At 73.1% G+C, this 54,673-nt stretch carries 53 protein-coding genes and 2 pseudogenes (2 of these 55 cut by a window edge); 35 read left to right on the forward strand and 20 right to left on the reverse strand.

Annotated elements, in window-relative coordinates; genetic code table 11:
* A pseudogene (locus ITJ40_RS10765) lies at positions 1-563 on the forward strand (amidase family protein) (it extends 1,324 nt beyond the left edge of the window).
* A 20-nt stretch (positions 564-583) separates the two neighbouring features.
* On the opposite strand, the gene ITJ40_RS10770 reads toward ITJ40_RS10765, so the two are convergent.
* A complete protein-coding gene (locus ITJ40_RS10770; protein WP_194667072.1) occupies positions 584-2,095 on the reverse strand; it encodes a phosphatase PAP2 family protein in 1,512 nt (503 codons plus the stop codon).
* A gap of 1,068 nt (positions 2,096-3,163) precedes the next feature.
* Positions 3,164-4,546, reverse strand: coding sequence for a serine hydrolase (locus tag ITJ40_RS10775; RefSeq protein ID WP_194667073.1), 1,383 nt, complete (start codon positions 4,544-4,546; stop codon positions 3,164-3,166).
* Positions 4,547-4,757: 211 nt separating this feature from the next.
* Here ITJ40_RS10775 and ITJ40_RS17265 point away from each other — a divergent pair, with 211 nt between their 5' ends.
* Together ITJ40_RS17265 and ITJ40_RS10780 are read left to right on the forward strand one after the other, a co-directional pair.
* A complete protein-coding gene (locus ITJ40_RS17265) occupies positions 4,758-4,880 on the forward strand; it encodes a hypothetical protein (protein ID WP_255526460.1) in 123 nt (40 codons plus the stop codon).
* The gene (locus tag ITJ40_RS10780; protein ID WP_194667074.1) at positions 4,877-5,284 is read left to right on the forward strand and encodes a hypothetical protein; all 408 of its coding nucleotides are present in this window, start codon (positions 4,877-4,879) and stop codon (positions 5,282-5,284) included. Before ITJ40_RS17265 ends, ITJ40_RS10780 begins: the two co-directional genes overlap by 4 nt.
* 86 nt (positions 5,285-5,370) lie before the next feature.
* On the opposite strand, the gene ITJ40_RS10785 is transcribed toward ITJ40_RS10780, so the two are convergent.
* A complete protein-coding gene (locus ITJ40_RS10785) occupies positions 5,371-5,979 on the reverse strand; it encodes a nitroreductase family protein (RefSeq protein WP_194667075.1) in 609 nt (202 codons plus the stop codon).
* 145 nt (positions 5,980-6,124) lie between these two features.
* On the opposite strand from ITJ40_RS10785, the gene ITJ40_RS10790 reads away from it, so the two are divergent.
* Positions 6,125-6,757 (forward strand): hypothetical protein, encoded by a 633-nt coding sequence (locus ITJ40_RS10790; protein ID WP_194667076.1) that lies wholly within the window; start codon positions 6,125-6,127, stop codon positions 6,755-6,757.
* Positions 6,758-6,796: 39 nt separating this feature from the next.
* Here ITJ40_RS10790 and ITJ40_RS10795 read toward each other — a convergent pair whose 3' ends face one another.
* Both ITJ40_RS10795 and ITJ40_RS10800 read right to left on the reverse strand, forming a co-directional pair.
* Positions 6,797-7,873: a Gfo/Idh/MocA family protein gene (locus ITJ40_RS10795; RefSeq protein WP_228512335.1), complete on the reverse strand. Its 1,077-nt coding sequence runs from the start codon at positions 7,871-7,873 to the stop codon at positions 6,797-6,799.
* Positions 7,870-8,601, reverse strand: a complete 732-nt coding sequence (locus ITJ40_RS10800; protein WP_194667077.1) for a ThuA domain-containing protein — start codon at positions 8,599-8,601, stop codon at positions 7,870-7,872. The genes ITJ40_RS10795 and ITJ40_RS10800 overlap by 4 nt, the downstream gene beginning before the upstream one ends.
* Before the next feature lie 179 nt (positions 8,602-8,780).
* Between ITJ40_RS10800 and ITJ40_RS10805 the strand changes: the two genes are divergently transcribed.
* Positions 8,781-9,644, forward strand: a complete 864-nt coding sequence (locus ITJ40_RS10805; RefSeq protein ID WP_194667078.1) for a sugar phosphate isomerase/epimerase — start codon at positions 8,781-8,783, stop codon at positions 9,642-9,644.
* A gap of 31 nt (positions 9,645-9,675) precedes the next feature.
* Here the strand turns inward: ITJ40_RS10805 and ITJ40_RS10810 are convergent, their stop codons facing one another.
* Positions 9,676-11,589: an ABC transporter ATP-binding protein gene (locus ITJ40_RS10810; RefSeq protein ID WP_194667079.1), complete on the reverse strand. Its 1,914-nt coding sequence runs from the start codon at positions 11,587-11,589 to the stop codon at positions 9,676-9,678.
* A gap of 418 nt (positions 11,590-12,007) precedes the next feature.
* Between ITJ40_RS10810 and ITJ40_RS10815 the strand changes: the two genes are divergently transcribed.
* The 3 genes from ITJ40_RS10815 to ITJ40_RS10825 all read left to right on the forward strand — a co-directional run bounded on the left by ITJ40_RS10815 (position 12,008) and on the right by ITJ40_RS10825 (position 15,529).
* Positions 12,008-12,826: a ferritin-like domain-containing protein gene (locus tag ITJ40_RS10815; RefSeq protein ID WP_228512336.1), complete on the forward strand. Its 819-nt coding sequence runs from the start codon at positions 12,008-12,010 to the stop codon at positions 12,824-12,826.
* 131 nt (positions 12,827-12,957) lie between these two features.
* Entirely contained in the window at positions 12,958-14,640 is a 1,683-nt protein-coding gene (locus tag ITJ40_RS10820) for an N-6 DNA methylase (protein WP_194667080.1), read from the forward strand.
* Positions 14,627-15,529: a hypothetical protein gene (locus ITJ40_RS10825; protein ID WP_194667081.1), complete on the forward strand. Its 903-nt coding sequence runs from the start codon at positions 14,627-14,629 to the stop codon at positions 15,527-15,529. Before ITJ40_RS10820 ends, ITJ40_RS10825 begins: the two co-directional genes overlap by 14 nt.
* Before the next feature lie 115 nt (positions 15,530-15,644).
* On the opposite strand, the gene ITJ40_RS10830 is transcribed toward ITJ40_RS10825, so the two are convergent.
* Positions 15,645-15,923, reverse strand: coding sequence for a GlsB/YeaQ/YmgE family stress response membrane protein (locus ITJ40_RS10830; protein ID WP_194667082.1), 279 nt, complete (start codon positions 15,921-15,923; stop codon positions 15,645-15,647).
* A 124-nt stretch (positions 15,924-16,047) separates the two neighbouring features.
* Between ITJ40_RS10830 and ITJ40_RS10835 the strand changes: the two genes are divergently transcribed.
* Positions 16,048-16,716, forward strand: a complete 669-nt coding sequence (locus tag ITJ40_RS10835) for a response regulator transcription factor (RefSeq protein WP_194667083.1) — start codon at positions 16,048-16,050, stop codon at positions 16,714-16,716.
* A gap of 48 nt (positions 16,717-16,764) precedes the next feature.
* Here the strand turns inward: ITJ40_RS10835 and ITJ40_RS10840 are convergent, their stop codons facing one another.
* From ITJ40_RS10840 to ITJ40_RS10850, 3 genes are read right to left on the reverse strand one after another with little or no spacing between them, the layout of a single operon-like run.
* Entirely contained in the window at positions 16,765-16,938 is a 174-nt protein-coding gene (locus ITJ40_RS10840) for a type II toxin-antitoxin system ParD family antitoxin (protein ID WP_194667084.1), read from the reverse strand.
* A 6-nt stretch (positions 16,939-16,944) separates the two neighbouring features.
* Complete coding sequence (locus ITJ40_RS10845) at positions 16,945-17,727, reverse strand: Fic family protein (RefSeq protein WP_194667085.1); 783 nt, start codon at positions 17,725-17,727, stop codon at positions 16,945-16,947.
* Entirely contained in the window at positions 17,727-17,936 is a 210-nt protein-coding gene (locus ITJ40_RS10850) for a hypothetical protein (protein WP_194667086.1), read from the reverse strand. Before ITJ40_RS10850 ends, ITJ40_RS10845 begins: the two co-directional genes overlap by 1 nt.
* A 183-nt stretch (positions 17,937-18,119) precedes the next feature.
* Between ITJ40_RS10850 and ITJ40_RS10855 the strand changes: the two genes are divergently transcribed.
* The 3 genes from ITJ40_RS10855 to ITJ40_RS10865 are packed head-to-tail and all read left to right on the forward strand — an operon-like array spanning position 18,120 to position 20,809.
* The gene (locus ITJ40_RS10855; RefSeq protein WP_228512337.1) at positions 18,120-19,184 is read left to right on the forward strand and encodes a S66 peptidase family protein; all 1,065 of its coding nucleotides are present in this window, start codon (positions 18,120-18,122) and stop codon (positions 19,182-19,184) included.
* Between the two features lie 22 nt (positions 19,185-19,206).
* Complete coding sequence (locus ITJ40_RS10860; RefSeq protein ID WP_194667087.1) at positions 19,207-19,707, forward strand: hypothetical protein; 501 nt, start codon at positions 19,207-19,209, stop codon at positions 19,705-19,707.
* A 55-nt stretch (positions 19,708-19,762) separates the two neighbouring features.
* Complete coding sequence (locus ITJ40_RS10865) at positions 19,763-20,809, forward strand: DUF1266 domain-containing protein (RefSeq protein ID WP_194667088.1); 1,047 nt, start codon at positions 19,763-19,765, stop codon at positions 20,807-20,809.
* A gap of 9 nt (positions 20,810-20,818) precedes the next feature.
* Here the strand turns inward: ITJ40_RS10865 and ITJ40_RS10870 are convergent, their stop codons facing one another.
* Positions 20,819-21,844 carry a glycosyltransferase family 9 protein gene (locus ITJ40_RS10870; RefSeq protein WP_194667089.1) on the reverse strand — a complete coding sequence of 342 codons (1,026 nt, stop codon included), beginning with the start codon at positions 21,842-21,844 and terminating at the stop codon, positions 20,819-20,821.
* 65 nt (positions 21,845-21,909) lie between these two features.
* Positions 21,910-22,575 (reverse strand): DedA family protein, encoded by a 666-nt coding sequence (locus tag ITJ40_RS10875; protein ID WP_194667090.1) that lies wholly within the window; start codon positions 22,573-22,575, stop codon positions 21,910-21,912.
* Positions 22,576-22,818: 243 nt separating this feature from the next.
* On the opposite strand from ITJ40_RS10875, the gene bla reads away from it, so the two are divergent.
* A complete protein-coding gene (gene bla, locus ITJ40_RS10880) occupies positions 22,819-23,790 on the forward strand; it encodes a class A beta-lactamase (RefSeq protein ID WP_194667091.1) in 972 nt (323 codons plus the stop codon).
* A gap of 48 nt (positions 23,791-23,838) precedes the next feature.
* Here the strand turns inward: bla and ITJ40_RS10885 are convergent, their stop codons facing one another.
* Positions 23,839-24,462, reverse strand: a complete 624-nt coding sequence (locus tag ITJ40_RS10885) for a TetR/AcrR family transcriptional regulator (RefSeq protein ID WP_194667092.1) — start codon at positions 24,460-24,462, stop codon at positions 23,839-23,841.
* 65 nt (positions 24,463-24,527) lie between these two features.
* Here ITJ40_RS10885 and ITJ40_RS10890 point away from each other — a divergent pair, with 65 nt between their 5' ends.
* A complete protein-coding gene (locus tag ITJ40_RS10890; protein ID WP_194667093.1) occupies positions 24,528-25,166 on the forward strand; it encodes an N-acetyltransferase in 639 nt (212 codons plus the stop codon).
* A gap of 24 nt (positions 25,167-25,190) precedes the next feature.
* On the opposite strand, the gene ITJ40_RS10895 is transcribed toward ITJ40_RS10890, so the two are convergent.
* Entirely contained in the window at positions 25,191-25,427 is a 237-nt protein-coding gene (locus ITJ40_RS10895; protein WP_194667094.1) for a hypothetical protein, read from the reverse strand.
* A gap of 45 nt (positions 25,428-25,472) precedes the next feature.
* On the opposite strand from ITJ40_RS10895, the gene ITJ40_RS10900 reads away from it, so the two are divergent.
* The 10 genes and pseudogenes from ITJ40_RS10900 to ITJ40_RS10940 all read left to right on the forward strand — a co-directional run bounded on the left by ITJ40_RS10900 (position 25,473) and on the right by ITJ40_RS10940 (position 35,425).
* Entirely contained in the window at positions 25,473-25,943 is a 471-nt protein-coding gene (locus tag ITJ40_RS10900; RefSeq protein WP_194667095.1) for a MarR family winged helix-turn-helix transcriptional regulator, read from the forward strand.
* A 211-nt stretch (positions 25,944-26,154) separates the two neighbouring features.
* On the forward strand, positions 26,155-26,847 hold the full coding sequence (locus tag ITJ40_RS10905; RefSeq protein ID WP_194667096.1) for a hypothetical protein: 693 nt from the start codon (positions 26,155-26,157) through the stop codon (positions 26,845-26,847).
* A 66-nt stretch (positions 26,848-26,913) separates the two neighbouring features.
* Positions 26,914-27,759, forward strand: coding sequence for an endonuclease/exonuclease/phosphatase family protein (locus tag ITJ40_RS10910; protein WP_194667097.1), 846 nt, complete (start codon positions 26,914-26,916; stop codon positions 27,757-27,759).
* On the forward strand, positions 27,753-28,412 hold the full coding sequence (locus ITJ40_RS10915) for a hypothetical protein (protein WP_194667098.1): 660 nt from the start codon (positions 27,753-27,755) through the stop codon (positions 28,410-28,412). Before ITJ40_RS10910 ends, ITJ40_RS10915 begins: the two co-directional genes overlap by 7 nt.
* Before the next feature lie 148 nt (positions 28,413-28,560).
* A pseudogene (locus tag ITJ40_RS17070) lies at positions 28,561-29,052 on the forward strand (D-glycero-alpha-D-manno-heptose-1,7-bisphosphate 7-phosphatase); the annotation flags it as partial.
* Positions 29,053-29,067: 15 nt separating this feature from the next.
* Positions 29,068-30,174, forward strand: coding sequence for a glycosyltransferase family 9 protein (locus ITJ40_RS17075; protein ID WP_370532052.1), 1,107 nt, complete (start codon positions 29,068-29,070; stop codon positions 30,172-30,174).
* A complete protein-coding gene (locus ITJ40_RS10925) occupies positions 30,171-31,223 on the forward strand; it encodes a glycosyltransferase (RefSeq protein ID WP_194667099.1) in 1,053 nt (350 codons plus the stop codon). The genes ITJ40_RS17075 and ITJ40_RS10925 overlap by 4 nt, the downstream gene beginning before the upstream one ends.
* On the forward strand, positions 31,220-33,208 hold the full coding sequence (locus ITJ40_RS10930; RefSeq protein WP_194667100.1) for a glycosyltransferase: 1,989 nt from the start codon (positions 31,220-31,222) through the stop codon (positions 33,206-33,208). Before ITJ40_RS10925 ends, ITJ40_RS10930 begins: the two co-directional genes overlap by 4 nt.
* Entirely contained in the window at positions 33,205-34,632 is a 1,428-nt protein-coding gene (locus ITJ40_RS10935; RefSeq protein ID WP_194667101.1) for a PfkB family carbohydrate kinase, read from the forward strand. The genes ITJ40_RS10930 and ITJ40_RS10935 overlap by 4 nt, the downstream gene beginning before the upstream one ends.
* 73 nt (positions 34,633-34,705) lie before the next feature.
* Positions 34,706-35,425 carry an SDR family oxidoreductase gene (locus tag ITJ40_RS10940; RefSeq protein ID WP_194667102.1) on the forward strand — a complete coding sequence of 240 codons (720 nt, stop codon included), beginning with the start codon at positions 34,706-34,708 and terminating at the stop codon, positions 35,423-35,425.
* Between the two features lie 77 nt (positions 35,426-35,502).
* Here ITJ40_RS10940 and ITJ40_RS10945 read toward each other — a convergent pair whose 3' ends face one another.
* From ITJ40_RS10945 to ITJ40_RS10960, 4 genes are all read right to left on the reverse strand, one after another.
* Positions 35,503-35,853: a hypothetical protein gene (locus ITJ40_RS10945; protein ID WP_194667103.1), complete on the reverse strand. Its 351-nt coding sequence runs from the start codon at positions 35,851-35,853 to the stop codon at positions 35,503-35,505.
* A gap of 75 nt (positions 35,854-35,928) precedes the next feature.
* A complete protein-coding gene (locus tag ITJ40_RS10950) occupies positions 35,929-36,771 on the reverse strand; it encodes a cutinase family protein (RefSeq protein ID WP_370532036.1) in 843 nt (280 codons plus the stop codon).
* A gap of 467 nt (positions 36,772-37,238) precedes the next feature.
* Positions 37,239-37,616, reverse strand: a complete 378-nt coding sequence (locus ITJ40_RS10955) for a hypothetical protein (protein ID WP_194667105.1) — start codon at positions 37,614-37,616, stop codon at positions 37,239-37,241.
* A gap of 93 nt (positions 37,617-37,709) precedes the next feature.
* Positions 37,710-38,321 (reverse strand): hypothetical protein, encoded by a 612-nt coding sequence (locus ITJ40_RS10960; protein ID WP_194667106.1) that lies wholly within the window; start codon positions 38,319-38,321, stop codon positions 37,710-37,712.
* Positions 38,322-38,502: 181 nt separating this feature from the next.
* Between ITJ40_RS10960 and ITJ40_RS10965 the strand changes: the two genes are divergently transcribed.
* The 3 genes from ITJ40_RS10965 (at position 38,503) to ITJ40_RS10975 (ending at position 42,435) form a co-directional block, all read left to right on the forward strand.
* Positions 38,503-39,519, forward strand: a complete 1,017-nt coding sequence (locus ITJ40_RS10965; RefSeq protein WP_194667107.1) for a glycoside hydrolase family 26 protein — start codon at positions 38,503-38,505, stop codon at positions 39,517-39,519.
* Positions 39,520-39,630: 111 nt separating this feature from the next.
* The gene (locus ITJ40_RS10970; protein ID WP_194667108.1) at positions 39,631-40,998 is read left to right on the forward strand and encodes a glycoside hydrolase family 26 protein; all 1,368 of its coding nucleotides are present in this window, start codon (positions 39,631-39,633) and stop codon (positions 40,996-40,998) included.
* A gap of 126 nt (positions 40,999-41,124) precedes the next feature.
* On the forward strand, positions 41,125-42,435 hold the full coding sequence (locus tag ITJ40_RS10975; protein WP_194667109.1) for an alpha/beta hydrolase: 1,311 nt from the start codon (positions 41,125-41,127) through the stop codon (positions 42,433-42,435).
* Positions 42,436-42,463: 28 nt separating this feature from the next.
* Here ITJ40_RS10975 and ITJ40_RS10980 read toward each other — a convergent pair whose 3' ends face one another.
* On the reverse strand, positions 42,464-43,600 hold the full coding sequence (locus tag ITJ40_RS10980; protein ID WP_194667110.1) for a glycosyltransferase family 9 protein: 1,137 nt from the start codon (positions 43,598-43,600) through the stop codon (positions 42,464-42,466).
* A 229-nt stretch (positions 43,601-43,829) separates the two neighbouring features.
* Here ITJ40_RS10980 and ITJ40_RS10985 point away from each other — a divergent pair, with 229 nt between their 5' ends.
* The gene (locus ITJ40_RS10985; protein WP_194667111.1) at positions 43,830-44,918 is read left to right on the forward strand and encodes a hypothetical protein; all 1,089 of its coding nucleotides are present in this window, start codon (positions 43,830-43,832) and stop codon (positions 44,916-44,918) included.
* Positions 44,919-44,928: 10 nt separating this feature from the next.
* Here ITJ40_RS10985 and ITJ40_RS10990 read toward each other — a convergent pair whose 3' ends face one another.
* Positions 44,929-45,999: a LacI family DNA-binding transcriptional regulator gene (locus ITJ40_RS10990; RefSeq protein ID WP_228512340.1), complete on the reverse strand. Its 1,071-nt coding sequence runs from the start codon at positions 45,997-45,999 to the stop codon at positions 44,929-44,931.
* A 110-nt stretch (positions 46,000-46,109) separates the two neighbouring features.
* On the opposite strand from ITJ40_RS10990, the gene ITJ40_RS10995 reads away from it, so the two are divergent.
* The 7 genes from ITJ40_RS10995 to ITJ40_RS11025 all read left to right on the forward strand — a co-directional run.
* Positions 46,110-47,051 carry a carbohydrate ABC transporter permease gene (locus ITJ40_RS10995; protein ID WP_194667113.1) on the forward strand — a complete coding sequence of 314 codons (942 nt, stop codon included), beginning with the start codon at positions 46,110-46,112 and terminating at the stop codon, positions 47,049-47,051.
* A gap of 2 nt (positions 47,052-47,053) precedes the next feature.
* Complete coding sequence (locus ITJ40_RS11000) at positions 47,054-48,004, forward strand: carbohydrate ABC transporter permease (RefSeq protein WP_194634763.1); 951 nt, start codon at positions 47,054-47,056, stop codon at positions 48,002-48,004.
* A 55-nt stretch (positions 48,005-48,059) separates the two neighbouring features.
* Positions 48,060-49,412 carry a sugar ABC transporter substrate-binding protein gene (locus ITJ40_RS11005; RefSeq protein WP_194667114.1) on the forward strand — a complete coding sequence of 451 codons (1,353 nt, stop codon included), beginning with the start codon at positions 48,060-48,062 and terminating at the stop codon, positions 49,410-49,412.
* Positions 49,413-49,504: 92 nt separating this feature from the next.
* Positions 49,505-51,301 carry a beta-galactosidase family protein gene (locus ITJ40_RS11010; RefSeq protein ID WP_194667115.1) on the forward strand — a complete coding sequence of 599 codons (1,797 nt, stop codon included), beginning with the start codon at positions 49,505-49,507 and terminating at the stop codon, positions 51,299-51,301.
* Positions 51,302-51,408: 107 nt separating this feature from the next.
* Entirely contained in the window at positions 51,409-52,899 is a 1,491-nt protein-coding gene (locus ITJ40_RS11015) for an aldehyde dehydrogenase family protein (protein WP_194667116.1), read from the forward strand.
* Positions 52,896-54,443, forward strand: coding sequence for a D-glycero-beta-D-manno-heptose 1-phosphate adenylyltransferase (gene rfaE2 / locus ITJ40_RS11020; RefSeq protein WP_194667117.1), 1,548 nt, complete (start codon positions 52,896-52,898; stop codon positions 54,441-54,443). The genes ITJ40_RS11015 and rfaE2 overlap by 4 nt, the downstream gene beginning before the upstream one ends.
* A gap of 92 nt (positions 54,444-54,535) precedes the next feature.
* Positions 54,536-54,673 carry the 5' portion of a DUF2795 domain-containing protein gene (locus tag ITJ40_RS11025; protein WP_194667118.1) on the forward strand. 54 nt of this gene lie beyond the right edge of the window, so the window shows 138 of its 192 coding nt (coding positions 1-138); it begins with the start codon at positions 54,536-54,538; its stop codon lies off the right edge, out of view.

Consider the following 54,673-nt stretch of genomic DNA (forward strand, 5'->3'; position numbering starts at 1 on the left):
ACTACGAGAGGTCGATCGCGGAGCAGGACGCGGGCAAGGCCGCCATGGACGCGTTCTTCGTCGACCAGGGGATCGACGCCCTCGCGATGCCGACGAGCGCCACCAGCGCGACGCCGACCTGGGCGGGCACCACGTTCTGCGACATCGGCGCCAACACCGGGATCCCGACGATCACCGTCCCCGCCGGCTTCACCTCGACGGGCGCCCCGGTCGGGCTCGAGCTCGCCGCGCCCCGCAGCCACGACGGCGACCTGCTCGCGATGGCGTACGCGTTCGAGCAGGCGACCCGGCACCGGGTCGCGCCGGGGACGACCCCGGAGCTGGTGGCGGTCGGGGCGGACGAGGCGGAAGACGAGGCCGCGGACGGCGACGGGACGGCGACCGGAGCGGGATCCCCGGGATCCGCCCCGCAGGCCGCCGGCGCCGCGCGCATCGCCGGGGTCGGCGTCAACACGCTCGCGCAGAACGCCGTGATCGCCGCGGGCCTCGCGCTCGTCGGCGGGGCGGTCATGGCGGTCGGCGTCCGGCGTCGCCGCCGTTCGCCCGGCGGCCGCGCCGGCTGATCCCGGGAGGCGCGGGCGGGTCAGCCGCGCGCGCTCCGTCGCCGGCGCCGACGCACGAGCACCAGCCCCCCGCCGGCGACCAGCAGGCCGAGGGCCGCGGTCGCGGCGCCGGGGGCGAGGTCGGATCCGGTGCGGGCGAGCGTCGCGGCGTGCGCGGTGCCGCGGGCGGCGGGGTGGGCCGCCGCCGCGGATCCGCCGGTCGCCGCACCGCGGTCCGCGGGAGCGGACGAGGCGGCCGGACCGGGTGACGGATCCACCGTCGCGGCGCCCGCGAGGGAGACCGTGCCGTCGGCGGCGACCGTCACCTTCGCGGTCATCGCGGCCGCCAGGTCGATGCGCTCCCAGCTGCCGGCCGTGCCGAGGTCGAGCGGCTCGCCCGAGTCGATGGCGGTGAGCGCGAGCACCTGGCGACGCTGGGCGTCGGTGAGCTCGGGGTGGCTGGTCCGGAGCAGCGACTCGGCGCCGTCCGGCACGGTCATGGGCTGCCCGGCCTGGCCAACTAGCGGGAAGCCGTACGTCAGCCGCTGGCGGTAGACCGCGAGCGCCTGGTCGGTCGGCAGGTAGGGGGTGTCCGCGGCGATGCAGACCGCGAGCGTCGCGCCGCATCCGGCCTCGAGCACCTGCCGCAGCTCCGTCGTGGCCTGGGCGTACAGGTCGCGGAACTCGGGGTCGGCCCAGCGGCGCTGGACGATCTTCTGGCCCATCATGTGACCGGCCATCACGTCGATCGGGTAGTGCGCGCCCATCACGATGCGGTTGTTCCCGGCGTCGGACGCGCGGGCGAGGATCTGCGGGGCGAGCTCCGGCAGCATGGTCGCGAGCGAGACGCCCTGCCAGAAGGCCTGCGACGTGTGGCCGCTCGGGTAGGAGCCGTCCTGGCCGGCCCACGCGTTGCCGCCGGGCTTGTCGCGGTACTGGAGGCGCTCGGGGAAGCGGACGTAGGGACGCGGGTTCGCGTAGTGGTTCTTCGCCGGGCCCGTCGACCCGCCGCGGCCGACGAGGCCGTTCTCCTTGTTGAGCAGCGCCGCCGTCTTCGGCAGCTGCCCGGCGTCGCGCGCGGCCTTGTAGATCGCGCCGAGCCGGACGCCCAGGCCGTCGGACATCGACACGGACATGTCGGCGTACTGGTCGATGATCGCGCGGTCCGACTGCTCCTTGGAGGCGCTCTGGTTGATCTGCACGGTCATGTCGTCGTTGAGCTGCATGATGTCCGGCCGGCCGCTCTTCAGCGCCGGGAACGCGTCGAGCATGGGGACGAAGTCGTAGGTCGCGTCCGACGCGTAGACGTGGTCGATCGTGGCCTGGTCGAACGGCGCTGACGAGGTCGCCGCCTGCGCCGAGGACGCGCCGGGGCCCGCGAGCGCGACCGCGAGGATCGCGGTGGCGGAGAGGATCGCGGCGACGCGGGCGCGCGGACGGACGGTCGTGATGGCGGTGATGATGGTGCCTTCCGTGGGGTCGTCGGCCGATCGGCCTCCCGCACCGTAGGGAGGGGCCGTGGCCGCACTGCCTCCGCCGGGTGAACCGCGCATGGACGTCCGGCGCGGCGCAGGGATCGTTCCCGGCGACCCTTGCGTCAGCGCCCAGAACCTCGCCATCTCGGCGGCCTGGCTGTCGCGCGCGAGATCGTCATCCCCGCAGGCCGCGCGCGGCAGGCGCCGCCTGCCGCGCCTCACCACCTGACCGGCGCCTTCACCAAGCTCTGTCCTGCCGCTGCGGGATGGACCCGATGGGACCGGCTCGACGCCTCATGCCCGCATCACGGCGCCCCGATTCCACCGCGCGAGTGATGCCCAGGACCTGCTTGCAGCCGACGACAAGAGAAGAAGTTTCACCACTCGGCACCCATTGACGCTGGAGTCATCCACACGTTGCCTTCTGTCCAGGATTCTGCTCGGAAGAGGCATCCTCACCCCGCGCGAGAAGGGAAGCACCGTGCACGCTCCGACGCGACGCACCTGCTCCATCGCTGCCGCGATTCTCCTGTCCATCGCTTCAATGACCACCGCTACCGCCGCGCAGGCGGATGAAGTCGCCCATCTCGATGCCCCTCCGCCCGCGGGGGGAGAAGGAGGAGGGGGCACGACGCCCTGGTACATCACGGCAGTGTGCGGTGGCGAGAACTTCAAGGACAGGAACCCGAGTGACTGCCATAGCGATTACACGGTCTACGACATCCGTGGCGATCGGCCTACCGTCCTCTTGTACCTCAAGGGGCCTGGGCAAGACGCATGGGCTGCCATAGAGCAGGGATATCAAGCCGCCCAAGACTGGTGCGCGACCAACAGTCTCACCTGCTCAGTAGTGACTTCCGTCGGTGTCAGCGTGGCGCTCGGGTGGCTGGGTCCGACGAATGGCTAGGAATCTGAGAACCGCCATCGCGACCGCGTTCGCCTTCCTCATCTCCACCGTCGTCTTCATGCTCCTGGGAGGTCATGTCGATGCGCTGACCCTGAGTGTGATCGCGGCCGTGTGCGCCAGCGCCGCGCTGATCCGGAGACGGACGCGGAACAAGACGAGAGCGAATCCGCCGCCGACGTGATGAGGCCCCGTGCGGCAGCGGATGGCACACGCCACCGCTGAGCCGAGCAGCCGGCGCGTCAGCCGCGCGACCGCGGGACCCAGTCGCGCACCAGCGGCTCCAGCGTCATGCCGCCGCCCGCGCGGATCCGGTCGACGCTGCCGTCGGCGCCGCGGTGGGCCGTGACCTCCTCGCCCACGGATCCGAACCCGTCGCCCTCGACGATGCGGGCGGAGGAGTCGCCGGTGCGCTCGAGCACGTCGACCGACTCGAGCGGGTGCTCCGCGGTCGGGTCGATGCGGAGGAAGCGGTCGCCGATGACCTGGTAGTCCTGCATCCCCCACACGTTGGCGAAGCGACCCGTGAAGGGCGCGTCGACCGCGGCGCGCTCCTCCGCGGTGGCGGCCGAGTCCGCGAGGAGCAGCTCGAGGATGCCCGTGCTGAGCGCCGCGGCCGGGCCGTCGATCGCATTGGTGAGGACGGCGACGGCCCAGCCGCTCGCGGGATCCACCGCCGTGCGCGTGATGTGGCCCGGGTACCCGCCCGAGTGGCCGATGACCGTGGCCTCGTGCGCGCCGGATCCGACGCGCTCGATGATGAGGCCGTAGCCGTAGCGGCGGGTGCCGGCCGCATCCGCGCTGGAGGAGTACCGCGGCCGCTGCTGGACGCGCTTCGACGCGGCCGAGATGAGCCGCTCGTCGCCAGGCAGCACGAGCGCGGAGAAGAAGGAGACGAGCTCGGAAGCGGTGCTCGTGACGCCCGTGGCCGCGGCCATGGCGCGCGTGTCGACGTGCGGGAGGACGCGGCGCTCGCGCGAGGTGCGGAGCGAGGTGGACGCCGCCGCGTACTCGTCGGCGCGCTCCGGCACGTACTCCGCGGTGGTGTCGCGGAGGCCCAGCGGCGCGGCGATCCGCTCGGCGAGGTAGTCCGCGAAGGACAGGCCGGACGCCGCCTCGACCACGAGGCCGAGCAGCGAGTAGCCGATGTTCGAGTAGTTGAACGCGGTGTCGGGCGCGACCTTGGCGACGCCGGGCGCGGTCGCGATGGCGATCAGGTGCGCGCGGTCGGGGAACGGGCCCGAGTGCTGCCAGTGGTCGCCGTCGAACCCGTCGCGGAGGACTCCCGCGCCGTGCTCGAGGAGGGCGGCGATCGTGACGTCGGCGAGCTCGGATCCGGCGGCGGCCAGCTCCGGCACGTGCTGGCCCAGCGTGTCGTCGAGGCGGAGGGCGCCCTGCTCGGCGAGCTGCAGGATCGCGGTGGCGGCGAACGACTTGGAGTGCGAGGCGACCCGGAACAGGTGCGCGGGCGTCAGCGGCGCGTCGGTGGTGGGATCCGCGACGCCGAACGCCTCCGACAGCACGACCTCGCCGTGCCGGGCGATGGCGACCTGGGCACCGGGGACGCGGGTCTGCCAGACGCGGTGGTCGAGCCAGGTGCGGACGTAGTCGAGGATCTCGGTCATGGGGGCGCTCCGGGGATCGGGGACGGCGGGCGTGCCGGACTCTACGCGACCCGCGCTCACCCCCGCCTGATCCGGCGAGCGAACCGCGGGGACCCGGCCGCATCCGCGGAGCGAACGTCTCGCGCTCCCCGCTGGGCGCCTCCTGGACGGGCGGGACGATCGGCGGGCCCGTCCCGTCTCCTGGGTGACGCACCACCCGACAGGAGCAGCCATGGACGACCCGACCCGCGGATCCCGTACCGCGCAGACCGCATCCGCATCCCCCCGATCGACCGGCGCGGCCGCCGCCGCCGTCACCGCCGCGGGCGCCGACGTCCGCGGAGCCGCGCGATGAGCGCCCGCTCGGCCGGCCCCGTCCTCCGTCGCCGCCCGCGGGCCACGCGCGCGGCCGCCGTCACCGGGCTCGTCGTGGCGATCGTGGTCGTGGTCGTCGTGCTGCTGCCCGCGCTCGGCTTCATCGGCGCGGCCGACGCGGCCACTGCCGGGCAGCTCGACGTGCCCGTGACCCTCATCGCGCTCGGCGTGGGCGTGTCGCTGGTGGTCGCGGTCGTGATGCTCGGCATCGCCTCCCGCACCCGGGACGGCCGCGTCGCGTGGGTCGCCGCGGTCTCCGCCGTGGTGGCGACGCTCGTGGGATCCGCGTGGCCGCTCGTCGCCACCGTGATCGCGAGCGTCGACCAGGTGCAGGACGCGATCCCCTTCGTGCAGGACCTCATCTGGCGCGTGCTCGGCGGCTGAGCCGACCGCCCGCACCGACGCCCGGTCCCCGATGCACGAACGGCCGCCGACCCGAGGGTCGGCGGCCGCTTCCGTGCGGGACGGGACTACTCGCGGACGAGCACCAGCTCGGACAGCGGCAGGCGCGTGCGCGGCGCGGTCTCGCGCTCGGCGAGCGCACCCTCGAGGGCGTCGGCGGGCGCGACCGTGCCGACGGCCGTGACCGTGAGCGGCTGCAGGTTCTCGGGCAGGTCGAACGCGGCGGACAGCTTGTCGAACTCGACGCCGGCCATCTGGTGCGTGTGGAGGCCCTCGGCCTGCGCCTGCACGGAGAGGTGGGCGACGGCCTGGCCGAGGTCGTACGCGGCGTACGGGCGCTTCTCGCCCTCGACCGTGGAGGTCTCGGCGATCGCGACGACGAGCGCCGAGGCGTTCACGGCCCACGCGGCGTTGAAGCCGACGAGCGCGTCGACGATCGTGTCGAACGCGTGCGTGCCGCGGCGCGCGACGATGAAGCGGCGCGGCTGCTGGTTGCTGCCGGACGGCGCCCAGCGCGCGGCCTCGAGCAGCGCGTCGAGCTGCTGGTCGGAGACGGTGGCGTCCCTGTCGAAGGAGCGCGGGCTCCAGCGGGCGTCGAGCTCGCGCACGATCGGCACGGCGGTGTCGGCGGTGCGGGCGGTGGATGCGGGCGTGGTGGTGTCCTCGGTGAGGGTCATGGTGGTCCTTCGGTCGATGTCGGGGATGCGGCACAGCGTCGGGCCTCGCGGATCACAATGCGGGACGCGGCCCGGCTATTCCTGGGTGACGTGCGCCCCGGCCGGGGGCCTGGTGCCGCCCGCGCCCCCGCCGCAGACTGAGGCCATGCGATCCCGGTCCGCCGCCCTCGCGCTGTCGCTCCCGGCACTCCTCCTCGCGGGCTGCTCCTCGGTCGCCCTCACCGCGCCCACCATGCCGCCCACGGGCGAGCTCACCGCGACGGCCACCGTCCTCCAGCGCACCGCCGACGACGGCGCGATGCTCTGCGCCGGCGGGACGGCCGACTCCCTGCCGCCCCTGTGCGGCGGCCCGGTCATCGCCGGATGGGACTGGGACGCGGTCGACGACGAGGAGACCGTCAGCGGCGTCACCTGGGGCGATTACGACGTCGTGGGCACCTGGGACGGGACGACGTTCACCCTCACGCGGGCCCCGGTGCCGACCTCGGAGCCGACGGGGAACCCGGCGCTCCCGACGCCGTGGCCGGACCCGGCCGACCAGGCGTCGGTCGACCGCGCCCTCGCGGACTACGGCCAGGCGATGACCGCGGACGCGGGAGCCGGCACGACGGGCTTCCTCGGCACGGGTGATGCAGGAGGCCGTGCCGAGGTCGACGTCTTCTACGACGACGGCACGATGCAGGCCGAGGCGGATGCGACCTACGGCGCGGACGTGGTGGTCATCGACTCCGCCCTCCGCCCGGTCGAGCGCCCGGGGGACGGCGCCGACGCCGGCTGAATCCCGGAGGCCGCGCACCCTGGCGCTCCCGCGGGCGGGTCACCCTCCGAGCGGATGCACCACGTCCTCGAACAGGCCCGACTCCGCGGACCGGCCGGCCGCCTCCATCAGCGCCAGGCTGCCGAGGTTGTCGCGGCCGCTCGTCTCGGGCGGCGGGCCGCCGAGGATCGAGAGGGCGAACGCGCGCAGACCCGCGGCGCGGCCGATGAGCGGCAGCGTCTCGAGGTCCAGCTCGCGCTCGGCGCCGTCGGCGTCGCGGATCCCGACCCGGTCGGTGGAGACGCCCTCGCCGCGGCTCGTGAAGGTCAGCTCGCCGTCCTCGCCGGAGATGCGCCACTCGCCCGCCCACGGCGTGACCGGCCCGCGGTGCAGCCAGCTGCCGCGGTAGTCGACGATCAGGCCGCCCTCCAGCTCGATGACCATGGAGGCGACCGCCGGGTCGCGGTAGTGGCTGAACGACGGGCGGCTGGTGCGGGCGAACACGCGCACGGCCTCGCGGCCCGTGACCATGCGGATCAGGTCGAAGTGGTGGATCGCCATGTCGTTGATGATCGGCTGCGGGAAGCGGTAGTGCGGGTAGTCGTCGGGCTCGTCGTTGTCCCACTGGCGGAAGTCGATCTCGATGGTCGCGACCTCGCCGAGCGCGTCGGCCGCCAGCAGCTCGCGCACGCGCCGCGGCGCCGGGTACCAGCGGTAGTTCTGGCTGACCTGCACGATGAGGCCGAGCTCCTCGCCGCGGCGCACCACGGCGGCGGCCTCCGCGGTGGAGTTCGCGAAGGGCTTCTCGACGATCACGTGCTTGCCCGCCTCGAGCGCCTCCAGCGCGAGCGGCGCGTGCGTGACGGCCGGCGCGGTGACGATGACGGCGTCCGCCTCCACCGCGGCGAGCGCGTCGGCGAGCGAGGCGAAGGCGGCCTCGGCAGGGAGCCCGAGCAGCGCGCGCACCTTCTCGCGGGTGGGCTCGCTCGGATCCACGATCGCGGCGACCTCGATCTCGTCGACGCGGGGCACGGCGTTGCGTGCCCAGTCGCCGCCCCAGCCGCCGAGGCCGACGTGGATCACGCGGACGCGCGGGCCGTCGTACGCGGCAACGGCGGGCGCCTTCGCGGCGCTCATCGGGCGAGGAACCAGTCGCGCGGGTGCTCGTCGGCCGTGAGGTCGACGCGGCCGTCCGTCGGCGCGACCCAGCGGGCGGCGTTCGCGAGCACGCGGCGGATGTCGGGGTGGTGGTACACGGGGTACTCCTGGTCGCCGGGCGAGAAGTAGAAGACCCGGCCGCGGCCGCGGTGGTACGCGACGCCGGAGCGGAAGACCTCGCCGCCCGCGAAGGTGGAGAGGAACACCTCCTCGTCGGGCCGCGGGATGTCGAACTGCTCGCCGTACATCTCCTGCCGGTCGATGACGATCGGGTGCGGGATCCCCTCGGCGATCGGGTGCTGCGGCGCGATGGTCCAGACCAGCTCGCGCTCGCCGTCGTTGCGCCACTTCAGCGAGCACGTCGTGCCCATGAGCCGCGTGAAGACCTTGGAGTAGTGGCCGGAGTGCAGCACGACGAGGCCCATGCCGGCGTGCACGTGGCGGATCACGCGCGCGACGACCTCGTCGGACACCTCGCCGTGCGCGACGTGGCCCCACCAGTAGAGGACGTCGGTGACGGCGAGGCGCTCCTCCGTGAGGCCGTGCTCGGGCTCCTGGAGGGTCGCCGTGGTCACGTTCGCGTCGTCGCCGAGCAGCTCGCGGAGGCCGTCGGCGACGGCGGCGTGGATCCCGTCCGGGTAGTGCGACAGGACGGTCGCGTCACCCCGGCTCTCGTGCACGTTCTCGTTCCAGACGACGATGTCCATGGCGCTCCTCGTTCGGCGGTGATCGGGGGTTCGGGCTGTGCGCCGGTCCTGCCGGCCCTCGATCGGCCGTGACGACGCGGCATGCCCGCGCCTACGATCGTACGCATGCCCCGCGCCGATGCGGGCGACCCGGGAGGCCGCATGAACGCCATCGCCCACGACGCGACCCCGGTGATCCGATGACCGGCCCGACCGGCGCCGCCCGCCCCACCGCGTCCACCCGCCCGACCGACAAGGCCGTCCACGCCTGGTCCCTCGATGGGACGCTCGGGCATCCGCGCGTGCCCGGCCCCGACGGATCCGGCCCCACCACCGCGGGCGGCCGGGCGGTGGGCGCGCTCGACCTCCTGGACCTCCCCGCCGAGCTCGCGCGACGCGGCTACCGGGCCGTGCAGATCACCCACTTCCAGCTGCCCACGCGGGACACCGGGTACCTCGCCGACCTGCGGGCGTCGCTCGCCGCGACGGGGATCACGCTCGACGCCTTCCTGATCGACGACGGCGACCTCGTGCACCCGACCGACGCCGACCGGCACGAGCGGTGGATCTCCGACCGCCTCGCCGACGCGGAAGCGCTCGGCGCGCACCATGCCCGCGTCGTGGCCGGACGGAGCGCACCCACGCCGGAGACGCTCGCGGCGAGCGCGCGGCGGCTGTCGCGTCTCGCTGCAGATCACACGGGCGTCGCGGTCGTCACCGAGAACTGGCGCGAGCTGCTGCCCGACGCGGACGCGGTGCTCGCGCTTCTGGCCGACGTCGTCGACGTGCGCCTCCTGATCGACCTCGGCAACTGGACGCAGCCCCACAAGCACGAGCAGCTCGCCCGCATCGCGCCGCACGCCGTCACCTGCCACGCCAAGGCGCACCGCGACGACGGCGGCCGCCTCGACGACGTCGACTACGCCCGCTCCCTCCGCGTGCTGCAGGACGCGGGGTACTCCGGCGCGCTCGCGATGGTCAACGAGTCGACCCGGCACGACGGATCCGACGAGTGGGACGGCCTCGAGCAGGAGCACGAGGTGGTGCGGCGGGTGTTCGCCTGAGGCGGGCCCGGATCCCGGCCGGGGATCGAGCTCAGCGGCCGGGCTCGGCGAGCGCGTCCGCCTCCTCCTCCGCCGCGACGCTCTTCTGGACCTCGAACTGCGTCCGGTGCAGCTCCTCGTAGCGCCCGCCCGCGGCCAGCAGCTCGTCGTGCGTGCCGCGCTCCACGATGGCGCCGTCCTCGACCACGAGGATCATGTCGGCGCTGCGGATGGTGGAGAGGCGGTGGGCGATGACCAGGGCCGTCCGCCCCTCGAGCGCCTCGCTGAGCGCCGCCTGCACGGCGGCCTCCGACGTCGAGTCCAGGGCCGCCGTCGCCTCGTCGAGGATGACGACGCGCGGGCGGGCGAGCAGCAGCCGGGCGATGGTCATCCGCTGGCGCTCACCACCGGAGAGCCGGTAGCCGCGCTCCCCCACCATGGTGTCGAGCTGGTCGGGCAGGGAGCGGATGAGGGGCTCGAGCCGCGCGCGCCGGACGGCGTCCCACACCTCGTCGTCGGTCGCGTCCGGTCGGGCCAGGCGCAGGTTGGACAGGATCGTCTCGTGGAAGAGGTGGCCGTCCTGCGTCACCATGCCGAGGGTGTGCCGCATGGAGGCGAAGGTCACGTCACGTACGTCCGTCCCCGCGAGCCGCACGGCGCCGCTGTCGACGTCGTACAGGCGCGAGAGGAGCTGGGCGATCGTCGACTTGCCGGCGCCCGACGTGCCGACGATGGCGACGGTCTGCCCCGGCTCGATCCGGAAGGACACCCCGTGCAGCACCTCCTCGCCGCCGCGGGTGTCGAGCGTCGACACCTCCTCGAGGGAGGCGAGCGACACCTTGTCCGCGGACGGGTAGGCGAAGCGCACGTCGTCGAACTCCACGGTCACCGGGCCGTCGGGGACGGCGACCGCGTCGGGCTTCTGCTGGATGAGCGGCTCGAGGTCCAGCACCTCGAAGACCCGCTCGAAGCTCACCACCGCGCTCATGATCTCGACCCGCGCGTTCGCGAGGCTGGTCAGCGGCGCGTAGAGGCGCGTGAGGAGGAGCGCGAGCGTGACCACCTCGCCGGTGTCGAGCTGGCCGCCGAGCGCGAGGACGCCGCCGAGCCCGTAGACGAGCGCGAGCGCGAGCGCGGAGACGAGCATCAGCGCGGTGACGAAGACGAACTGGAGCATCGCCGTGCGGACCCCGATGTCGCGGACGCGGGCGGCGCGCACGCGGAACTCCGCGGACTCCTCGTCCGGTCGGCCGAACAGCTTCACGAGGGTGGCGCCGGGCGCCGAGAAGCGCTCCGTCATCTGCGTGCTCATGGCGGAGTTGTGGTCCGCGGCCTCACGGCGGAGCGCGGCGAGGCGGCCTCCCATGCGGCGTGCGGGGATCAGGAACACGGGGAGCATGATCACCGCGAGCACGGTCACGAGCCAGGACGTGCTGAGCATGACGATGAGGGTGAGGATCAGCGCGACGAGGTTCGTGACCACCCCGGAGAGCGTGCCGCTGAAGGCCTGCTGCGCGCCGATCACGTCGTTGTTGAGGCGGCTGACGAGGGCACCCGTGCGCGTGCGGGTGAAGAACGCGATCGGCATCCTCTGCACGTGGTCGAACACGGCGGTGCGGAGGTCGAGGATCACGCCCTCGCCGATGCGCGCCGAGTACCAGCGGGTCACGAGCGAGACGCCCGCGTCGGCCACGGCCACGAGGGCGATGACGACGGCGAGCCCGATGATCGTCCCCGTCTCGCCCCGGGCGACGATCACGTCGACGACCTGGCCGGCGAGCACCGGGGTCGCGACCGCGAGGAACGCGCCGACCACGGACAGCGCGATGAAGAGCAGCAGCTTCGCCCGGTACGGGACCGCGAAGGTCAGGATCCTCCGGACGGACTCCCGGGAGAACCCGTTCCTGCCGTCCTGGGCGCTCGAGATCTTGTAGAGCGAGCTCCAGGCAACGCCTTCCATGCTCATGGGGGTTCCTCTCGTGGGCGCCCGCTCGAGGCGAGCAGGGGGCGCCGGTTCGGGATGCTCCGCGGCGGCGGCGAGCCGGGCGGCGCCTCGGGAGTCGGTCCGGTCGGCGTCGTCGTCGGGGCCGGCTCGCAGACGGGGCGCGCACCGCTGATCCCGCCGGTGCGCATGCCCATCATGGGCCACGGCCGACGGCGATCACGCCCCTCCGGCGAAGCGTCACCGGATGGACAGGGGCGGGCGGGTCGTCCGGCCGTCCGCCCTGCGCCGGTCCGCGCCGCGTCGCGGAGCCGTCGGGCGGAGGATGCAGCCGCCATCCCCCGCGCGGACCACTCCCCGGGCGAGGGATACCCCGCGCCGACCCCCGAGGTCCCCCCTGCGCCCGGCGAGGTCGCGGGGCGGGCGTTCCTAGCGTGAGGGCATGACCTCGATCACGCAGAGCACAGCGCATCCCGACCCGCGTCCGACGGCCGCGGGGGCGACCCGCATGGCGACCGCCGCCGACTGGATCGCCCACTTCCACGCCAACGCCGACCGGCACCTGAGCCCCGAGCAGCTGATCCCGGACGGCACGCCCTCGCCGATGGACGCCCGCACCCGCCGCGCGTTCGTCCGCTCCTTTCAGCGGTTCGCGCTCGGCGAGAGCGGCGACGGCGTGCACCTCCTGCGGATGGCGACCGACGCGGGCGATCCCGCCTACACGCACGCCCTCGCGCTCCTCGTGCAGGAGGAGCAGAAGCACGCGGCCCTGTTCCTCCGCGCGCTCGACCACCTCGACGCGCCCGCGCTGCCCGCGCACTGGACCGACGCGGCGTTCACCCGGCTGCGGCACCTCATCGGGCTGCGGACGGAGATCAGCCTGTTCCTCATCGCGGAGACGGTCGCGACCGGCTACTTCCACGCCCTCGCCGACCACGCCCCGGATCCCGCGCTCCGCGCCCTCGGGCAGCGCATCGCGGACGACGAGCGCGACCACGTGCGCTTCCAGATCGACCGGCTGCGGACCGGCTTCCGGGACACGCCCGCTCCCCTGCGCGCGCTCATCGGCAGCGCGTGGACGGTCGTCGCGGCGGGCGCGGCGACCGTGATCGTGGTCGACCACCGGGCTGCGCTGCGTGCGTGCGGTGTTGCGCCGCGCGCTTACTGGCGGCAGGCGATGCACGGGTTCGGCGCGGCTGCGCGCTCGGTGCTGGTGGATCCTCGGGCGCCGCTGCTGGGGCCGACGGATGCGGTCCGGTAGCCCGATGTCGCCGTCGACGGGCGACGGAGATCGCGACGCTCCGAAGCGATCTGTCCTCCGAACGGCTGCTGTGATGACTCCTCCGGTCATGCTGCAGCGGATGTCGGTGCCATGCCGCATAGTCTGTTTCCGTGCCCTTCGATTCCCTCCCCGACGTCGTCGACACGGCCCAGGCGAGGAAGATCCGCGGAGCGTTCTTCACCCCGGACGGCATCACGAGCCACTTGGCGCACTGGGCCATCCGTTCACCAGGCGATCGCGTCATGGAGCCGAGCACGGGCGAGGCGGCCTTCCTCACCGCGGCCGTGAGCCGACTCAGAGACCTGGGCGCTACTCGCCCATCGGTGGACGGGGTCGAGATCCACGGTCCAAGCGCGGCCGAAGCTCGGTCCGCGGTCGCTGCCGCGGGAGGATCTGCACGAATCCAGGTCAGTGACTTCTTCTTGGTCGAGGCCGATGGTGCATACGACGCTGTCATCGGGAACCCTCCGTTCATCCGGTACCAGGAGTGGACGGGCGATCAGCGTGACCGAGCTCGCTTCGCGGCGTTGCAGCAAGGTGTCGCTCTCACGGGGCTCAGCTCGAGCTGGGCCGCCTTCGTCGCCCATTCGGCCGGTTTCCTCAAGCCGGGTGGACGCCTCGGTTTGGTCCTGCCAGCCGAACTGCTGAGCGTGAACTACGCCGCTCCCGTTCGCCGTTTCCTCCTGGAGAACTTCGCGAGCGTCGAGTTGATCGTCTTCGACGAGCAGGTGTTCCCCGACGCCGAAGCGGACACCGTGCTCGTGAAGGCCGACGGGTGGAAGCAGGCGCCCGCCGGAGTCGCACTGCTGCGCCAGACACAGAACGAGCTGACCCTCCAGTCCCTGCATGAAGGCACGTCCTGGAAGCCGCTCGACACCACGGCAAGATGGACCCCGCTCTCGCTTTCCCTCTCCACCGACGACGTCATCGAGCGGTTGTCGTCCACCAGGCAGATCACATCTTTAGCGCATTACGGCGATACGTCCCTCGGGGCTGTCACCGGCGCCAACAAGTTCTTCACCCTCTCCCCTCACCGCGTGCGCGAGCTGGGGATACCGCGTCGCGATCTTCTGCGCATCAGCCCTCCGGGCAGCGCGCATCTCCGCCGCCTCGCTCTCACGAACAGCTCGATGACTCTCCTCGGCCGCGCTGGCGAGGCGACATGGCTCCTCTATCCGAGCAGTGATCCTGCTCAGGCGACGCTCGACTACCTCGCTCTCGGCGAAGCAGACGGCATCGACCAGGGCTACAAGTGCCGGGGCCGCACACCGTGGTGGCGCGTCCCTGTGCTCCGTGCTCCCGACCTCTTCCTCACGTACATGAACGCCGACACCGCCCGTCTCACGACGAACACCGCGGGTGCTCGACATCTCAACAGCGTGCACGGTGTCTACGCGTACTCGCACCTTCGCCAGCTGACTCGCGAGCTGCTGCCCGTCGCCTCCCTTAACTCCATGACGCTCCTGTCAGCTGAGGTGGTGGGTCGGTCCTACGGCGGCGGCATACTCAAGATGGAGCCTCGCGAGGCCGATCGGTGGCTGATGCCAGGCGAAGCGCTCGTCACGACGCACCGCGATGAGCTCCTCGCCGCCAAGCCACGGGTCCAGAGCCGGTTGAGGAATCGAGATCTGATGGGTGCGGCGAAGATCGTGGATGCCATCTTGTTCTCCAACTCCATGACGGAGACCGAGCTCGCTGCGCTCCGAGCCGACCATCTCGCACTGTCGAGCAGGCGCACGGTCCGCGGGCGCAGCGGACGACGAACATCGGAGACCGGCCTTGCCCAAGACTGATTCGTTCAGCGCCTTCGACGGCGCGTTGGCTCAAGCCACATCTACCGATCCGTGGTTGCACGAACGTGGGCAGGCTCCGCAGTACTCGCCCGACTACCCCCTTCTCCAGACGCTCTTGTCGATCCCCGTGGAGGCGAAGAAGGTCGCGGCTTCGGGCGCATTGGCGAATGGCGTCGATCTGTGGCTCGCCAACGAGTTCCGCCGCGCGGGGTTCGGTGCGGATGAGGTATGGCCTCGTGCAACGCAACCCCGCATTCTCCCCCGCGACGTAGCAGCCCTCCTGGAGAAGCTGCCTCGACAGCTGGAACTCGCCGTGCGTACTCAGATCGAGAACATGAAGTCGGTCGCACCGACCGACGCCAAGATCCTGGGACGCGCGTACGAGAAGCAGGTGGACGTGGCGATCGCACGATGGGACCGCGGCCCTGAGCTTCTGCTGAGCACGAAGACTCAGGTGTCGTCCTTCGGCAAGAACCTGAGCAATCGATTCGAGGAGGCCTACGGTGACGCAGGCAACCTGCGGAGCCGCTACCCCCTCGCCGCCGTCGGCTTCTTCTTCGTCCAGCGGGCGAGCATCCTCCGGGACGAGCCACAGGCCTTCGAGAAGACCGTCGACATGATGCGTAAGCTCCGGGACCTCGGGGGTGCGAACGGATATACCGCCACCGGTCTCGCTCTCATCGATTGGCCTGAGGATGGCAGCGATGTCCGGGTCGAACTCGACCGCGTGCCGAAGGACCTTCAGCCCGGCCAGTTCATGCGCAAGTTGATCCAGCAGATCCTCGCGGCGACGGCCGTGACGCAGCATGTCGAAGTCCGCAACAAGATCGAGCGTCGGCAGCTGGCCGTCAAGGAGGAAGACGTCGTCCTCGACGAGCTCGACAGCTGATACCCCCGGGAACACAGAGGGGCGGGCGACCTCATGGCCGCCCGCCCCTCCCCTGCTCCCGCTACCGGCGGTCGCCCGGGGCACGCCAGCGCGTCCAGGGCTCGCCCGGCCGCGTTCAGCGACGCACGGACTTGCGGCCGCCGACCTTCACGTAGACGAGCAGCACGATGATGGCGCCGATGATCGAGCCGATGATGCCGGCGGGCTGGAAGAAGCCGTCCATGGCGTCCCGCTGGAACAGCAGGAACGCGAGGAATCCGCCGACGAACGAGCCGACGATGCCGAGCACGATGGTCATGAGGATCGACATGCTCTGGCGGCCGGGCACGACCGCGCGGGCGATGAAGCCGGCGATGAGGCCGATGACGATGAGGCTGATGATGAGTCCGAGCATGGTGATCTCTCTTCTGTGCGAGCACGTCAGGACAACGCGCGGTGATGCCCGTTCGGGGCGATGACCTCAATCAACCACCCTCCGGGGTGTGGGAGCACACCCCTGGGGGTGGGATCCTGGATCCATGCCCGCCACCCGCACCCGCCCCGTCACGATCGCGCTCGTCGACGACTACGACGTGGTGCTGAAGGGCCTCGCCCACATGTTCGACGACTACCGCGACCGCGTGCTGGTCGCCGAGATCGACGCGAACGCGGCCCTCTCCGACGAGATCGACATCGTGCTCTACGACTCGTTCGCGCAGCCCGAGTCGGATCACCACGAGATCGCGGAGCTGGTGCGGAACCCGCGCGCACGCCGCGTGGTCGTCTACACCTGGAACTTCCAGCCCGAGCTCGTCGCCGACGCCCGCAGGCAGGGCGTGCAGGGCTACCTCTCCAAGGCGCTGCCCGCGCGGGAGCTCGTGGAGGCGCTCGAGCGGATCCACGCGGGCGAGGAGCTGTTCAACCAGGCGCCGCTGCGGGCCGCGAGCGCGCCCTCGCTCGACTGGCCGGGCAAGCGCGAGGGGATCACGGACCGCGAGTCGGAGATCCTCGCGCTCATCACGCAGGGCAAGAGCAACCAGGAGGTCGCGGCGCTCACGTACCTCTCCCCCAACACGGTGAAGAGCTACATCCGCTCGATCTACCGGAAGATCCAGGTGCAGAGCCGCACCCAGGCGGTCATCTGGGGCGTGGGGCACGGGTTCAGCCCGGATCACCACCGGATCGATCATTGGCTGGGCGGACCGTAACGGGCACCGGGAGGTCCTCCTTCGCGGCCGGTGGGAACCGTCATGGATTCACGTGCGCTTGTCCGCGATGAACGCGTCGAGGTCGAACGGTGCGGCTTCGCCGCTCGCCTCTCCGGCGACCAGCGCTGCACGCAGCGCCTCGAGCCGCCTCTCATGGCCCTCCAGGATGCGGAGCCCGGCGTGGACCGCCTCGCTCGCGGATCGACAGCGCCCGGATGCCACCTGCCGCTACCTCCCGTAGCCGCCGTCTCGGCCGCTCGCGCGACCACCGGCGACCTGGCCCGGTCGCGCGGCGCCGCGGACCGCTCGCGACGGTGACGCCCCCGCGGGTCGCGCGGTCGCGGGCGATGCCGGTCGCGGGAGAGGGATGACCGCTTGCCCCAGCACCTCCTCCAGGCGCGCATTGCTGCCGCTGTCCTGGCTGTGGAACCGAGCCTCGACGAACTGCTCCCTCAGCGGCGAGCCGACCGCGAACCGAGAGGATTCGATCCGGTACCCCGCCTGCTCCGCGAGCTGCGAGAAGAACACGAACTGGGTGCGGGTGTTGCCCTCGCGGAAGCTGTGGATGACGTTGAGCTCGCCCCAGCTCTCCGCCAGCTCCCGGACGAAGTCCGGCTGCTCGAGACCGCGCAGAAGGTCCTTGTCGGCGAGCTGCCGGTACTGCGCCTCCGCTGCTTCAGTGAGCGTCGGACCGGCGGGGTAATAGGAGTGCCCGTCCTTCGTCATGAAGGAGCCGATGGGAGCGACGCGCTCCTCGCCAGCCCAGTCGTAGACGTCCTGGAAGATGTGCCGGTGGATCGCCTTCATGTGGGGGTAGTCGAAGGCGCCGTTGATGGGTTGCCGAAACAGCTCGGCGAGTCTCACACGCGCGATGTCTTCTTCGCTGACGCGCAGCTTGTCGGAGTCTGTCTCGCCGTGGGGCTTGCCAGGGCCCGTGATCTTGTTCCTGAGGACGGTCGAACCCGGTATGAAGTAGTCGTCCCAGGTGCGGAACGTCGGCCGACGGGGCATCAACCGATGACGTGGCGACGGATCGCGGCTACTGCCTCCTCGCTCGTGATCTCCTCCCGAGCGGCGCGCTCCGATATCTCGAGCAGCACGGGATCCGTCACCTGGTGACCGGCGAGCGCGAGGGCGGCGTCCGCGAAGGCGAGGCTCTCCGCGGCTCGTGCATCGCGTGCCGCGATGGCGGCAGCGGCGGAGGTCTGTGCGTGCGGCATGACGGGGCCCTTTCTGATCTTCTACAAACCTACCCGCGGGGTCTCCCCACGGGCCAGGGATCACCCCACCTTCGGAGCGCAGCCGGGACGACGAGTCGGGGAGGAGCTTCTGACCGCGGAAGCGGACGCATGGCCCAGCACATCACCCGCGCCCTCCCGGCCTCCTCTGCGAGCATGACCCGCATGATCCCCTCCACCTCCTCCCGGTTCCGCAAATCCGTGCCCAAGGCGAAGGCGGGAGATCGGGTGGCGGTGCTGAGCCCCGCGTTCGCCGCGCCCGGCATGGCGCCCGAGGTGCACGAGCAGGCGATGCGGCGGCTGCGGGAGGCGACCGGGCTGATCCCCGTCGAGTACCCGACCACCCGGCGGCTCGGCGCCAGCGCCCGCGACCGCGCCGCCGACATCACGGCGGCGTTCGCCGACGACTCCATCCGCGCGATCGTCTCGACCATCGGCGGGGACGACCAGGTCACCGTGATCCCGCACGTCGACATCGAGGAGGTGGCCCGGAACCCCAAGCCCTTCCTCGGCTACAGCGACAACACGAACCTGCACAACCTGCTCGCGGGGCTCGGCATCCCGAGCTTCTACGGCGGATCCACCCAGGTGCACCTCGGCGCCGGCCCTGGCATCGACGACGTGCACCTGCGCTCGCTGCGGGCGGCGCTGATCGAGGGCGGCGAGCTCGAGATCACCGAGCCCGGGGAGTCGGAGGACCACGGGATCGACTGGACGGATCCTCGCGCGCTCACCGAGTCCGGCGAGCGCCACGCGACCGAGCCGTGGAAGTGGGCCGGCCCGGCGCGCACGGTGGAGGGGCCGACGTGGGGCGGCTGCATCGAGGTGATCGACCAGATCGCGATGGCCGGGCGCATGCCGGAGGTGGCGAAGCTCGAGGGCGGGATCCTGCTGCTGGAGACGAGCGAGGAGGTGCCGTCGGCCGACAGCGTGCGGCGGTGGGTGCGGGGGCTCGGCGAGCGCGGGATCCTCGACGTCGTCGCAGGCGTGCTCGTCGCCCGGCCGCCGACCATCGTCATGGGCGCGCCGGTGCCGTCGCCCGAGGAGCGCGCGCGGCTGCGGGCCGAGCAGCGCGACACCGTCATCGAGCAGATCGCCCGCTACAACCCGCGCGCCGTGGTGTGCGTGGGCGTGCCGTTCGGGCACACGCGGCCGCAGTGGATCCTGCCCCACGGCGGCACGGTGCGGCTCGACGGGGCCGCGAAGACGGTGCACGCGGACTACAGCTGACGCGGGGACGACGGGCGCGGCCATGGAGCACTCGAACCTGCCGCGCGGCGCGACGTTCCGCGGGAACCTGCTGTCGCGGCTGACGCTCGTGGAGCGGTCGCAGGCGGAGGGCGTCGCGATCGTCGAGGGCGTCGAGTTCGCGGAGGACTCGACGACGCTGCTCACGACCTCGGGGCACCGGATCCGCATGCCGGGGTGGGCGACGAGCGAGGAGATCCACGAGGCACTCGCCGCCGTGATGCCGCTCGCGCCGCTTGACACGGACTGCTGGCAGAGCTTCCCGTACGACATGACGCCGTGGGCGATCTGGCTGACGCTGCACTACGACCTCGCGTCGCTTGAGGGTCACCTCGATGACAACGTGCCGGGGCTGCACCTGGTCGAGGTGCATCGCGACGGCGATGTCGCGCGCATCGTCTCGGGGCTCGGCGACGAGCGCTTCCGGCACGAGGTGCCGCTCACGGAGCAGCCGCTCGCCATCCCGGTGGACATCGCGTTCGAGGTCATGCGGCTGCGGCGCTGAGCCGCGCGGCCCGCCGGGCGGTGGCGCGGATCGACCCGGTGGATAGGCTTCGCGCGTGACGCTGCAGAACCACCCCGGCGAGGTCGAGTTCCCCGTTCGCGCGCGCGTGCGCTACGCCCAGATGCTCAACGCGCAGCGGATGAAGCCGCACGGCGGGAGCGGGAAGCGGGCGCTGCTCATCACGGCCTTCGCGCTGCCGTTCGGGGTCGCCGGCGCGGGGCTCGGGATCCTCGTGGCGACGTCCGGCCCGCCGGAGGGCGGACCGGCGATGCCCATCGTGCTGTTCGCGCTCGGGATGGGCATCGGCATGCTCGTGGCGGCGATCGTGTTCCAACAGATCGATGCCCGGGCACCGCGGCGGGACCAGCTCGACTACGTGGCCCAGGCGCGGATCCGGCCGCTGCTGCTCGAGGAGCAGCAGCTGCTCGCGCTCGACGCCGTGAGCGACTTCTCCTTCGGCGGCTGGAACTCGTCGCTCGCGTTCCAGCCGACGTGGGCCGAGATGCCCGCGGAGCTGCGCACGAAGCACGCCGACGGCGCGACCGGGCACGAGTGGGCGGGCCTGCCGATGACGACCCTCGCGCAGCATCGCGCCGCCCTCGACACGCAGTTCCGCATCGCGTCGCGCGACGACATCGAGCTGTTCGTGGCGGATGCGCTGGCGCAGGGGCCGCAGTCGGCGCGCTTCGCGGAGCTGGCCGCGTCCGAGGAGGCGGAGCGCATGGTGTCGCGCATGGCCGCGCTCACCGGACGGAGCGAGTTCGAGATCATCGACCTGACCCGGCCGCACGACGGCCGCCCACCCGTGCTGCTGCTCGCGGGCGACAGCGAGCGCACGATCGGCGCGATCCGCTACGCCTACATGGCCGGGTACCTGCCCGCGGACGACGCGTGGGCGCTGATCCGGCAGATCGGCGCGCGGGTCTTCGCGACCTACGACGGCTGGGACACGTACTGGGCGGACGCCGCGCTCGCGCTCGCCTTCCGCACCGACAGCCTCGACGCGGTGATGTCGCAGCGACGGGTGCGGGATGCGCTCGTCGCGTCCGCGTGGCCGGCGGCGACGGTGCCGTGGCCGGGGGCCACGACGCCGCAGGGCTGACCCGGCGGATCAGTCGCGCGGCTCGCCCGTGAGGGGGCGGATCACGCGGTGGCCGTCGAGACCGCGCGCCGCCTCGAGCACGTGCGCGGGCGTGATCGCGAGGAGCGCCGGATCCGGGATGGCGGAGAACGTGTCGCCGAGGCGCTGCGACGCGTCGGTCAGCACGATGTGCGGGCCGGATGCGGGCGGGCCCCACTCCTCGGGCGGGGCCGGGCCGAAGATCACGACCGAGGGGATGCCGTAGGCGGTCGCGAGGTGGGCGGCGCCGGTGTCGGCGGAGATCACGAGGTCGGCGGCCGCGATGATCCCGGCGAACGCGTCGAGGGCGAGCTCGCCCGCGAGCACGGTCTCCGTGGGCATGCCGGCGATCGCGGCGACCTCCAGGGCGCGTTCGCGCTCCTTGTCCGAGCCGGTGAAGACGACCGTGCGCCCCTCGTCGGCGAGCGCGCGGGCGACCTCGGCGAAGCGGTCGACGGGCCACTGGCGGGATCCGTAGGCGGCGCCCACGTGGATCACGACGGCGTGCTCGGCGACGGGCGGCTCCGCGGGGACGAGGATGCCGACGTCGTCGGGATCCGCGGGCATGCCGTGCCAGGAGACGAGCCGGGCCCAGCGGGAGCGCTCGAGGACGTGGTCCTCCCAGGCGGGGCCGTCCGCGGCGGGCATCCCGTCGAGCTCGGGCGCGGCGTGGCCGAGGGTGCGATGCGCGCGCAGCTCGTGGAGGAGGGCCCGGCTCTCGATGCCGGCGCCGTGCAGGTTGATCGCGAGGTCGACCGTGCCGGGCTCGCGCGCGATGGGGTGGTCGAAGCCCTGCTGCGGGAGGTGCTCGTCGACCATGCCAAGGAGGCGGACGACGGGCGCCAGCCAGCCGGTGGCGGCGAGCGAGATGCGGGCGGCGGGGTGCGCGCGGCGGATGGCGCGGAGCGCGGGGACGGCCACGAGGATGTCGCCGAGCTTGATGGCGCGGAGGACGAGGATCTCGGCGGGGTTCGCGGCGGCGTCGGGGAGGGCGGCGGGGACGCCGGGGGTCTGCATGGATTCCAGCCTGGCAGAGGGGACCGGCGGCGACCGGATCGTGCCGCCGCCGGATCCGCGCGGCGTCAGGCCGCCCGCACCCGCCGGATCAGCCGCGACACCACGAACCACACGACGAGCAGCGCGATGATCCCGATGGCCGCGTACGAGATCAGGCCGCTCCACTCCTCCAGCACCGGGCGGATCGCCGGGCCGAACGCGAAGCCGAGGCCGACCCAGATGGCGTTCCAGGCGCCGGATCCGACGACCGTGTAGAAGGAGAACCGCGCGATCGGCATGCGCTCGATGCCCGCGGGGATCGAGATGAACGAGCGCACGAGCGGCACGCAGCGGCCGAGGAGCACGGCCGTGCCGCCCCAGCGCGCGAAGAACGCCTCCGCCTTGTCGAAGTCGGCGTGGTCGAGCAGCGGGATCCGGCCGACGAGCCGGCGCGTGCGATCCCGCCCGAGGGCGGCGCCGATCGCGTACCAGATGAGGGCTCCCACGAGGGCGCCGACGGTGGCCGCCGCCCAGGCGCCCCACGCGCTCATGCGGCCCTCGTAGGCGAGGAAGCCGGCGACGGGGAGGATCGCCTCCGACGGGATGGGCGGCACGAACGTCTCGATGAGCACCGCGAGGCCCACGCCCACCTCCCCCAGCGTCTCGATGAGCGAGAGGACCCAGCCGACGAAGCCGTCGTACCCCTCGCTCGGATGGATCTCGCCGGGGGTCACTGCGGTGATGGCGCTCATGCGGCCTCTCGTCTGTCGGGGGGTCGGGCGTCGGTGGATGCGTCGGGTGGTGCGTCGGATCCCGTGTCGGGGACCCGGGCAGCCTAGGGAACGCGTTTCCACATCCGCTGAATCGAACGTGGTCCGCACGGGGGACGCGCCTGCACCCGTCGGGGGACGACGCGGGCGCCCCCGCACGAGAGGCTGGATCCGCGGCCTCGTGCTGCGCCGCCACCCGCCCGACGCCTCCCGAGGAGCCCCGCCGTGATCCACCCCGCCCGTCGCATCGCCCGCACCGCCCGCCTGGCCCCGGCACTGGGCGTGGCGCTCGCCGCCGCCCTCCTCGCGGGATGCGCCGCGACACGCGCCGAGGCCCCGGCGGCCTCGCCCGCGCCCTCCGCGTCCGCCGCCCCCGCGGTCGACCAGGCGGCCGCCGACGCCGCCTTCGCCGCGCTCGAGGAGCGGTTCGGCGCACGCCTCGGCGTGCACGCGGTCGACACCGGCACGGGCGCCGAAGTCTCCTGGCGCGCGGACGAGCGCTTCGCGTACGCCTCCACCATCAAGGCCCCGCTCGCGGCCGCCCTGCTCGACCGCGTCGGCGTCGCCGGGATGGAGCGCGCGGTGCCGATCGAGGCGGTCGACATCCTCTCCTACGCTCCCGTCACCGAGACGCGCGTGGGCGGCACGATGACCCTCCGCGAGCTGGCCGAGGCCGCGATGACCCGGAGCGACAACACCGCCGCGAACCTCCTGCTCGAGGCGCTCGGCGGCCCGGCCGAGCTGGACGCGGCGCTCACGGCCCTCGGCGACGGCACCACGGTCGTCTCCCGCACCGAGCCCGACCTCAACGAGGCGACCCCGGGCGACGACCGCGATACGACGACCCCGCGCGCGGCGGCCGCGCTGATGCGGGCGTACGCGCTCGGCGATCCGGACGCCCTCGCGGATCCCCTCGACGACGACGAGCGCGCCCTCTTCACCGGCTGGCTGAAGGCCACGCAGACCGGGGCCACGCTCGTGCGCGCCGAGCTGCCGACGGACTGGACGGTCGGCGACAAGTCCGGCAGCGGCGCCTACGCGAGCCGAGGCGACGTCGCGGTGATCTGGCGGCCCGACGCGGCGCCGATCGTGATCGCCGTGCACTCCGCGAAGGACCAGCAGGACGCGACGGCCGACGACGCCCTCATCTCGGGCGCCGCGAAGGCCGCGGCGCAGGCGCTCGGCGCGCTCGGCTGACGGGCGCGGGCGGGAGAAGGAGGGGGAGCGCGAGCACGGGCGCCGCGATCAGCGCCCGCCGTCCTCCGCGAGCAGCGCCAGCGCCCGGGACAGGTCGGCGACCGCCTGCTCCGCCACCCGGTCGGCGCCGTCGTCGTGGCGGGCGAGCCAGGCACCGATGATCCCCTGCATGCCCGCCACCGCGAGCGCCGCGCATCGGCCGGCGCGCTCCCCGTCGAGGCCGGCGGCGGCGAATCGGCGCCGGGTCTCCTCCACGTAGCGGCCGTGCTCCCAGGCGGGCAGGTCGGCGAGCGCCGGGATCCGCTGCACGGTCGAGGCGAGGTCGAACAGCACGCGCTGGCGGTCGGGCTCGCGGCGAACGCGGTCGAGCTCGGCGCGGAGGGTCAGGGCGACGACCTCGCCGAGCGGTGCGCCCGCCGGATCCGCGGCGGCCTCCAGCTGCGCGACGACCGCATCGACCTCCTGCCGCAGCAGCGCGCCGAGCAGCTCCTCCCGCACGCCGAAGCAGTAGTGGAAGGCGCCGTGCGCGAGGCCGGCTTCCGCGGTGATGGCCCGCGTGCTCGCCCCGGCGACGCCCGTGACCGCCATGACGCGCACCGCGGCGGCGAGGAGCTCGGCCCGCCGGGCGTCCCGTGATCCGTACGCGCGGGTGCTCTCGGAGGCGGCCTTCATGGGAGAAAGCTACCAAGCGCGACAGATTGGGCCGGATGGCCGAATTCGTCGCCTAGCGTCGGAGCATGAGCACCGAGCACCCCGCCACCCCCGCCATCCGCACCGCGCGCACCACCGACCTCGATGCCGTGACGCGCGTGCTCGCGGATGCCTTCGCCGAGGATCCCGTGCTGGCCGGCTTCGTCCCCGCCGGCCCGCGGCATCCCGAGCGCCTCGCCCTGCTGTTCGCCGCGCTCCTCGCCAGCGGCCCGCTCCCCGCGGGCACGGTCGACGTCGCGGTGGACGCCCGCGGCGGGATCCTCGGCGCGGCCGTCTGGGAGGCCCCCGGCGGCATCCCCGCGCACCGGACCCTCCGCCAGGCGCCGACGTTCCTGCGCGCCCTCGGCATCACGGGCGCCGTCCGCGCGGCCATCCGGCTCCGGACCCTGGACCGCGCGCGACCGGGGCTCCCGCACTGGCGCCTCGCCGAGGTCGGGGTGGGCGCCGCGGCGCGCGGGCTCGGCGTCGGATCCGCGCTCCTCGCCCACGGTCTCGCCCGCGTCGACGCCGACGGATCCGCGGCCTACCTCGAGTCGTCGACCGCACGGAACCGCGCGCTCTACCTCCGGAACGGCTTCGCCGAGCTGGGACCGCTGGCGGGCGTGGCCGGCGCGCGCCCCGTGGCGATGTGGCGGCCGGCACGCGCGGAGGCGCCGCTGGCGTGACGGCGCGGGATCAGCGCACGGGGATCAGACGGGGCAGCGCACCTGCGTGCGCGCCCCCGACCGGTCGATGTCGTGGTCCGGCATGGGCTCGCCGCACATGGGGCAGAGGCGCGACTGCGGCTCGGGCACCGGGTCGTCGGTGTAGGGCCCGAGCGGGGGCGCGCCGAGGTACGGGCGCAGGCGCTCGTTGAAGCGCTCGACGGCCGCCCCGAAGCCGCGCGCACGCCGCGGGCCGTCCTCCCCGTTCTTACCTCGCGTCATAGTATTCAGTGTACGCGGTAATTCCACGGGTGGTGAGGGGCGGGCATGGCGCACGAGGGCACGACGCACACGGATCCCCTGGCGCTCGAGAGCCAGCTCTGCTTCGCCGCCGTGCTGGCGGCGCGGTCCGTCGTCGCGCTGTACCGCCCGATCCTCGGGCCGCTGGGCCTCACGCATCCGCAGTACCTCGTCATGCTCGCGCTCTGGGAACGCGACGGCCGGTCGATCTCCGACCTCGGCGGCGCGCTCGCGCTGGAGCCCGCGACCATCACGCCCCTGCTCAAGCGCCTCCAGTCGGCCGGCCTGCTGGAGCGCGCCCGCAGCGTCGAGGACGAGCGCGTCGTGCGCGTCACCCTCACCGACGCCGGCCGCGCGCTCCGTCGCGAGGCCGAGCAGGTGCCCGCCCGGGTCGCCGAGCGGACGGGCATGACGCCGTCGGAGCTCGCCCGCATCCGCGACGACCTGCACGCGTTCCTCGCGCGCATCGACGCGGCGCCGGATCCCGCGGGCGCCTAGCCCTGGTATCGGTATCGACCGACGCAGACCAGCGGACGACCGGTCGGCGTCGCCGACTCCCTCACCAGGCAGGGCTCGCGCGATTCGTGCACCGCGACGCATGCTGGTCTCTCGACAGGCCGTGGCGGGGCCAGTATCCTGGACCATGTAGCGCCCCAGGACTATTCGACTCCGGTCGGACTCCTGGGGCCATCGTCGTTAAAGGAGCGCGATGATCGATCCCGCCACGCTCACCGCGCTTCCCGCTCTGCTGAGCGCGCCGAGGTTCGCCCGCTACCGAGACCGCTACTCGGGCGACGACGGACTCGGTCTCCGGCTGTACGCCTGGAACACGGAGCTGACGGCGGCGTGCTGGGGTCCTGTGAGCGTGGTCGAGGTCGTGGTCCGGAACAGCATCCACGACGCGATGCGACGCGACAGGCGCGACGACTGGTGGGAGGAGCCGCACGTGCGGCTCCTGGACCGCGAGCGCTTCGCCATCTCCGACACGATCGCGAAGCTACGTCGACGGGGCATCGATGAACCGACGCCGGGACAGGTCGTGGCGGCGACGAGCTTCGGCCTGTGGGTGGGTCTGACCGACGCCGGGCTCCCTCGTGACCCGCTGCTCAGCTACGAGACCGCGCTCTGGCAGCCGCGCATCCAGCGGGCGTTCCCTCACCTCGGGCAGGTGAGGCGGAAGGAGCTGTACCGCAAGCTCGACGGCGTTCGCATCTTCCGCAACCGGCTCGCCCATCACGAGCCCGTCTACGCAGCCCCGATCACGCGCATCCTCGCGGACATGATCGACATCGCGGGGTACGTGCACCCGGACGCGGCTGCCCTCATCGTGGGCGCTGGACGCGTCGAGTCGACCATCGCGCGCATGCGGGCAGCCGTCGGCTCGGGTGAGTGCTGCATCTGACCCACGCCCGTGACGGTTCTCCGCCAGCGTCGGGCGACGCGGGGCGCGGTGGGGGACGATGGATCCATGACCCTCAGCGCCGACGGCACCCTCCAGGACGGGCGGGCGCTCGTCGGCCCGGTCGACGCCCCCGAGCTGCACGTGATGACGTACAACATCCGGCGCCTGTTCCGCCGGTACCGGCCGGGCAGCCCCGACCGCTGGGCCGACCGCGAGCCGCTCCTCGCCGAGCTCCTCCAGCGGGAGCAGCCCGCGCTCCTCGGCACGCAGGAGGCCATGCCCACGCAGGGGCGCGCCCTGTCGCACGCGCTCGGCCGGCACTACCGGCGGATCGGGCACGGCCGCAACGCCGACGGCCACGGCGAGGGCTGCCCCACCTTCTACGACATGCGCCGCCTCGAGCTCACGAGCTGGCGGCAGGTCGCCCTGTCGGACACGCCCGCGGTCGCCGGATCCCGCAGCTGGGGCAACATGGTGCCGCGGATCGCCGTCGTCGCCGACTTCATCGACCGCGCCACCGGCCTGCCGCTGCGGCACGTGAACACGCACTTCGACCACCTGTCGTGGCGGTCGCGCGAGGAGTCCGCGCGGATGATGCTCGAGATCGTCGCCGAGGTGCAGGTGCCCACGATCGTCGCGGGCGACACCAACGCGGGCGTCGACACGGCGCCCCACCGGCTGCTCATCGAGTCGGGCGCGCTCGTCGACGCGTGGCCCGCCGCGCGCGAGCGCCTCACGCCCGAGTGGGGCACGTGGTCGAACTACTCCGCGCCCAAGCGCACGACCCGCCGCATCGACTGGATGCTCGTCACGCCCGACGTGGAGGTCGCGCGGGTCGGCATCAACACCACGCGCATCGGCGGGCGCGCCCCGAGCGACCACGAGGCGCTGCAGGCGGTGGTGCGGTGCTGACGGACCCCACCGCCCCGACCCCGCCGGACGCGCCGGCGCCGCCCGAGGACGTCGCGGCCTTCGCCGGGCTCGCCGGGCTCACCTTCCTGCAGCCGCCGCGCGGGATCACGGCGATCCTCGCCGACGCCGTCCGCGTGATCGGGCTGCTCACGTTCCTCTTCTCCGTGTTCGCGTGGACGGGCACGACGTCGGCGATGTTCGCGCTCGCGCTGCTCGGGCTCGCCGCGCCGCGGGGTCTCGGGGCGAGGCCGGGGCTGGACCTCGCGATCGGGATCACGACCCTCGTCTCGGCCGCGAGCAACCGGCTCGACCTGTACGAGCGGCTGCCGTGGTGGGACATCCCCGCGCACCTCGTCACGACCGCCGCGTTGGCCGCGCTCGTGATCCTGCTGGCCGATCGCGCGGGCGCCATGGTCGACCGGCGCCCGCTCCCCCTCGGGTTCCTCAGCCTCACGGTGGGGCTCGCGCTCTCGGCCCTGTGGGAGCTCGGCGAGTGGGCGGGGCAGGCGTGGCTGGACCCGGCGATCCTGACGGGCTACGCCGACACGATCGGCGACATGGCGGTCGGCGGGCTGGGCGCGCTCGTGATCGCGCCGCTCATGCCGATGCTGCTGGCGCGGTCGCGGTGGATCGGGGAGGCGCCCGCGCGCTGAGGGCACGCGGGGTCGCCCGGCCTCGCCCGCTCACGGGGCGCCCACGCCCGAGGGCGCTGCTCCTCGTCCGCGCGGAGGAGCGCGGCGCCCCCAGGAGAAGTGCTCGCCGCCGGGTTTGGGAGGAGGAGCAGTCGGGTACGTGCCCGTCATGCGCTCGCCCGGGAACGACCTCGAGGCCGTCCTGTTCGACCGGGACGGCACGCTCGTCGTCGACGTGCCGTACAACGGGGACCCGGCGCTCGTCACGCTGATGCCCGGCGCCCGCGAGGCCGTCGACGCCGTGCGCGCGGCGGGCCTGCGCGTCGGCATGGTGACCAACCAGTCCGGCATCGCGCGCGGCCTCATCACGCGCGACCAGGCCGACGCCGTGAACGCGCGCGTGCAGGAGCTGCTCGGCGCGTTCGACCTCGTGCTGCTGTGCCCGCACGGATCCGACGACGGCTGCGACTGCCGGAAGCCCCGGCCCGGCATGGTGCTCGAGGCGTGCCGCACGTGGGGCGTGGATCCGTCGCGCGTCGCGGTGGTGGGCGACATCGCGGCCGACATGGGCGCCGCCCGGAACGCCGGCGCGCGCGGCGTGCTCGTGCCGACGCCCGTGACGCGCGAGGAGGAGGTGGCAGAGGCGGAGCTCGTGGCCCCGACGATCCTCGACGCGGTGCACCTCCTCCTCCCCGGCGCCGCGCCCCGCCGCGTGCTCGTCGTGCGGCTCGACTCCGTGGGCGACGTGCTGATCTCCGGGCCCGCGGTGCGCGCCGTCGCCGCCGACCCCCGCGTCGAGGTGCACCTGCTCTGCGGTCCGCGCGGCGCGTCCGCGGGCCGGCTGCTGCCCGGCGTCCACGCGGTGCACGTGTGGGACGCACCGTGGATCTCCTCCCCCGCGCCCGCCGCCGACGCCGCGTGCGTCGACGCGCTGCACGCGATCCTCGCCGAGGTCGACGCCGACGAGGCCGTCATCCTCACGTCCTTCCACCAGTCGCCGCTCCCGCTCGCGCTGCTGCTGCGGCTGGCGGGCGTCGGGCGGATCACGGGCGCCAGCGTCGACTACGCCGGCTCCCTCCTCGACGTGCGCCTCAAGCCCGGCGAGGACCTCGACGAGGAGCAGCCCGAGCCCGAGCGCGCCCTCGCGATCGCCGCCGCGGCCGGATACGCGCTGCCGGTCGACGACGACGGGCGCCTCGCCGTGCGCGACGCCGAGCTGCCGTCCGACGTGGAGGCGCTCCTCCCAGACGGCCCGTTCGCGCTCGTGCACCCGGGCGCCGCGGTCGGAGCGCGCTCGTACCCGGCCGACCAGCACCGGGACGCGGTCGCGCTCCTCGTCGCGCGCGGGATCCCCGTGGTCGTCACCGGCGGCCCCGACGAGCGGGACCTCACGGCGCACGTCGCCGGATCCGCCGCCCTCGACCTCGGCGGACGCACCGACCTCGCCGGGCTGGGCGCCCTCATGCGCCGCGCGGCCGTGCTCGTGAGCGGCAACACCGGTCCCGCGCACCTCGCCGCCGCGGTGGGCCTGCCGGTCGTGAGCCTGTTCTCGCCCGTCGTGCCGCCGATCCGCTGGGCGCCGTACCGCGTGCCCGTGATCCTGCTCGGCGACCAGGACGCGCCGTGCGGGCTCAGCCGCGCGCGCGACTGCCCGGTGCCCGGCCACCCGTGCCTCGCCGGGGTCTCGCCCGCGGAGGTCGCCGACGCCGTCGAGCGGCTGCTGGCTACCACCGGCGGCACGGGCGGCACCGGCTCGCGCGCGACCGCGGAGGTGCCCGCGTGAGGATCCTGATGTGGCACGTCCACGGCGGCTGGACCGACTCGTTCGTCCTCGGATCGCACGAGATCCTGCTCCCCACCACGCCCGCGCGCGACGCGTGGGGCCTCGGTCGCGGCGGCCGCGACTGGCCCGCGAGCGCGCGCGAGGTGGATCCGTCGTCCCTGCACGAGACGCACGTCGACCTCGTGCTCCTCCAGCGCGTCGCCGAGATCGCGGAGGCGGAGCGCCTGCTGGGCCGCCGCCTCGGATCCGACGTGCCCGCCGTCTTCCTCGAGCACAACACCCCGCGCGGCGCCCCGACCGAGACCGTGCACGCGCTGGCCGGCCGCGACGACATCCCGGTGATCCACGTCACGCGCTTCAACGCGCTCATGTGGGACACCGGCGTCGCGCCCACCACGGTCGTCGAGCACGGCGTGCCCGACCCCGGCGCGCTCTACACGGGTGCGTCGCCGTCGTTCGGCGCGGTGATCAACGAGCCCGTGCGCCGCGGCCGCATCACCGGCACCGACCTGCTGCCCGCGTTCGCGGCGGCCGCTCCCGTCGAGGTGTTCGGCATGGGCACGGATCTGCTGCCCACCGCGTTCCCGGACCTCGGCGCGCGCCTCGTGTCGCGCGGCGACCTGCCGACCGCCCGCATGCACCCCGAGCTCGCGCGGCTCCGCGCCTACGTGCACCCGCACCGCTGGACCTCGCTCGGCCTGTCGCTCCTCGAGGCGATGCAGATGGCGATGCCCGTGCTCGTGCTCGACGCGACCGAGGCCTCGCGCGCGGTGCCGCCGGACGCGGGCGCGATCTCGTCCGACCCGGCCGACCTCGTGCGCGTCGCCCGGCTGCTGCTCGCGGATCCCGACGAGGCCGCCCGCCGCGGCCGCGTCGCCCGCGAGGCCGCGCTCGCGCGCTACTCGCTCGGCCGCTTCCTCGCCGACATGGACGCCGTGATGCACGACGCCGTGGACGCGACAGCCGCGCGCCGCTCCCGCCGCGCGACCGCCGCATCCGGCTCCCCGACTCCCCCGCACCACCCGCTCGACGAGAGGACGACACGATGAGGATCGCGATGATCTCGGAGCACGCCAGCCCGCTGGCGACGCTCGGCGGCGTGGACGCCGGCGGCCAGAACGTGCACGTGGCCGCCCTGTCGGCCGCGCTCGCGGAGGAGGGCCACACCGTCACCGTCTACACGCGCCGCGACGACGAGGCGCTGCCCGCCCGCGTGGCCTTCGCGCCCGGCGTGGAGGTCGTGCACCTCGACGCCGGACCCGCCCGCGCCGTCCCCAAGGACGAGCTGCTGCCGCACATGGCCGAGCTCGCCGACGGCCTCCTCGCCGACTGGCGCACCGCGCGGCCCGACGTGGTGCACAGCCACTTCTGGATGTCCGGGGTCGCGGCCCTCGACGCGGCCGCGCGCCTCGCGTCGTCGCCGGTGGGCGCCGCATCCGCCCCGCCCGTGCTGCACACCTTCCACGCGCTCGGATCCGTGAAGCGCCGCCACCTCGGCGCCGAGGACACGAGCCCCGCCGCGCGCGCCGAGCTCGAGCCCGGGGTCGGCCGCCGTGCCGACGCCGTGATCGCGACGTGCTCCGACGAGGCCGCCGAGCTCGTGCGCGCGGGCGTCGACGCGGCCCGCATCACGGTGATCCCGTGCGGCGTCGACATCGAGCACTTCACGCCCGTGGAGGGCAGCACGCCGCGATCGGACGAAGGTGCCGACCCCGGGGCCCCGATGCGCGTCATGGTCGTCGGCCGGCTGGTGCCGCGCAAGGGCGTCGACCTCGCGATCGAGGCCGTCGGGATCCTCGCGAGCCGCGGCCACCTGGACGTCGAGCTGGTCGTCGTCGGCGGCTCCGGCGACGGCGCGAGCGGATCCGACGACCCCGAGGCCCGCCGCCTCATGGACGCCGCGCGCGCCGCCGGGGTCGCCGACCGCGTGCGCCTGCACGGCCGCGTCTCCCAGGCCGACATGCCCGCCGTGATGCGCACCGCCGACGTCGTGGTGTGCGCGCCCTGGTACGAGCCGTTCGGCATCGTGCCGCTCGAGGCGATGGCCTCCGGCGTGCCGGTCGTCGCGTCCGCGGTCGGCGGCCTCACCGACAGCGTCGTCGACGGCGTCACGGGGATCCTCGTGCCGCCGCGCGACCCCGCGGCCATCGCGGACGCCCTCGGGGAGCTGCTCGCGGATCCCGCGCGCCGCCGCCGCCTCGGCCGCGCCGGCCGCGACCGGATGGAGCACGGCTACGCGTGGTCGACCGTCGCCGCGCGCACCGCGGAGGCGTACCGTTCCGCGATCCAGGCCGCGGCCCCCGACGACCTCCCCGCCGACCCGACCGTGGTCGACGCCCACCTCGACGCGCTCGCCCCCGTGCTCGCCGACCTCCGCCGGCACGCGCCGCGCCTCACCGCGTGGGGCCGCGAGATGGCCGACCGCATGAGCCACGGCGCGCGCCTGCTCGCGGCCGGCAACGGCGGATCCGCAGCCGAGGCCCAGCACCTCACGAGCGAGCTGGTGGGCCGGTTCGACGGCGACCGCCGCCCGTTCTCCGCGATCGCGCTGCACGCCGAGTCGTCCGCGGTGACCGCGATCGGCAACGACTACGGCTTCGACGAGGTCTTCGCCCGGCAGGTGCACGCGCACGCGCGAGCCGGCGACATCGTCGTGCTGCTCTCGACGAGCGGCCGCAGCGAGAACCTGCTCCGCGCCGCCGCCGCCGCCCGTGCCGCGGGAGCGACGACCTGGGCGATGACGGGCCCCGGCCCCAATCCGCTCGTGGAGGCGTGCGACGAGTCGCTCGCGCTCGACGGCCCGTCGGCCAACGTGCAGGAGGCGCAGCTCGTCGCCGTCCACGCGATCTGCCGCTCGTTCGAGAGCCGCCTCACGGCGAACGACCGGGCCGCGGTGCGCGCGTCCGCGACGTCGTCGGCCGCGACCCGGTCGGCGTCGTCCGCCGCATCCGCGTCCGTCACGTCCGTCGCGTCCGTCCCCGTGACGGTCGCGCCCGCATCGACCACGACCGCGCCCGCGGAGGTGCCGGCATGAGGATCGTCGTGGTCGGCGACGTGCTGCTCGACGTGGACATGACCGGCGCCGCGCACCGCCTCAGCCCCGACGCGCCGGTGCCCGTGATCGAGGTCGAGGAGTCACTGCCCCGCGCGGGCGGCGCCGGCCTCGTCGCCACGATGCTCGCGCGCGACGGCCACGACGTGCGCCTCGTCACCGTGCTCTCCGACGACCGCCATTCCGCGACCCTCCGCGCGTGCCTGCAGCGGATCGAGGTGGTCGCCGGCCCGTCCGGCGCGCCCACGCCCGTGAAGACCCGCGTCCGCGCCGACGGCCACGCCATCGCCCGGATCGACGAGGGCTGCGCGCCGCCGCCCACCCCCGCAACCACCGCTGAGATGCTCGACGCGATCGCCACGGCCGACGCCATCGTCGTCGCCGACTACGGCCGCGGCGTCACGCGCGACCCGCGCCTCCGCGCCGCCCTCGACGCGCGCGCCGCCCACGTGCCGCTCGTGTGGGATCCGCACCCCGCGGGCGAGCCGCCCGTCCCGAACACGACGCTCGCCACCCCGAACCTGGCCGAGGCGCGCGCGTTCTCGGGCATCGCCGGGCGCGACGTCTCCGCGGCCGCCGACGCGGCCCGCCTGCTCCGCGAGAGGTGGGGCGTGGGCACGGTCGCCGTCACCATGAGCGAGCGCGGCGCCCTGCTCGTGTCGGCGCCGGCGGCGGGCTCGGCGGGTGCGGCACCCGCGTCCGGCTCGGCCGGAGCGGCCGGCTCGGCCGGCGCATCCCTGCCCGTCGTCGTCCCCGCCCCGCTCGTCGCGACCGGCGACCCGTGCGGGGCCGGCGACCGCCTGGCGGCCACGGCCCTCGCGGCGCTGGCCGGCGGATCCACGGTGGACGACGCCGTGCGCGACGCCGTCGCCGCGGCCGCCGAGTACGTGGACGCGGGCGGCGTCGCCACCCTCACTGGCCCGCCCGCCGCGCGCCCCATCGGCGGCCACGCGGCGAGCGCCCTCGAGGTCGTGCGCGCGACCCGCGCCGCCGGCGGCACCGTGGTCGCGACGGGCGGCTGCTTCGACCTCGTGCACGCCGGCCACGCCCGCACGCTCGCCGCAGCCCGCGCGCTCGGCGACTGCCTGGTCGTGCTGCTCAACTCGGACGAATCGGTGCGCCGCCTCAAGGGACCCGAGCGGCCGATCATGACCGAGGAGGACCGCGTCGACCTGCTCATGTCGCTCGGAGTGGTGGATGCGGTCGTGCTCTTCTCCGAGGACACCCCCGAGGAGGTGCTCCGCTCCCTCCAGCCCGACCTCTGGGTCAAGGGCGGCGACTACCGCGCCGAGGACCTCCCCGAGTCGGCGGTCATCGCCGAGTGGGGCGGCCAGGCCGTGACCGTGCCGTACCACCCGGGCCGCTCCACCACGAAGCTCGCCGGCGCCCTCGCGCGCGTCGGCTGAGCCCCCGGATCCGCACGACTCCCCCGCACCACCGCGCCGAACGGGCGCGATCCGCTCCACGGAAGGAACACCCATGACCGACTCCCCCCGCCCCGCCGACGCCCGCCCCGGCACCGGCCGCGTCCTCATCACCGGAGGCGCGTCCGGGCTCGGCGCCGCGGTCGCGCAGGCGGTCGTCGCGGCCGGCGGCGAGCCCATCGTGCTCGACCTCGACACCTCGAGCGTCACCGGCATGGAGGCGCACCGCATCGACGTCTCCGACACCCGCGCCACCGAGGCGCTCGTCACCGAGATCGCCCAGGCGCACGGCGGGCTGGATGCCGTCGTCACCGCCGCGGGCATCGACCGCTGCGGCCGCCTCGTCGACGTCGCCCCCACCGAGTGGGAGAAGGTCATCGGCGTGAACCTCATGGGCACGGTCGCCGTCGTCCGCGCGGCGCTGCCGTTCCTCACCGAGTCGCACGGCCGCGTCGTCACCGTCGCGTCGTCGCTCGCCATCAAGGCCGTCTCCGACGCGACCGCCTACTGCGCGTCCAAGTTCGGCGTGCTCGGCTTCACGCGGGCGCTGGCCGCCGAGACGAAGGGCGAGGTCGGCGTGACCACGCTGATCCCGTCCGGCATGAAGACGCACTTCTTCGACGACCGCGACCCGAAGTACAAGCCCGGCTCCGACGCGAACCTCAACGACCCGGCCGCCGTCGCCGACAGCGTGATGTTCATCCTCGGCCAGCCGCGCGGCTGCGAGATCCGCGAGCTCGTGATCACGCATGAGCTCGAGGACAGCTGGCCGTGATCCGCGGCTGATCCGCATCCTCCGCGCACGAGACGAGCCCGGCCCCGCATCGCGCGGGGCCGGGCTCGTGTAGTAGCTCAACCGATGGACACGCCCGTCATCACAAGCGCGGCGGCGGCCACACCGATGGTGAGGACCATCCCCGCGATCGGGATCCTCCGGCTGGGCTGTCGTCGAGCGATGAAGACGATCGTCACCACCGTGCTGAGCACGGCAACCGAGGGAATTCCGAATGCACCGAATCTGTATCCGAAGTCCGCTAGGTCGTAATCACAATCGGAGTCATGATACCCACAGACGCCGAGCAGCCCGCTAAATGCGATGTTGTTGATGTAGGCGATTGTCGCAAGAACGATTTCCGAGACGAGCAGCAGGACGGTCGACCCGTACGGCCGCGCGCGTGCACTCGCATTACTGGATGCCGGCATTAATAGTTCCTTCGTCCTGGTTCCGTATCACCGTCGCACCCTCGACCTCGTCGCATGGCCATCGGAGCTCCAACACTAATCCGCCGTGGTCAAGAAGCTGCGAAGGAACTCGAACGCATACAATTGCGTTGAGGCGTTCCCGTACGACTGATGGGCGGCCGCTGAGGTCCCCGACTGACAGAACAAGTCGTCGGGGACGCACCAGGAATGGATCATCGTCACTGGGGTGGCGCTAGTCGTGGAAGTCCTGTCCCAGGCATTGAGCTCGCCTTTTCCTCTTGCGAATCGCCCGTCGCCGCCCCCGTTCCCGGAGTCATCCCACGGTTCCCCAGCCCTGTAGGCCGGATCTCCGAAGAGAACGACGCCGTCAAGGTTTTGCCTTGCCACGACTGAAAGTTGAGTTCGATCAGACAACACGTCACCAATTATGTGGGCGCCCTGCGAGTACCCGGCCAACTGGATGGTCGTGTCAGGGCAGTCGGCAGCCAATGAGTTTATCTCTCCGCGGAGGGCTATGACGCCATCCCTCTCACTCTCGATGTATCCATCGTCGGTCAGATCGGGATAGATGACCGCTGGATACCTGAGTGCCTCGATATATACAGGGATGTTCTGCTCGACGGCGAACGCTGTTATCAATTCTGCCATCATATCGCCTTGCCCCCCCGTGCCGTGAGCATATACATACGGCGTCGCCCCTGTCCCGCTGCCAGCTTGACCGTCGTACGAACCACGAACTGCAATCAAAGTGGCCACACCGCACCGCTGGTCCGACTCACTAGCGATCGCGGGAGAGTATCCCGACAGCACCAGAACCCCTACGACACTGGAAACGAAGAGAATACCCGCAGTTCTCCGCGAAGACCACCTCGCGATGCTATTTGGAAAAGTCATGCACCCACCCCTCATCGTATGCATATTGATTCATAGCGCCTACCGGGCACACCATTGCCTCCGATCGGCGGAATACCTCTCCTACAGGCGAGCAGGCGCCCCTGGTCGACCCTCGGGCACCGCACCCAGTCGCCACGCATCAGCGCTGACGGTAGCTGACACGAACCCAGATGCCGCCTCGACGTTCATTGACAGCACAGGCATTCTGTTCGCCTCGTTCGGCGGGAGACCAGCAGTGCGTCGCCGCATCTCACCTTCGAAGAAGGGAACTCCGACGCCAAGCTATCGGCCAATCGCATTTCTCCGCCAACAGAATTAGAAATCATTGCACTTGCCTCGCAACCCTGATATTGACTGACGCACGCGTTGCGCGAGGCGACGACGTAGACGACGTGACGTGACGCGGAGACCTTCATCGGCGCACGCCCTCGATTGCAAGCAACAGCCCGGCCCCGCATCGCGCGGGGCCGGGCTCGTGTCGTCCCGAGGGATCAGCGGGTGGCGATGCCGGTCATGATCTGCACCGCGACGTTGATCGCGAGGATGAGCGCGATGCCCGTGACCGGCACCCAGGTCGCCGGCACGCGGCGGGTGCGGCAGACGACGGTGGCGACGGTCGACAGCACGAGGACCGCGATGGTCCCGACCACCCAGAGTCGCGACGCCGCCTGATCGAGGGAGAAGTCGCACGCACCCGAGGCCCCACAGTGGTCCGGCAGCCAGCTCACGAGCACCATGGCGACGAGCCCCGCGAATCCGAGCACCCACTCGACGACGAGCAGGACCATCGCGCGCCGCGCGTCGTACGGCGGCCTCGTCGGCACGGGCCCGGCGGCGCTCGGGCGGCGGACGGTCTGCTGCTCGCTCATCGGATCCCCCTGATCCGGGCGCACGCTGCGCCCGTCGATCCCCCGACGCTATCGGCGGCCGTACCCTCAGCAGAAGGGCCTTGCGCTCACGCCTCAACCCGGCCGCACCAGCGTCACGCCGCGCTCGGCCGAGAACCGCGCGAACTCCCCCACGCCGAGGCGCGCATCCGCCGCCGTGGATCCGATGCCCGACGGGTTGTGGAACGTCGCCGTCTCCCCGTCGAACGCGTGCACCAGCACGAGGTGCCCGCCGCGCCGGGTCGGCGGCCGCTCCGGGTAGCGGATCTCCGACGACACCGACGCGAGCACCACCCGCCCCGCGCCGACCTCGGCGAGGAGCTCCGGCACGGCGATCCGAGGGTGCACGACCGCCTCGATCCCGAAGTCGTCGCACACCCACTCCGCGAAAGGCCGGTAGTACAGCCCGCCGACCGCGTCGCCGTCGCGCGTGAGGGCGCCGCGTGCGACGGCCCGCGCGATCAGCTCGTGCATCGGCAGGGCACCGGCCGACGGGATCCACGCCCGGAGCACCGAGCGCAGCCCCGCCAGCCCGCACACGTGCCGGGCCCAGAAGACGTACTCGGCCTCCGACGGGTAGCCCTCGGTGCGCCAGTCGAAGAACCCGGCCGGGCTCTCGCCGCGCTCGAGGAGCGGCGCGTTGCACGCGAGGTCGCCCCACTGCGACTCGTACGGGTACGTGGTCATGCACGCTCCTCGGGTCGGATGGGTCCCACGCTCCCACGGCGGCGCGCGGCCACCGCGCGGGCCCGCGGATCCCCACCCGCCCATCACCTGACCGTCCGGCCGTGAGCGGACATCGGCCGGGGATCCCTGGGGAGCGCGGGATAGCTTCCTGGGAGCGGACATCCGCAGAAAATTGGAAAACATGAAGCACGACCCCCGCCCCATCCGCACCGCGACCACCCTCCTCTTGGGACTCGCACTCACCGCCGGGATCCTCACCGCAGCATCCCCCGCCAACGCCGCGACCAGCGGCCCGGCCCCCACCGTCGCCGGCGCATCATCCGCCGCTCCGACCGTCTCCGACGCCCGGCTCCGCTTCGGCGTCGCCACTCCCGGCGGTCCGACCGACAGCAGCGAGCTCGACAAGGTCGCGACGCAGGTCGGTGAGAGCCCGAGCATCGTGCTCTCCTACGCCGACTTCACGCAGGCGCCGCCCATCACCGCCCTCGACGACGTCCGCGCTCGCGGCGCCGAGAGCCTCCTCACCTGGGAGCCGTGGAAGGCGGGAGCCGGCGTCGACCAGCCCGGCTTCTCGAACGCGAGCATCGTCGCGGGCGACCACGACGCCTACCTCCGCGAGTGGGGTGCAGCCCTCGCGAAGTGGGGCGGCCCCGTCTCCCTCCGCTACGCGCACGAGATGAACGGCGACTGGTACCCGTGGGCCGACGGCGTCAACGGCAACGCGGCGGGCTCCTACGTCGCCGCGTGGAAGCACGTGCACGACGTGGTCGTCGCCCAGGGCGCGACCAACGTCAAGTGGGTGTGGACCCCGAACGTGCCGTACACCGGATCCACCCTGCTCGCCGGCCTCTACCCGGGCGCCGCGTACGTCGACGTCGTCGGGCTCGACGGCTACAACTGGGGCACCGGCGTCGCCGGCCGCACCTGGGTGTCGCCGTCGCTCCTCTTCAGCTTCGGCCTCGAGCGGCTGCGCGCCGTCGCGGCGGGCAAGCCGATCATCATCGCGGAGACCGCGTCGTCCGAGGTGGGCGGATCCAAGGCCGGCTGGGACACGGACCTCGTCCGGTTCCTCCAGGACCAGCCCGACGTGGTGGCCTTCGTCTGGTTCGACATGGACAAGGAGGCGGACTGGCGCATCGGCAGCTCCGCGTCCTCCGCCACCGCCATCCGCGACGCGCTCGCCGCCCGCCGCGTCTGACAAGCGCCTGAGCCCGCCACCGGATTCCGTCCCTAGACGGACATCCGGTGGACGAGGGCGACCCAAGAACATACGCTCGCATACATCCATCGGGGGAAGGACCCTATCGCCATGCCCACTCGTCGCCGCTTGAAATGCGCTGTCGTCACCGCCGTCGCACCGGCGGTCGTGACGGCCACCGTGCTCGTCGCCCCGGCGGTCACGGCCCGCGCCGCCTCCGTGCAGGCCGTGCCCCCGGCACCCGCCGCGATCGTCCTCTCCATCGCCTCCGGCCCGGTCGGCACGCCCGTGACGGTCACCGGCACGGGGTTCCCCGCCGCGAAGGCCGCGGTCATCGCCGTCGGCTCGACCACGACGCGGATCACGACCACCGCGACGGGCCGCCTCACCACGGCGATCACGATCCCCCGCACCTCGCTCTCCACCATCCGGATCACCGCGACGTCCGGCACGCGCTCGGCCGGCGCCGCCTTCACCGTCACCGCGGCGAAGGCGACCGGATCCGCGCGCTCCTCGGCACCGGCACCGGCACCGGCGACCACGAGCGCGCCCGCGTCCTCGCCCGCTCCGGCCCCGGCGACCTCCACGGCCGCGCCCGCCGCATCCACCGCCCCCGCCATCAGCTCCGCCCGCCTGCGCCTCGGCCTCTCCACGCCCGGCGGACCGACGGCGAACGGCGAGCTCGACGCCGCGGCGACGACCCTCGGCGAGAGCCCCTCCATCGTGATGAGCCACGTCGACTTCACGCACCCGGCGCCCATCGCGGGCCTGCAGAGCGTGGCCGCGCGCGGCGCCGACAGCCTCCTCACCTGGGAGCCGTGGCAGGGGGGCGCGGGCACGAGCCAGCCCGGCTACTCGAACGCGCGCATCATCGCCGGGGACCAGGACGCCTACATCCGCTCGTGGGGCGCCGACCTCGCGAAGTACGGCAAGACCGTCTACCTCCGCTACGGCCACGAGATGAACGGCAACTGGTACCCGTGGTCGGACGGCGTCAACGGCAACGCGCCCGGCTCCTACGTCCAGGCGTGGAAGCACGTGCACGACCTCGTGGTCGCGCAGGGCGCCACGAACGTGAAGTGGGTGTGGAGCCCGAACGTGCCGTATCCGGGATCCACCGACCTCGCCTCCCTCTACCCCGGCAGCGACCAGGTCGACGTCGTCTCGCTCGACGGCTACAACTGGGGCGCCACCGCCGGCCAGCGCTGGACCGCGCCCGCCGACCTCTTCGGCCCCGGCATCGCGCAGCTCCGCGCGGTCGCGCCCGGGAAGCCGCTCATCGTCGGCGAGGTCGCGTCGAGCGAGACCGGCGGATCCAAGGCCGACTGGGACCGCGCCCTCGTCGCGTACCTGCAGGCGCAGCCCGACGTGCTCGGCTTCGTGTGGTTCGACTTCAGGAAGGAGGAGGACTGGCGGATCGACAGCTCGGCCTCCTCCGCCGCCGCCCTCCGCGACGCGCTCGCGCTCCGGCGCGGCTGATCCCACGCATCCGGGTCGCGCACAGTCGGCGCCCAGCTCGCGCAGGGGCGCCACGAGGAGAGCACGGCTTACGCTCGGATCCGCGCCTGCCGACCCGACGACGGCGCACATCATGAGGAGGCGGTGGTGACCCGAGCCCACCGGCGGCGCGAGACCGCGCTCGCCCTCGCCGCCGTGCTCGTCGGCCTCGTGATCCTGCCGGCCCCGCCCGGATCCGGCGTCGAGGGGGGCTTCGCGCAGCTCGACCGCTACGCCGCCCTCACCCAGACGCAGGCCCAGCGCATGATCCAGGCGCACCCGGCCCTCGAGCTGCAGGTGATGGACGCGTCGCCCGAGCGCGTCGTCTCGTGGTGGGCCGCGAAGGACAGGAAGCACCAGCGCGCGCTGATCCGCCGCTCGCCCGAGCTCGTCGGCAACCTCGACGGGGTCGACTACGCATCCCGCGACGCCGCCAACCGACGGCAGCTGCGCATCGAGCTGCGCACGGAGCGGGAGGCGGTCGCCGCCCACCCCGGCGACGCCGACGCGCGCGACCGCCTCACCGCCCTCACCGCGATCCGCGACGCGCTCGAGCCGGAGGCCCGCCCGGGCGGGGGCGCGGAACCGAAGCGCTGGCTCGTGACGCTGAGCCACGGGGATCCGCCGCTCGCGGCCATCGCGGTCGGCGACCTCGACACCGCGCGCCAGGTCACCTTCACGGTGCCCGGGATGGGCACCTACACCGACGACATGCAGCTCTGGACCGAGACCGCGCAGAACGTGTTCGACGCGCAGGCGTCGGTCGGCGCGCCGGCCGCGCACGCCGTGGTCGCGTGGATCGGCTACCGCACGCCGCCGCCCGGCGTGGACGCGACGCTCGGCGATTACGCGGAGCGCGGCGCCCCGATGCTCGCGAGCGAGATCGCCGGCCTGCAGGCGGCACGGCACGGTGGCGACCTCGCGAGCGTGAACGTCATCGCGCACTCCTACGGATCCACCATGGCCGCCGACGCGCTCGCCGCCCGCGACCTCGGCGTCGACTCGTTCGTCATGCTCGGCTCGGCCGGCGTGGAGGACGGCATCGACGACGCGCGCGACCTGCACGCCCGGCACGTCTACGCGGGCGAGGCGGCGGACGACGACGAGGCGGTGTGGGGCCGGCTCTCCCGGCAGGATCCGCGCGCCCCCGGCTTCGGCGCCACCGTCATCTCCGTCGACGGGGATCCCGCGCGCGGCCTCCTCCCCGTCACGACGCACGCGCCCGTCCTGCATTCGCGGTGGAACGACGACCCGGACTCGCGCGCCTGGACGACCATCCGGGATCCGGCGGAGCGCGCCGCCGAGTTCGCCGCGCACGAGAAGACGTACGGCTACCTCGACGCGGGAACGGAGTCGCTGCGGAACGCGGCGATCGCGACGACGCCGCACGCGACGGCGCGACTCGACCCGGCGGGCTGATCCGCTCCGCCCGCGACGGTGCGCGGGCCTAGGCCGGCACGCGCTCCGCCCGCGACGCCCGCCGCAGCTGCTCCACGTCCGCGTGCACGTCGTCGACGCGCACCTCGGCGACGTGCGACGGGTCGTGCGCGCAGCGCTCGGCGGTCCAGCCGACCTGGGTCACGTCGACGCCGCAGACCGGGCAGCGCGTGGTCCAGCCGATGTGGATCCGGTGCCGCGTGCGCCCGAACGCCGCCGCGTTCACGACGTTGCCGAACCAGAACACGCCGACCGTGCGCGCGCCGACCGCCTGCGCGAGGTGGCGCGGGCCGCTGTCGTTGCCGAGCACCACGTCGGCGTGCGCGAAGATGCCCGCCAGCTCGCCGAGGGTGAGGGAGTCGGCGAGCGAGGCGATCCGCCCGGCTTGCTCCGCGGGCAGCCCCTCCCGGCCGAGCACGACGATGCGGTCGGCGTCCGCGGCGTCCGTCGCGTCGCCCACGACGACCACCTCCGCGTCGTCGGCGGCGGCCCGGCGCGCGACCTCCGCGAACGACTCCACCGGCCAGCGGCGGCGCGGATCGGTGGCGCCCGGGTGGATCACGAGGAGCCCGCCCGGCGCGCCCGTCACGCGCTCGGCCGCCGCGGCCCGCTCGGCGTCCGTCACCTCGACGACCGGCTCCAGGTCGGCGACGGGCGCGCCCGCGAGCCCCGCGACCTCGAGCCCGCGCAGCACCTCGTGCTGGTAGTAGACGTACGGGATCACGCGCTCGAGCCGCTCGGCGTCGTCGGTCGCGGTGCCCACGGTGTGGCGCGCGCCCAGCCGCAGCAGGAACGGGTTGGAGTTGCGGCCGCCGCCGTGCACCTGCACCGCCAGGTCGAAGCGGCGCGCGCGCATGCGGGCCGCGAACGCCTCGATCTCCTCCGGGTCGGGATCCGTCCCCGGCACGTCCCGCACCCCGTGCGCGACCGGCAGCACCTCGACCTCGTCGGGCCCGCCGGTACGCCCGGCGAGGAGCGCGTGATGCAGCGGCGTGCCGAGCAGCGTGATCCGCGCGCCCGGGTACGCGGCCCGCAGCGCCGCCATCGCGGGCAGCGCGAAGATCAGGTCGCCGAGCCCGCCGCCGCGCAGCACGGCGATGGAGCGGACGTCGGGGAATCTCTCGTGGAGCGGGGCGACGACGGGCACGGGGCCTCCAGTTCGGTCGGGCGGGTACTCATCCGGTTCCCCCCAGCGGCCCGCTCGAAACACGGGCGCCGCGAGGCCTGTGAGGACCCGGCCTGCCGGCGAGCGATCCGGCGATACCGTGACCCGTCAGACGATCGTCTGATCGGCGAGGTCGGCCCGTCCGACGGACGCCCGGCTCCCGATCCCGCGCCGGCCTCCTCGGATGCCGGCGCCCTGCCGAGAGGTGCCCATGCGCATCCGCCCCCTTCCCGCCGCACTCGTCGGCACGCTCCTGCTCGCCGCGCTGACGGGCACCGGCCCGGCCGCCCCCGCGACCGCCGCCGCGCCCGCGACGACCACCGCCCGCGCCGCCGTCACGTCGGGCTCCGCGGCGACCGGCGCCGGTCCGACCACCCGCGTCGCGAGCGTCGACGCCCTGCGCGACGCCATCGCCCAGCACGCGCACCACATCGTGATCACCACCTCGCTCTACGGCGGCACCTCGCCCGTCTACGTCGACGTGCTCGACGCGGCATCGAGCGGCACCGTCATCGAGGGCGCCACCCCGACGGTGGAGCTCGTGAACATCCAGCTGCGGATCTTCGACCTCACCTACGCGGGCGCCCTCCACGACGTGACGGTGCGCGACCTCACCATGCACGGCCGCATCCAGGACCTCGTCGCGCTCACGGGTGCCGCGACGAGGCCCTACGGCGTCGGGGTCAACTACGAGGCCGTCAGCGTGCGCGGCGCCGCGCACGTGACGATCGACCACATCGTCGCCTACGACACCACCGACGACCTCATGTCCGTCACCCGCGGCGCCGACGACGTCACCATCTCCAACAGCACGTTCTCGTACTCGCGCGCATACGCGGACATCGACCCGAGCATCGAGTGGGACTGGGGCTTCGGACTGCAGCCGCTCGCGTCCGAGCGCCTCGGGATCCTCGTGGGCACCAACGCGCAGGACAGCTACGCCGTCACCGGCCACCTCCACGTGAACCTGGTGGACGACCACATCGGCCCGCTCGTCCGGGGCCGGCCGCTGCTCCGCGGCGACGTGGACGTCAAGCGCGTCACCTTCGACAACACGCAGGCCGGATCCGAGCAGTACGCCGCCATCGAGGTCGGCAGCGGCGGCCGGGTCATCGTCGAGGGCTGCCGGTTCGACCACTCGAACAACCCCATCGCGATCCACCTCGACTCGGCCGGGGACACCTACGCGCTCTTCGAGGGCGGCAACACGTTCATCGCCACGACCGGGACCATCGCGCCGGGGAAGCCCCTGCCGCCGTCGGCCGCCCGCACGACGCCCCGCGTCCTGACGCGGACCTGACCCGGAGGCGTCAGCCGCGGGCCGGCCGCGCGCCGGCCCGCGGCGCCGCCGCGCTCTCGCGCACCACGAGCCGCGTCGGCACGATGCGGTCACCCGAGGGCTCGCGCCCGTCGAGCATCTCGAGCAGCACCTGCATGGAGCGGCGGCCGATCTCGGTGAAGTCCTGGTGCACGGTCGTCAGCGGCGGCCAGAAGGAGCTCGACTCCTCGGTGTCGTCGAAGCCCACCACGCTGATGTCGCGCGGCACGTCGCGGCCGAGCTCGTGCAGCGCGTGCATGATCCCGAGCGCCATCTGGTCGTTCGCGGCGACGATGCCCGTGATGTCGGCGCGCTGCCCGAGCTCCGTGCCGATGCGGTAGCCCGACGCCGTGGTCCAGTCGCCCTGCGCCGGATCCTCGGGGGCGAGCCCCGCGTCGAGCATGGTCGCGCGCCACTCGGCCGCCCGCCTCGCCGCGGAGTAGGAGGTGGACGGCCCGGCGACGTGCACGATCGCGGTGTGCCCGAGATCCAGCAGGTGCTGGGTCACGAGCCGCGTGCCCTGCTCCTGGTCGGTGTCGACGACGACGAACGGGTCGCCCGCGTCGGAGTCGATGATCACGACGGGCAGCCCCACGGGGATGATCACGTCGGCCCGGTCGAGCATGTGCGCCTCGATGATGATCACGACCCCGTCGACCGCCTCCTCCTGCAGCCGGCTGAACGCCCCGGCCACCTCGCCCTCGGTCGGATGCGGCACCGGCATGAGCGTGATCGTGTACCCGGCGCCGGACGCGGCCGTGACGATCGCGTCGAGCGTGCGCATGTTCCCGAGCGTGGAGAGCGTGAACATGATGATGCCGATGCTGCGGAAGCGGCCGGTCTTCAGGGCCCGCGCGGCGCTGTTCGGCCGGTAGCCGAGCTCGGCCATCGCGTCCATCACCCGCTGCCGGGTCGAGGCCTCCACGTTCTGCGCGCCGTTGGACACCCGCGACACCGTCTGGGCGGACACGCCGGCGTGCGCGGCGACGTCGGCCATCGACACGGTGCGGCCGCCCGGCGCGCGCCGGCCGCCCGACTTGACGGCCGACGGTGGAGATGTCATGGTTGCGAGCATCACAGATGTTTGCGCAAACACCCAATCCTCACGAGGTGGGTGACAGCCCACCCCCCATGGGCTAGGAGCGCCGCGATCCCCCGACGAAGTGGAAGCACATGACGACGATGTCGACCTCGGCCGCCCGGCCGACGGCGCCCGACGCGGCCCGCCCCAGCGGTCCCCCGATGCGACGCGATCGGCGACGCTGGACCGGGCTGGGCTTCGTCGCCCCGTTCCTCGTGGTCTTCCTCGTCGTCCTCATCGCACCGGTCGGCTACTCCATCTACCTCAGCCCGTTCCAGGAGCGGATGATCGGCGGCAACTCGTTCGTCGGCATCGCCAACTACACGCAGGCGCTCGACGACCCGAACTTCTGGGACGCGCTCGGCCGTGTCGCGCTGTTCCTCGTGGTGCAGGTGCCGATCATGCTGTTCATCGCCCTGTTCGCGGCGCTGGCCCTCGACTCGGCGCGGCTGCACTTCACCGCGTTCTTCCGCATCTCGATCTTCCTGCCCTACGCCGTCCCCGCGGTCGTCGCGGCGCTCATGTGGGGCTTCATCTACGGCAACCGCTTCGGCCTCGTCGGGAACATCGAGCAGGCCACCGGCTGGGACCTGCCCGACCTGCTCTCGCAGAGCTGGATCCTCGCGTCGATCGGCAACATCGTCACGTGGGAGTTCGTCGGCTACAACATGCTGCTGTTCTACGCGGCCCTCCGCGTCATCTCGCCCGACCTCTACGAGGCCGCCGAGCTCGACGGCGCAGGTCCCTTCCGCATCATCACGGGCATCAAGCTCCCCGCCATCCGCGGCGCGCTCGTCATCGGCGTGATCTTCTCCATCATCGGCAGCTTCCAGCTCTTCAACGAGCCGAACATCCTGCAGACGCTGGCGCCGAACGCGATCAGCTCGTACTTCACCCCGAACATGTACGCGTACAACCTGTCCTTCGCGGGACAGCAGTTCAACTACTCCGCCGCCATCGCGATCATCATGGGCGTCCTGACGATGGTGGTCGCCTACGTGGTGCAGCTCGTCGGCACCCGGAAGGACAGCTGACCGTGTCGACCCTCACCGGAACCCCCCTCGCCGCGCCCGACGCCGGCACCCCCGTCCGCGACGCCCCGGCGGACAAGACGCCCAAGCGCCGCAAGAGCGCCGGCGCCCCCCGCGAGCGCCGCAGCATCGTGCTCACGCTCGTCATGGCGCTGCTGCTCATCTACTCCGTGCTCCCCCTGTTCTGGCTCCTGGTCAACTCGACCAAGACGCAGGACGCGCTGTTCAGCTCGTTCGGCCTCTGGTTCTCGGGCGACTTCGCGCTGTGGGACAACATCCAGGGCGTGCTGACCTACGGCAACGGCGAGTTCGTCCGCTGGCTCGGCAACACGCTGATCTACGTGGTCGTCGGCGCGGGCGGCGCGACGCTGCTCGCCACCCTCGCGGGCTACGGCCTGGCGAAGTTCGACTTCCCCGGCAAGAAGATCGTGTTCGCGGTCGTGCTCGGCGCCGTCGCGATCCCCGGCACGGCCCTCGCGGTGCCGACCTTCCTGCTCTTCAGCCAGATGGGCCTCACGAACACCCCGTGGGCGATCATCCTGCCGTCGCTCATCAGCCCCTTCGGGCTGTACCTCATCTGGACCTACGCGGTCGACTCGGTGCCCGAGGAGATCCTCGAGGCGGCCCGGATCGACGGGTCGAGCGAGATCCGCACCTTCTTCACGATCAGCCTGCGGCTCCTCAGCCCCGGCCTCATCACGGTGCTGCTGTTCTCGATCGTCGCGACCTGGAACAACTACTTCCTCCCGCTGATCATGCTGAGCGACTCCCGCTGGTACCCCCTCACCGTGGGGCTCAACCAGTGGAACGCGCAGTCCACCACCGTGGGCGGCCAGCCGATCTACAACCTCGTCATCACGGGATCGTTCCTCGCGATCATCCCCATCGTGATCGCGTTCCTCTTCCTCCAGCGCTACTGGCAGTCCGGCCTCTCGGCCGGCGGCGTCAAGGCGTAGTCCCCGACCCACCCCGCACGACCCTCACCACCACGAAGAAGTGAAAGGCACCACCATGTCCATCTCGTTCCCCCGCCGGGCGAAGCGCGCCATCGCGCTCGGCCTCGGCATCGTCCTCGCGGGCTCGCTCGCGGCGTGCTCGTCCGGATCGGGCGGCGCCAGCGCCGACTCCGCCTCCGCCGACGACCTCGCGAAGGCCCTCGACACGCAGTCCTCCATCACCGTCTGGGGCTGGGCCCCCGCGATCAAGCCGATCGCCGAGGCGTTCGAGAAGGAGCACCCGAAGATCACGGTCGACGTGCAGAACGTCGGCACCGGCGCCGACCAGTACACGAAGCTCCAGAACGCCATCAAGGCGGGCAAGGGCGCTCCCGACGTGGCGCAGATCGAGTACTTCGCGATCCCGCAGTTCGCGCTCGGCAAGTCCCTCGCCGACCTCTCGGGCTACGGCTACACGGACCTCAAGGACCAGTTCACGGCGTCCACCTGGAACGCGGTCACCGAGGGCGACGCCCTCTACGCGCTGCCGCAGGACTCGGGCCCCATGGCGATGTTCTACCGCCAGGACATCTTCGACAAGTACCAGATCGCCGTCCCCACCACGTGGGACGAGTACGTGGCCGCCGCGGAGAAGATGCACGCCGCCGACCCGAACCAGTACATCACCAGCGACTCCGGCGACGCCGGCTTCACCACGAGCATGATCTGGCAGGCCGGCGGCCACCCCTACAAGGTCGACGGCGACAAGGTCACGATCGACATGCAGGACGCGGGCGCCAAGAAGTACACGGCCATGTGGAACCAGCTCGTCGCCAACGGCTCGCTCGCCCAGACCCCCGGCTGGACCGACGAGTGGTTCCGGGGCCTCGGCGACGGATCCATCGCGACGCTGATCACCGGCGCCTGGATGCCCGGCAACCTCGAGGCGCAGGCCACCGCGGGCTCCGGCCAGTGGCGCGTCGCCCCCATGCCGCAGTACACCGCGGGTGACACCGCGACCGCGGAGAGCGGCGGATCCTCCATCGCCGTCATGCAGCAGTCGACCAACAAGCTCGTCGCGGCGGAGTTCGCGAAGTTCACCACCGCGAACGAGGAGGGTCGCAAGATCTCCTTCGACGCCGGCGGCTTCCCCTCCACCACCGCGGATCTGAACAGCCCCGAGTTCCTGGGCGAGACCCCCGAGTACTTCGGCGGCCAGAAGATCAACGAGGTGCTCAGCGCGGCGTCGAAGGACGTCGTCCCGGACTGGCAGTACCTGCCCTTCCAGGTCTACACGAACAGCATCTTCAGCGACTCGGCCTCGTCGGCGTACGCCAACGGCACCTCGCTCGACCCCGTCCTCGAGGCGTGGGGCAAGGCGGCTGCCGAGTACGGCAAGCAGCAGGGCTTCACCGTCGACGTGAAGTAGCGACCAGCACGACCTGGACGACCCGAGGGGAGGTGCGACGCGAGTCGCGCCTCCCCTCTCCCCTGCCACCCGCACTCCTGAGGACACGACACATGCCCGGCCTCCCCGCCACCAGCACCCGCTTCCGCATCGGCGCCGACGACTTCGAGCTCGACGGCCGCCCGCACCGCGTCATCGCCGGCGCGCTCCACTACTTCCGCGTGCACCCCGACCAGTGGGCCGACCGGATCCGCAAGGCGCGCCTGATGGGGCTCGACACCATCGAGACGTACGTCGCCTGGAACGCGCACTCGCCCGAGCGCGGCGCGTTCGACACGAGCGCCGGGCTGGACCTCGGCCGCTTCCTCGACCTGGTGCACGCGGAGGGCATGCACGCGATCGTGCGGCCCGGCCCGTACATCTGCGCCGAGTGGGACGGCGGCGGGCTGCCCGGCTGGCTGTTCGAGGATCCCGCGGTGGGCGTCCGCCGCAGCGAGCCGCTGTACCTGGCCGCCGTCGACGAGTTCCTCCGCCGCGTGTACGAGATCGTCGCGCCGCGGCAGATCGACCACGGCGGGCCCGTGATCCTCGTGCAGATCGAGAACGAGTACGGCGCCTACGGCGACGACGCCGACTACCTCCGCCACCTCGTCGACCTCACGCGCGAGTCCGGCATCATCGTGCCGCTCACGACCGTCGACCAGCCGACCGACGAGATGCTCTCCCGCGGCAGCCTCGACGAGCTGCACCGCACGGGATCCTTCGGCTCGCGCGCCACCGAGCGCCTCGCGACCCTGCGCCGCCACCAGCCCACCGGCCCGCTCATGTGCAGCGAGTTCTGGGACGGCTGGTTCGACCACTGGGGCGAGCACCACCACACGACCTCGGCCGTGGACGCCGCCGCCGAGCTCGACGCGCTGCTCGCCGCGGGCGCGAGCGTGAACATCTACATGTTCCACGGCGGCACGAACTTCGGCTTCACGAACGGCGCCAACCACAAGGGCACCTACCAGTCGCACGTCACCTCGTACGACTACGACGCCCCGCTCGACGAGACCGGATCCCCCACAGCGAAGTTCTTCGCCTTCCGCGACGTGATCGCGCGCTACCGGACCGTGCCCGACGAGGTGCCCGCGGCGCGCGGTGACGCGCCCGCGTTCGAGGTCGCGTTCGACGCGGCCGTGCCGCTCGCGGACCTCGTGGCGGATCCCGCGGGCTGGCGCGCGACGGACGCCGTGCCGTCGATGGACCAGCTCGGCGTCTTCCGCGGGTTCGCGCTGCACCGGGTGGAGCTGCCGGAGTCGACGCGCACGCGTGTGCTCGCGTTCGGCGAGGTGCGCGACCGGGCCGTCGTGTCGGTGGACGGCGTGCGCGTCGGCGTGATCCAGCGCGACCAGCACGAGACGGCCATCGCGGTGCCGCCCGGCCGGATCCTCGAGGTGCTCGTGGAGGACCAGGGGCGCGTGAACTACGGCGTGCGGATCGGCGAGGCGAAGGGGCTGATCGGGCCCGCGACGCTCGACGGCGCCGAGCTCACCGGGTGGGAGAGCCTGCCGCTCGAGCTGGGCGCGATGGCGGCGGCGGTATCCTCGGCCGCGTCGTTCGCCGTGGCCTCCGGCGCGGAGCCGGTCGCCTTCCTCGACGGCCCGGTGCTCGCGCACGCGTCCTTCGAGATGGACGCACCCGCCGACCTCTTCCTCGACACGCGCTCGTGGGGCAAGGGCGTCGCGTTCGTCAACGGCTTCGCGCTCGGCCGCTACTGGACCCGCGGGCCGCAGCACACGCTCTACGTGCCGGGGGCGCAGCTGCGCGCGGGCCGCAACGACCTGGTCGTGTTCGAGACGGGCGCGGCGGCGGATCCGGTCGTGGCGTTCCTGGCGCAGCCGGAGCTGGGGCACCTGGAGTCGTGATCCGCGCCTCCGTGTGAGGGACGGGGGAAGTGGGTACGGGCCGGGTGGGCGCGCGAGCGCCATCCGCCCGCGCATCCCCGCGGGCCGCCGACCCCGCGAGGAGACCCGTGACCACCGACACCGCACTCGACATCGACGGCCTCATCGACCCCGCGGATGCCGAGGCCGGACCCGGGACGCTGCGGATCACGGATCCGCGTGACGGCTCGGTCGTCGGCGACATCGACGCGTCCACGCCCGACGAGGTCGACGCCGCGGTGCGCCGGTCGATCGCCGCGTCCGCCGCGTGGGCCGCGATGCCGCCCGCGCAGCGCGGCCAGGCCGTGCGCCGGGCGGCCCACGCGCTCGCCGAGCACGCGGAGGAGCTCGCGGAGCTCAACGTCCGCGAGACCGGCAAGCCGCACGGCGACGCGCTGGGGGGCGTCGGCGCGGGCGTCGACACGCTGCTGCAGTACTCCGAGCTCGGGCCCGTGCACCGCGGGCGGTCACTCCTCGGCACGCTCCCGAACGTCGACTTCTCGGTGCCGCGGCCGCGCGGAGTCACGGTCGCGCTCACGCCGTGGAACGATCCCGTCGCGGTCGCCGCGGGGATCATCGGCGCCGCGCTCGTGATGGGCAACACCGTGGTCCACAAGCCCAGCGAGCGCTGCCCGCACACCGGGGAGCTGCTCGGCCGGATCCTCGCCGAGGCCCTGCCCGACGGCGTGCTCGTCTCCGTGGTCGGCGGCGGCGACGTCGGCGACCGGCTGGTCGCGCACGAGGACACGCGCGTGGTCGCGCACGTCGGATCCACCGCAGCAGGCGAGGCCATCGCGCGCCGCGCCGCCGGGACGCCCACCCACGTCATCCGCGAGAACGGCGGCAACGACCCGCTGCTCGTCGACGCCGGCGTGGATCCCGCGTGGGCCGCCGCGCAGGCCGCCCTCGGATCCTTCGCCAACGCCGGCCAGATCTGCACCTCGGTCGAGCGGATCTACGTGCACCGCGACATCGCCGACCGCTTCACCGCCGCGCTCGTCGCGGAGGCCGAGCGCTGGAACTCCTCCGGCGACCTCGGCCCGCTGGTCGACGGGCGCATGCGCGACGCCGTGCACGAGCAGGTCGCGGAGGCGCTCACCGAGGGCGCCCGCGCGCTCGTCGGCGGGCACGTGCCCGACGGCCCCGGATCCCGCTACCCGGCCACCGTGCTCGTCGACTGCACCGACGACATGACCGTGATGACAGCCGAGACGTTCGGCCCGGTCGCGGCCGTGCGCGTGGTCACCGACTTCGACGAGGCGCTCGCCCGCGCATCCGACGACCGCTACGGGCTCGCCGCGAGCGTGCTCACGGCATCGATGGAGCACGCGCAGCGCGCCGCCGCCGAGCTGCCCGTCGGCACGATCAAGGTCAACGGCGTCTTCGGCGGCGCACCCGGCGGCGCCGCCCAGCCCCGCGGCCGCAGCGGATCCGGCTTCGGCTACGGCCCCGAGCTGCTCGACGAGATGAGCACCACGACCGTCGTGCACCTCGGGCTGCCGGTGCTCGACGCGGGCGCGGTCACCCCGGCCGAGGACGCCTCCGGTTCCGTGAGCATCGACGCGGGCGACGCGCGATGACCAGCGAGCTGCGCGGGATCATCGGCCTCCTCGCCGAGCGCCGGCCGACGGTCACGGTCATCGGCGACGTCATCCTCGACGAGTGGTGGCGCGGCCACAGCGACCGCATGACCCGCGAGGCGCCGGCGCCCGTCGTCGACGTGACCGAGCGGATCCAGTCGCTCGGCGGCGCCGCGAACACGGCCGTGAACCTCGCGAGCCTCGGCGGCACCGTGCGGATGGTCGGCCTCGTCGGCCAGGACGCCGCGGGCGACCGCGTGCGTGACCTGCTGCTGGCAGCCGGCGTCGACGTGTCCGGCCTCGTGCACTCGCCGCGCCTGCGCACCACCACCAAGACGCGCATCGTGGGCGACGACCAGGTGATCGTGCGGGTCGACGACGTGCACCGCGGATCCGTGCACCGCGACGACGCGCGCGCCCTCGCCCGCGCCGCCCTCGAGGCGACCGCGGGCGTCGACGCCGAGATCGTCTCCGACTACGGCACCGGCACGCTGCACGGCGTGGTGCTCGAGTCGCTCGCCGCGCGCGCGAGCCGGCCCGGCCTCACGGTGGTCGACGCGCACGATCCCGCCATCTGGGCACCGCTCCGCCCCGACCTCATCACCCCGAACGCGGGCGAGGCCGGGCGCCTCGTCGACCGGCCGCTCGCGCGCGACGAGGACCGGGCCGCGGTCGTCGCGTCGCTCGCCGACGCCGTGCTCGCCGCCGCCGGATCCGCGACCGCCGTCGTCACGCTCGACCGCGACGGCACCGTCGTGCTCGGGGCGGGCGAGCCGTACCGCACGCGCGCGCACCCGGTGCCCGAGAAGCAGGCGTCGGGCGCGGGCGACACGTTCGTCGCCGCCCTGACGCTCGCGCGCGCCGTGGGCCTCCCGCTCCCGGTCGCCGCCGACTTCGCGCAGGCCGCGGCCGACGTGGTCGTGCGCCTCCCCGGCACCTCCGTCTGCTCCGCCACGACCCTCGCCGACCACCTCGGCGAGACGCGCTCGCGCACCGTCTCGCAGGCCGAGCTCGTGGACCTCGTGGCGGGCGAGCGCGCCGCGGGCCGCCGGATCGTCTTCACCAACGGCTGCTTCGACGTGCTGCACCGCGGCCACACCACGTACCTCCGCCAGGCCAAGCGCCTCGGCGACGTGCTCGTGGTCGCGCTCAACAGCGACGACTCGGTGCGGCGGCTGAAGGGATCCGACCGGCCGGTGAATACGGCCGAGGACCGCGCGGGCGTGCTGGCCGAGCTCTCCTGCGTCGACGTGATCACCGTGTTCGACACCGACACCCCCATCCCGCTGCTCGAGGCGGTGCGGCCCGACGTCTACGCGAAGGGCGGCGACTACACGCCCGAGATGCTCGACGAGACCGCGGTCGTGCGCGCGTACGGCGGCGAGGTGTCGATCCTCGGGTACGTGCCGTCGCAGTCGACGAGCTCGATGGTGGACCGGATCCGCGCGTCGGCGCCCGACCCCGGCTTCTCTCGGCCGGCGGGGACCGCCACCTCGGCGCCCGCGCAGCCCGCCGCACCTGCGGATCCTGACGGCTCCCCGTAGATCGCGCCGGTCCCCCTCCTCACTGCTCGACCTCGGGAGTCGACTCGACGGGCAGGCGACGCAGCCCGCATCCACCGACGAGAGGACACCCCGTGGCCATCAACCCCATCGAGCTCCAGAAGCACCTCAGCGGCCTCGACTACCCGGCGTCGAAGGACGCGATCGTGACGAAGGCGGAGGAGTCGGGCGCCGACTCCGACACCCTCGACGCGCTCCGCGGCATCGCCGAC

It is taken from the genome of Clavibacter sp. VKM Ac-2872, assembly GCF_015351105.1.
Classification (GTDB): domain Bacteria; phylum Actinomycetota; class Actinomycetes; order Actinomycetales; family Microbacteriaceae; genus Clavibacter.

What these genes read in the sequence shown, in the direction of transcription:
- ITJ40_RS10810 (WP_194667079.1), bottom strand. Translation starts at nt 11,589, where the DNA reads ATGAGCATGGAAGGCGTTGCCTGGAGCTCGCTCTACAAGATCTCGAGC.
- ITJ40_RS10910 (WP_194667097.1), top strand. Translation starts at nt 26,914, where the DNA reads ATGACCCTCAGCGCCGACGGCACCCTCCAGGACGGGCGGGCGCTCGTC.
- ITJ40_RS10805 (WP_194667078.1), top strand. Translation starts at nt 8,781, where the DNA reads ATGACCGGCCCGACCGGCGCCGCCCGCCCCACCGCGTCCACCCGCCCG.
- ITJ40_RS10875 (WP_194667090.1), bottom strand. Translation starts at nt 22,575, where the DNA reads ATGAGCGCCATCACCGCAGTGACCCCCGGCGAGATCCATCCGAGCGAG.
- ITJ40_RS10890 (WP_194667093.1), top strand. Translation starts at nt 24,528, where the DNA reads ATGAGCACCGAGCACCCCGCCACCCCCGCCATCCGCACCGCGCGCACC.
- rfaE2 (WP_194667117.1), top strand. Translation starts at nt 52,896, where the DNA reads ATGACCAGCGAGCTGCGCGGGATCATCGGCCTCCTCGCCGAGCGCCGG.
- ITJ40_RS10990 (WP_228512340.1), bottom strand. Translation starts at nt 45,999, where the DNA reads ATGACATCTCCACCGTCGGCCGTCAAGTCGGGCGGCCGGCGCGCGCCG.
- ITJ40_RS11010 (WP_194667115.1), top strand. Translation starts at nt 49,505, where the DNA reads ATGCCCGGCCTCCCCGCCACCAGCACCCGCTTCCGCATCGGCGCCGAC.
- ITJ40_RS10785 (WP_194667075.1), bottom strand. Translation starts at nt 5,979, where the DNA reads ATGACCCTCACCGAGGACACCACCACGCCCGCATCCACCGCCCGCACC.
- ITJ40_RS10950 (WP_370532036.1), bottom strand. Translation starts at nt 36,771, where the DNA reads ATGCATACGATGAGGGGTGGGTGCATGACTTTTCCAAATAGCATCGCG.
- ITJ40_RS10800 (WP_194667077.1), bottom strand. Translation starts at nt 8,601, where the DNA reads ATGGACATCGTCGTCTGGAACGAGAACGTGCACGAGAGCCGGGGTGAC.
- ITJ40_RS10940 (WP_194667102.1), top strand. Translation starts at nt 34,706, where the DNA reads ATGACCGACTCCCCCCGCCCCGCCGACGCCCGCCCCGGCACCGGCCGC.
- ITJ40_RS10845 (WP_194667085.1), bottom strand. Translation starts at nt 17,727, where the DNA reads ATGCCCCGTCGGCCGACGTTCCGCACCTGGGACGACTACTTCATACCG.
- ITJ40_RS10905 (WP_194667096.1), top strand. Translation starts at nt 26,155, where the DNA reads ATGATCGATCCCGCCACGCTCACCGCGCTTCCCGCTCTGCTGAGCGCG.
- ITJ40_RS10830 (WP_194667082.1), bottom strand. Translation starts at nt 15,923, where the DNA reads ATGCTCGGACTCATCATCAGCCTCATCGTCATCGGCCTCATCGCCGGC.
- ITJ40_RS11005 (WP_194667114.1), top strand. Translation starts at nt 48,060, where the DNA reads ATGTCCATCTCGTTCCCCCGCCGGGCGAAGCGCGCCATCGCGCTCGGC.
- ITJ40_RS10835 (WP_194667083.1), top strand. Translation starts at nt 16,048, where the DNA reads ATGCCCGCCACCCGCACCCGCCCCGTCACGATCGCGCTCGTCGACGAC.
- ITJ40_RS10855 (WP_228512337.1), top strand. Translation starts at nt 18,120, where the DNA reads ATGATCCCCTCCACCTCCTCCCGGTTCCGCAAATCCGTGCCCAAGGCG.
- ITJ40_RS10885 (WP_194667092.1), bottom strand. Translation starts at nt 24,462, where the DNA reads ATGAAGGCCGCCTCCGAGAGCACCCGCGCGTACGGATCACGGGACGCC.
- ITJ40_RS10955 (WP_194667105.1), bottom strand. Translation starts at nt 37,616, where the DNA reads ATGAGCGAGCAGCAGACCGTCCGCCGCCCGAGCGCCGCCGGGCCCGTG.
- ITJ40_RS10815 (WP_228512336.1), top strand. Translation starts at nt 12,008, where the DNA reads ATGACCTCGATCACGCAGAGCACAGCGCATCCCGACCCGCGTCCGACG.
- ITJ40_RS10970 (WP_194667108.1), top strand. Translation starts at nt 39,631, where the DNA reads ATGCCCACTCGTCGCCGCTTGAAATGCGCTGTCGTCACCGCCGTCGCA.
- ITJ40_RS10780 (WP_194667074.1), top strand. Translation starts at nt 4,877, where the DNA reads ATGAGCGCCCGCTCGGCCGGCCCCGTCCTCCGTCGCCGCCCGCGGGCC.
- ITJ40_RS10995 (WP_194667113.1), top strand. Translation starts at nt 46,110, where the DNA reads ATGACGACGATGTCGACCTCGGCCGCCCGGCCGACGGCGCCCGACGCG.
- ITJ40_RS10965 (WP_194667107.1), top strand. Translation starts at nt 38,503, where the DNA reads ATGAAGCACGACCCCCGCCCCATCCGCACCGCGACCACCCTCCTCTTG.
- ITJ40_RS10870 (WP_194667089.1), bottom strand. Translation starts at nt 21,844, where the DNA reads ATGCAGACCCCCGGCGTCCCCGCCGCCCTCCCCGACGCCGCCGCGAAC.
- ITJ40_RS10985 (WP_194667111.1), top strand. Translation starts at nt 43,830, where the DNA reads ATGCGCATCCGCCCCCTTCCCGCCGCACTCGTCGGCACGCTCCTGCTC.
- ITJ40_RS10930 (WP_194667100.1), top strand. Translation starts at nt 31,220, where the DNA reads ATGAGGATCGCGATGATCTCGGAGCACGCCAGCCCGCTGGCGACGCTC.
- ITJ40_RS10900 (WP_194667095.1), top strand. Translation starts at nt 25,473, where the DNA reads ATGGCGCACGAGGGCACGACGCACACGGATCCCCTGGCGCTCGAGAGC.
- ITJ40_RS10945 (WP_194667103.1), bottom strand. Translation starts at nt 35,853, where the DNA reads ATGCCGGCATCCAGTAATGCGAGTGCACGCGCGCGGCCGTACGGGTCG.
- ITJ40_RS10770 (WP_194667072.1), bottom strand. Translation starts at nt 2,095, where the DNA reads ATGCGCGGTTCACCCGGCGGAGGCAGTGCGGCCACGGCCCCTCCCTAC.
- ITJ40_RS10790 (WP_194667076.1), top strand. Translation starts at nt 6,125, where the DNA reads ATGCGATCCCGGTCCGCCGCCCTCGCGCTGTCGCTCCCGGCACTCCTC.
- ITJ40_RS10860 (WP_194667087.1), top strand. Translation starts at nt 19,207, where the DNA reads ATGGAGCACTCGAACCTGCCGCGCGGCGCGACGTTCCGCGGGAACCTG.
- ITJ40_RS10850 (WP_194667086.1), bottom strand. Translation starts at nt 17,936, where the DNA reads ATGCCGCACGCACAGACCTCCGCCGCTGCCGCCATCGCGGCACGCGAT.
- ITJ40_RS10775 (WP_194667073.1), bottom strand. Translation starts at nt 4,546, where the DNA reads ATGACCGAGATCCTCGACTACGTCCGCACCTGGCTCGACCACCGCGTC.
- ITJ40_RS10895 (WP_194667094.1), bottom strand. Translation starts at nt 25,427, where the DNA reads ATGACGCGAGGTAAGAACGGGGAGGACGGCCCGCGGCGTGCGCGCGGC.
- ITJ40_RS10960 (WP_194667106.1), bottom strand. Translation starts at nt 38,321, where the DNA reads ATGACCACGTACCCGTACGAGTCGCAGTGGGGCGACCTCGCGTGCAAC.
- ITJ40_RS10795 (WP_228512335.1), bottom strand. Translation starts at nt 7,873, where the DNA reads ATGAGCGCCGCGAAGGCGCCCGCCGTTGCCGCGTACGACGGCCCGCGC.
- ITJ40_RS17265 (WP_255526460.1), top strand. Translation starts at nt 4,758, where the DNA reads ATGGACGACCCGACCCGCGGATCCCGTACCGCGCAGACCGCATCCGCA.
- ITJ40_RS10935 (WP_194667101.1), top strand. Translation starts at nt 33,205, where the DNA reads ATGAGGATCGTCGTGGTCGGCGACGTGCTGCTCGACGTGGACATGACC.